This window comes from Micromonospora sp. NPDC050200 (genome assembly GCF_040656135.1).
GTDB lineage: Bacteria > Actinomycetota > Actinomycetes > Mycobacteriales > Micromonosporaceae > Micromonospora.
The window spans coordinates 1-52,705 of sequence record NZ_JBFALG010000047.1 but is presented as its reverse complement, the minus strand read 5'-3'; the positions used below and the strand labels follow the sequence as shown (position 1 = coordinate 52,705).

Sequence of the window (52,705 nt, the reverse complement as noted above, 5' to 3'; positions counted from 1 at the left end):
CCGCCGGCCGTCGGCGCGCCACGTGCCCTGGGCGCGGCACCGGGCTCCCCGGCCTTCCGGTGGCCGCTCGACGGCCCGCCACGCCCGGTGCGGCGCTTCGACCCGCCACCACGACCGTGGCTGCCCGGCCACCGCGGGGTCGACCTGGCCGGCGCCACGGGAGCCACCGTCCGCGCGGCCGGGGCCGGGACGGTGCTCTTCGCGGGCATGGTCGCCGGCCGGCCGGTGGTCACCGTGGGGCACGCGGCGGGCCTGCGGACCACCTACGAGCCGGTCCGACCCGACGTACGCCCCGGCGATCCGGTCCGGCCCGGCACGCCGCTCGGCGTCCTGCTGGCCGGACACCCCGGCTGCCCCGCCCCGGCCTGCCTGCACTGGGGGCTGCGGCGGGGCGCCGACTATCTCGACCCGCTGGCCCTGCTCGGGCTCGGGCCGGTCCGGCTGCTCCCGGTGCGCGACCCGACCGGCTCGACTGCCGGGCGGACGGCACGGGCCGCCTGCCGGTGTGGTCGCCGCGGGCAGTGGCCGGGATCAGCGCCGGGCGAGCATCGGGGGAAGCCGGACGGCCAGCCGTTCGTACTCCTCGGCGGAGTTGTAGACCTGCGCGCAGAGCCGTAGCCAGCCCCGGCCGTCCCAGGCCATCACCGCCACCTCGGTGGCGAGCTGCTCGGCGATCCGGTCCCGCAGGGCCCCGGCGGTGTCGAGGGTGGTGGCGACGCCCGGCGGCAGCGGCACGATCCGCATGGCGACCCCCGGCCCGCCCGGGTCCGGCAGGTCCGCCGGCGCCACCCCGAGCGCGTCCCCGACCACCCGTTGCCCGTACGCGGCCAGCGCCGCGTTGTGCGCGCGCACCCGGTCCAGCCCGAGGCTGCGCAGCGCGTAGAGCCCGGCCGGGGCGCCGAGCCAACCGGTGTAGTCGAGGGTCGCCTGCCACTCCACGTTGCCGGGGAAGCCGGCCCCCTGCTCCCAGGAGACCACCAGCGGCTCGATCCGCTCCCGCCACGGCGGGGCGACCACCAGCACGCCGGTGCCCCGCGGGGCGAACGCCCACTTGTGCAGGTTGCCCACCCAGAAGTCGGCGCCGACGCTGCCGACGTCGACCGGCAGCATGCCGGGCACGTGCGCCGCGTCCACCAGCACCGGTACGCCCCGCTCGCGGGCCACCTGCGCGACGGCCGCGACCGGGAAGAGCCGGGCGGTGGGGGAGGTGAGCTGGTCGACGACGAGCAGTCGGGTCCGCCCGGGCCGCAGACCGGCGCGGACGATCTCGACGATCTCCTCGTCGGTGGCGGCCAGCGGCACCCGCAGCGCCCGGGTGGCCGCGCCGGTGCGGCGGCACTCCCGCTCGATGCTGAAGCCGACCGCGCCGTACCCGTGGTCGGTGGTGAGTACCTCGTCGCCGGCCCCCAGGCCGACGGACTGGAGGACCACCGCGACCCCGGTGGTGGCGTTGCCGACCAGCGCGGTGCCGTCCGGGTCGGCGCCGAGGAAGGTGGCCAGGTGCCGTCGGGTGTGGGTGATCCGGTCGACCAGCCCCTGGGTGAAGAAGCGCAGCGGGTTGGACTCCATCTCGTCGCGCAACCGCTGCTGCGCCCGCTGCACGCTGACCGGCACCGCGCCGAACGCCCCGTGGTTGAGGTAGCTGACCGCCGCGTCGAGCGAGAAGAGCAGTCGGGCCCCGGGGATCGGCTCGGGCGGCCGGGCGACGGTCACTCCGTGATCATATCCGGCGGCGGATCAACCGTCGTCGGTTCGCCGTCCTCCCTCGGCGGTCGGCGGCACCGCGCCGGCCGAGCGGGCGCCGCGGGTCAGGCGCGCGGATGTGCCTGCCGGTACGCGGCCCGCAGCCGCTCGACCGAGACGTGCGTGTAGATCTGCGTGCTGCCGAGCGAGGAGTGCCCCAGCAGTTCCTGCACGGCGCGCAGGTCCGCGCCCCCCTCCAGCAGGTGGGTCGCCGCGGAGTGCCGCAGCCCGTGCGGGCTGACCCGGGGCAGCCCGAGGGACTCGGCGTACCCGGCGACGATCCGACGCGCCGTCGTCGGGTTCAGCCGCCCGCCGCGCGCCCCGAGCAGCAGGGCGTCCCCGGAGCCAGGCACCGCCACCGCCGGCCGCCCCGACCGCAGCCAGTCGTCGATCGCCCGTTGCGCCGGCACCCCGTACGGCACCGACCGCTCCCGCCCGCCCTTGCCGAGGACGCGGACCACCCGGCGGCTGTGGTCGACGTCGGCGACGTCCAGCCCGCACGCCTCGCTGACCCGCACCCCGGTGCCGTAGAGCAGCTCCAGCAGGACCCGGTCGCGCAGCCGTACCGGATCGTCGCGGGAATCGGCGGTGTCGCCCGGATCGTCCCGGGTCGCATCGGTGGGCTCGGTCGGGTCGTCGCGCCGCGTCGGGGCCACGCCATTGCCGGCGGCCTCGACCAGTGCGGCGGCCTGGTCGGCGCGGAGGACGGTGGGCAGGTCGCGGTGCGCCCGTGGACTGGACAGCGGAGCGGCCACGTCGCTGGGGAGCACGCCCGCGCGGTGCGCCCAGGCACTGAAGGTGCGTGCCGCCGCCGCCCGCCGGGCCAGCGACGTCCGGGCCGCGCCCAGGGTCCGCTGCTTGGCCAGCCAGCTGCGCAGCACCGTCAGGTCCAGCTCCGACGGCTGGGAGCAGCCCATCCGCATGCCGTGGTCGAGCAGCGAGACCAGATCGGCGACGTACGCCCGCACCGTGTGCGCCGAGCGGTTGCGCACCCGGGCCAGGTGGTCGGCGAAGTCGTCCACGGCCTCCCGCATCGCCGGCGGCAGCGCCTCGTGCGCGGTGCGGGTGGCCCGCCCGCCGCCCGTCATCGCCGGCCCCGCGCCGCCGGGGAGCAGGCCGGGGCACCACGGAACCTCGGCACCGCATGACGTCCACCTGGCACGGGCTCAGCGTAGGCGCGCGCCGCCCGGTCGGCACACCGTCGCCGTCGGCCGCGTGCGTGGACGGGGAGGGTCGGTCGGTGGTGGCGTGGACGGGGAGACTGGAGGCAGGGGCGGTGCGTGTGCCGTCGCCGGTTGCCTCGGCGGGGACGCCGACGGGAGGAGGGGACCGCTCATGGGCCTGGACGTCGTCCTCTACCGACTGGTCCGTGGCGGCCCCGGCCGTCGGCCGTCCTCGGTCGCCGCGCAGGTGGTGCCCGATCCCGACGACCTGCTGCTCGACCTGCTGCGGCGGGGTCGAGGCGGCGGGCGCACCCCGACGCTGGACCGGATCGACCCGCTCGGTGAGCTCGTGGTCGGGGCGGAGCGGGCACCCCAGCTCCTGGCCGAACTGGACTGCCTGGTCGAGGCCGCCCGCACCCCGGCCGAGACCGCGCAGGTACGCCGGGTGGCGGTGCTGGTCCGCCGCTGCGTACGCGAGCGCGATCTGGAGATCCGCTTCGAGGCGGACTGAACCCGGTCACCCCGCGGCGTCCGGTGCCGGCTCGGCGGAGGCGCGCGCCGACTTCGGGGGCCGTGCCAGGGCGTACCCGCCGTCCCGGCGGAGCACCATCGACAGCTCCTCCAGCAGGGAGAGCTTGCGCATCGCCGTACGCACGTCGACCCCGGCCCGCGCGGCGAGCGCGTCGAGCCCGACCACCCCGCGCCGGGGCAGCGACTCCAGCACCATGGTCGCCTCGTCGTCGAGCAGGTCGCCCGGGCGCTCCGGCCCCCGCGCAAGCGGGGCCAGGTCGGCCCCGATCCGGCCGACCTCCTCCAGCACGTGCGGCACCCCGGTCACCAGCCGGGCGGTCGGCTGCTCCCGCAGCACCTCGTGTGCCCCCACCGACATCGCCGAGGTGACCGGGCCCGGCACCACCATCGCCCGCCGGTCCATGGCGATCGCCCGGTTCACCGTCTGCGTCGCACCGCTGCGGGCCGCCGCCTCCACCAGCACCGTGCCGCGGGTCGCGGCGGCGATCACCCGGTTTCGGATCAGGAACCTGGGCCGCAGCGGTTCGGCGCCGGGCAGCCACTCGCTCACCAGCAGCCCGGTCTCGGCGATCCGGTCGAACAGGGCGGCGTTGCCCATCGGGTAGGGCCGGTCGACGCCGCAGGCCAGCACCGCCACCGTCAGCCCGCCGGCGGTCAACGCGCCCCGGTGCGCCGCCGCGTCGATGCCGAACGCCCCGCCGGAGACCACCGTCCAGTCCCGCTCGGCCAGCCCGTACCCGATCTCGGTGGCGACGTGCAGGCCGTACCCGGTGGCGGCCCGCGCGCCGACCACCGCGACCGAGCGGTCCAGCGCCTCGCCGAGCGGCCAGCCGCCGCGTACCCAGAAGCAGAGCGGCGGGGCGGTCTCCAGGTCGACCCGCCGGCTCACCCCGGACAGCACCAGCCGGTGCAGGTCGTCCAGGCGGGCGGGCCAGTCCTCGTCCTCCGGGGTGAGCAGGCGGGCGCCGACCCGCTCGGTGCGGGTGAGCGCGTCGGCGGCGACGGCGCGGGCGTCCCCGGCGGCCGTGCGTGCCGCCACCGCCGAGCGCAGGCTGGTCTCGGGCGCGCCTCCGTCGAGGAGCAGGTCCAGCGCCGCCACCGGGCCGAGCTGCTGGACCAGCCGGTGCACCGACCGGGTGCCCGGTTCGGCGAGCCAGGTCAGTGCCACCCGGGCCAGCAGCCGCTCCTCGCTGGTGCTCATGCTCCCTCTCCCGTTCTCAGTTGGATGGCCTCCAGCACGTCCTCGCGCTGCGGCCGGGTCCGGCCGTCCAGGTCGGCGATGGTCCAGGCCAGGCGGATGATGCGGTCGAAGCCACGGGCGGAGACGGCTCCGGAGTCCAGTCGGCCGCGCAGTTCGGCGGTGTCCCGGGCGGGCAGCCGCCACGGCGGCTGGCGCAGGTACGGGCCGGGGATCTCGGCGTTGAGCTTGCGGTCCACCGGCGCCCAGCGGGCGGCCGCCGCCTGCCGGGCCGTGGCGACCCGGGCCGCCACCCTCGCCGACGGCTCGCTGGCCGCGGCCGCCTCCATCAGTTCCGCCGCCCGCACCGGCAGCAGCTTCACCTGCACGTCGATCCGGTCCAGCAGCGGCCCGGAGAGCCGGCCCAGGTACCGCCGCCGGGCCAGCGGGCTGCATTCGCAGTACGCGTCCCCGGCCGGCTTCGCGCACGGGCACGGGTTGGCGGCCATGACAAGCTGACTGCTGGCCGGGTACTCGGTGCCGCCCCCGCTGCGGGCCAGCTGGATCCGGCCGTGCTCCAGCGGTTGCCGCAGCGCCTCCAGCGCCCCCTTGCTGAACTCGGGCGCCTCGTCGAGGAAGAGCACGCCGCGGTGGGCCAGCGAGACCGCCCCCGGCCGGGCGAGCCCGGACCCGCCGCCGACCAGGGAGGGGATCGTCGCCGTGTGGTGCGGCGCCTGGAACGGCGGCCGGCGCAGCAGCCGGCCGCCCGGCGGGAGCAGCCCGGCGATCGAGTGCAGCGCGGTGACCTCCAGCGCCGCGTCGTCGTCCAGCTCCGGCAGGATCGAGGGGAGCCGTTCGGCGAGCATGGTCTTGCCCGCGCCGGGCGGCCCCAGCAGGGCGAGGTGGTGCCCGCCCGCGGCGGCCACCTCCAGCGCCCGCCGGCCCAGCGCCTGCCCGGCCACCTCCGCCAGATCCGGGCCGTCGGCGGGGGGCGGCGACGGCGTGGCGGGTGGCTCGATCAGCGGGGTGCCGTCGCGGACGAAGCTGACCAGCCGGTGCAGCGTGTCGACCGCCCGGACCCGGATCCCGGGGATGACCGCCGCCTCGGCGGCGTTCTCCACCGGGACGACCACCCGGTCCCGTCCGGCGCGCGCCGCGGCCGCCACCATCGGCAGCACCCCGCGTACCGGCCGGACCGTCCCGTCCAGGCCCAGCTCGCCGAGGATCACCACGCCGTCCAGCGGCACCAGCGGCAGCTCTCCCGACCCGCCCAGCACCGCCGCCGCGATGGCCAGATCGAACGCGGAGCCGTACTTGGGCATCGTCGCGGGCAGCAGGTTGAGGGTGATCCGCCGGTTGGGCCAGCGTTGACCCGAGTTGACGATGGCGGCCCGCACCCGGTCGCGCGCCTCGTGCAGGGCGGTGTCGGGCAGCCCGGAGATGACCACCGCCGGCAGCCCCGGGGCCAGGTCGGCCTCCACCTCGACCAGGTGGCCGGTGACCCCGACCAGCCCCACACTGAACACCTTGGCGTAGCTCACGCCGTCACCCCGCGCGGCAGGACCGGCGTACGCATCAGAACGCCCCCTTCAGGTGCTCGACGCGGGCCGCGCCGGCGGGGGGCAGCCGTACCGCCAGCACGTCGAAGCGCACCTCGTCGGCGTTGACCCCGGACTCGGCCAGCCAGCGGGCGGCGAGCCCGCGCAACCGGCGGGCCTTGGCCGGCACGACCGCCTCGGCCGGGGTGCCGTAGTCGTCGCTGCGCCTGGTCTTCACCTCGCAGAAGGCGAGCACCGGGCCGTCCCAGGCGATGATGTCGATCTCCCCGTCCGGGCAGCGCCAGTTGCGGGCGACCGGGCGTAGCCCGGCCCCGATCAGGTGCCGGACGGCGCACCGTTCGCCGTACGCGCCGACCGCCTGGTTCCGCTTCGTCATGCCGGTCAGGGTGGGCCGCCCGGTGCCCGCGCCGTGGCCTCCGGCACGGTGCCTGTGGACGACGAGGCGACCTGTGGACGAGCGGACGATCATGGGTGCCGCGTGCTATGGACACGGCTGGCCGCCCATGGCCGCCCATGGCCGCCCATGGCCGGCCAGGGCAACGCATCGCCGGGCGCTCCGCCCCCCAACAGGGACGAATGGCGTCGGTGGGGTGGGTCGCATACGGTGCCGGACGTGGACGCACGACGGAGCTATCCCGAAGATCAGGAGTCACGCTGGTATCCCGCCGGGAGTGAGCGCGGCTACGGCGAGCCGGACTGGCGGAGCGCGGGCGAGTCCCGCCCGCGTGACGACGAGTTCCCGATCCCGGAGCAGCGCGGCGCGGTGGAGGACCGGTTCGCCGAGCCGGGCGGCGCGGGGCGGTACGGCCAGACCGGGCGTTACGGCGCGGCCGACCCGCTCGGTGACTCCCGGGGCGAGTCCGAGGGATACCGCCCGACCCGCTCGCGGCGGGCGGACGACCCGGACGTCCCCGGTGAGCTGCCCGGCGATCGCCCCGGCCGGCGGGCCGCCCGGGAGAACCCCGACCCGCTCTCCACCACCGGCGCCGGCCCGCTGACCGACCGGCTCTCCACCACCGGCGCCGGCCCGCTGATCACCAGCGGTGTCGGCCGGCTCGCCACCACCGGCGCCGGCCCGCTGACCGGCGTGGAGGCGGGAGACCGGCCGGATCCGGTGCGGTCCGCCCCGCTGGGCGGGTACCCGGTCGTCGAGCCGGGCCGCCCCGCCGAGCCGACCCATCCGCTGGAGATGCCGACCGGTCCGATGCCCCCGGTCACGCCCCGCCTGGACGGCCCGGTGGGCCCCGAGGCGGCGTACCGTCCGGGGGGTGTGCCCTCCGACGGCGTCTACCGGACCCGCCGACCGGCGCTGGCGGTGCTCCTCGGCGCGCTGGTGGCGGTCTTCGAGCTGCCCGCGCTGCGGGTGCTGCTGCACGGCCTGACCGGCGACCCGGTCTCCGCGTCCCACGTCGTCGTCGGCATCTTCCTGGTCACCGGGCTGCCGATCTTCGCTGCCGGCCTGTACGGGCTGCGCACCGGCGGCCTGGCGATGGCGGACGGCGCGCGGGGCTGGCTGCGCCCGCCGACGGCCTACCTGACCGTCGGGCTGGTGCTCTTCCTCGCCGCCGCGCTCGCCGCCCGCTGACCCGGACCGGCCGCCACGCCCGCGCCGACCGGCCGGGCGCCGCTGAGGGTCGAGCCGGTCGGGGCGGGCGGCGCGTACCTGATTTGGTTGCGGTTCCCGGCGCGGCGACCGGCGTGTCGTGTCCGAATTCTCGGCCGGATCATCAGGCGTGGTGGCGGGACCCGGCGAGCGGCCGGTCGGGTGGGGTTCGCGCACCCGGCAGCCCGGCGGCGGGACAGGGGCGTACACTGGTCGACTGGCGACCGCCTCGTGCGGTCGACCTCGCGCGCCCTCTCCACGGTTCCGTGGGGCGACGGCCTCCCTGGTCCCGATCCTGATCGGGCCCATCATGGCCGGCGACCGGGCGCCAGGACGCCCGGCCGCCTGGCCGGGCGGGACAACCAGGGACCAAGGAGTACCCCATGGCCGTCGTGACCATGCGCCAGCTGCTGGAGAGCGGTGTCCACTTCGGACACCAGACCCGGCGCTGGAACCCGAAGATGAAGCGCTTCATCTTCACCGAGCGCAACGGTATCTACATCATCGACCTGCGCCAGACCCTCGACTACATCGAGAAGGCGTACGGCTTCGTGCGGGGGACCGTCGCCGAGGGTGGCAGCATCCTCTTCGTCGGCACCAAGAAGCAGGCCCAGGAGGCCATCGCCGAGCAGGCGACCCGGGTCGGCCAGCCGTACGTCAACCACCGCTGGCTCGGTGGCATGCTGACCAACTTCCAGACGGTGTACAAGCGCCTTCAGCGGATGAAGGAGCTGGAGGCCCTGGGTGACCTGAGCGGCACCGCCGCCGGTTACACCAAGAAGGAGACCCTGCAGCTCTCCCGCGAGAAGATCAAGCTGACCCGCACCCTGGGTGGTCTGCGGGACATGCAGAAGCTCCCGGCCGCGATCTGGGTGGTCGACACCAAGAAGGAGCACATCGCCGTCGACGAGGCCCGCAAGCTGGGCATCCCGGTCATCGCGGTGCTGGACACCAACTGCGACCCGGACGAGGTCGACTTCCCGATCCCGGGCAACGACGACGCGATCCGCTCGGCCGAGCTGCTGACCAAGGTCGTCGCCGCCGCCGTCGCCGACGGCCTGATCGCCCGCTCCGGCCGTCGCCGTGGCACCGACGAGAAGCCCGAGCCGGGCCAGGTCGGCGCCGACGAGCCGCTGGCCGAGTGGGAGCGCGAGCTGCTCGAGGAGCCGAAGAAGGCCGACGAGCAGCAGCCGGCCGAGCAGCCGGTCGAGCAGCCGGCGGCCGCCGCGGCGGAGTGACCGCACCGTCGCTTCCCCGCCGTCCGTTTTCGCAGACGGTGGGGAAGCGGCGGGTACGCCGGGCACATCCGGCCCGGATCCGGGTAACCGGCACCCAGACCATCCCACCGCAGTTCCGACATCGAAGAGAGAGCCATGTCCAACTTCACCGCCGCGGACGTCAAGAAGCTCCGCGACCTCACCGGCGCCGGCATGATGGACTGCAAGAAGGCGCTGACCGAGGCCGAGGGCGACTTTGACAAGGCCGTCGAGATCCTGCGTGTCAAGGGCGCCAAGGACGTCGGCAAGCGGGCCGGCCGCACCGCCGCCAACGGCCTCGTCGCCCACTCCGGCCAGGCGCTGCTGGAGCTCAACTGCGAGACCGACTTCGTCGCCAAGAACGACGCCTTCATCGAGCTGGCCCAGCGCCTGGTCGAGCACGGCGAGCGCAGCGGCGTCGGCACCGCCGAGGAGCTGCTCGCCTCCGAGCTGGACGGCAAGACCGTCGCCGACCTGATCCAGGAGCAGTCCGCCAAGATCGGCGAGAAGCTGGTGCTCAACCGCTTCGCCAAGCTCGAGGGCACCACCGCCGTCTACCTGCACCGCAAGAGCCAGGACCTGCCCCCGGCGGTCGGTGTGCTCGTGCAGTACACCGGCAGGACCGACGAGGCCGGCGACGCCGACGCCCGCGCGGTCGCCATGCAGATCGCCGCGATGCGGCCGAAGTACCTCACCCGGGACGAGGTGCCGGCCGAGGTCGTCGAGTCCGAGCGGCGCATCGCCGAGCAGACCGCCCGCGAGGAGAACAAGCCCGAGGCGGCGCTGCCGAAGATCGTCGAGGGCCGGGTCAACGGCTTCTTCAAGGACTACGTCCTGGTCGAGCAGTCGTCGGTCGCCGACAACAAGAAGACCGTCAAGCAGGTGCTGGCCGACGCCGGCATCGAGGTGACCCGCTTCCTGCGGTTCGAGGTCGGCCAGGCCTGAGCCGCCGGATCGGGCGCGTGAGGCGCCCGTGGGCAGGAACGTCGACGAGGAGGCCGCTGGTGTACGTGACAGGCACCGCGGCCTCCTCGTCACATAGGGTCGGCAACGGCAGTTGTGCGGGACGCGGCGCGCAGGACGTGCGCGCGGGGAGGGGCGGGGCGGATGACGCAGGTTGTGAGTGACCGGAGCCTGGGAGCGGACGACCCGACGGCGCCACCGCCCGGGCGGGCCCGCCGGGTGGTGCTGAAGCTCTCCGGTGAGGTCTTCGGCGGCGGGGCGATCGGCGTCGACCCGGACGTCGTACAGGGCATCGCCCGGCAGATCGCCACCGTGGTCCGCCGCGGCGTGCAGGTCTCCGTGGTGGTCGGCGGCGGCAACTTCTTCCGTGGCGCCGAGCTGCAGAAGCGCGGCATGGACCGGGCCCGGGCCGACTACATGGGCATGCTCGGCACCGTGATGAACTGCCTCGCCCTCCAGGACTTCCTGGAGAAGGAGGGTATCGAGACCCGGGTGCAGAGCGCGATCACGATGGCTCAGGTCGCCGAGCCGTACATCCCGCTGCGTGCCATCCGGCACCTGGAGAAGGGTCGCGTGGTGATCTTCGGCGCGGGCGCCGGGATGCCGTACTTCTCCACCGACACGGTTGCCGCGCAGCGCGCCCTGGAGATCCGCGCCGACGTGGTGCTGATGAGCAAGAACGGCGTGGACGGCGTCTACACCGCCGACCCCCGGATCGACCCCTCCGCCAGCAAGTTCGACTCGATCACCTTCTCCGAGGTGCTGCGCCGCAACCTGCGGGTGGCCGACGCCGCCGCGTTCAGCCTCTGCATGGAGAACGGCCTGCCGATGCTGGTCTTCGGCGCCCAGGGCGACGACACGATCATTCGCGCCGTCGGCGGCGACAAGATCGGTACCCTGATCACCGCCTGAACTCCCCCGGCCGACCGCCGCGGCGGTCCTCCGACAGACAGCAGCAGAGCCCACCACGAGTAACAGAAGGAGGCGAGGAGACCGGTGATCGACGACACCCTCCTCGAGGCCGAGGAGAAGATGGAGCGTGCCATCGAGCACGCCAAGGAAGAGTTCGGCGCCATCCGCACCGGCCGCGCCAACGCCGCCATGTTCTCCAAGGTCGTCATCGACTACTACGGCACCCCCACCCCGCTGCCCCAGATGGCGTCCATCGCGGTTCCCGAGCCGCGGATGGTCATCATCAAGCCGTACGACAACTCGCAGATCAACGCCATGGAGAAGGCGATCCGCGACTCGGACCTCGGCGTCAACCCGAACAACGAGGGCAACCAGCTGCGCATGCTGCTCCCGCAGATGACCGAGGAGCGCCGCCGCGAGATGATCAAGGTGGCCCGGCACAAGGGTGAGGAGGCCAAGGTGGCCATCCGTAACATCCGCCGCAAGGGCAAGGAAGAGCTGGACCGGATCGTCAAGGACGGCGAGGCCGGCGAGGACGAGGGCCGTCGCGCCGAGAAGGAGCTGGACGACCTGACGCAGCGGTACGTCGCCAGCGTCGACGACCTGGTCAAGCACAAGGAGACCGAGCTGCTCGAGGTCTGAGCGGCGACCGGCCCCCAGCCGGACCCGATCTGCCACGGCACCGGGGTGCCGCCGCCGACACCGGCGGTGGCACCCCGGTGCCGCGTCGTTGCGGACGAACCTCGGCCGGCCCGCGCCAACGACCGGCGACCGGCGACCGGTCCATCGTCCGCCGTGCCGGGGCGGCCCGTGCAGTAGGCTCGGCACGATTCCCGGCCACCGCGCGGTGAACGGCGGGGATCGGCCGGTCGTCAGGGCGGTCAACCGGACGGAACAGTCACGCGTGTAGGGGATGGTCTTGATCTTGCGTCATGTGGTGGAACTCGTACCGTCTCCGCTCGGTGCGTGATGTCCCACCTCGACCCCTACGGCGGCACCGAGCCTCGCGGCTGGGACCGGCCGGAGATTCCCCCGGCGCTGCCCTGGCCCGAGCGCGACGTCGAGCCGTGGACCCGGCAGGCCCGGCCCGACCTGTACGCCGGCGCGCAGGCCCGCCCCCGTCGCTACGACGAACCGGGCGTCGACCCGGGTGACGACCGGTACGACCCCGGCTATGACCGGCGCCCGGTCCGTCCGGCCGGCGCCCCCGGCCCCGCTCGCCGGCTGTCGGACGACGACGTCCCCACCTCGCAGCTTCCCCCGGTCCGGGACGACGACGCGCCCACCGCCCAGTTCGCTCTGGTGGGCGCGGACGAGGCGGCGGCGGAGCCGCGGCGACCGTCGGGGCGGCGGCCGCGCGGCCGGCGCCGGGCCAGCGCGGACCGGCCGGCGACCCAGCAGTCCGGGACGGGCCGGGCCGGCCGGAACCTCCCGGCCGCCATCGCGGTCGGCCTCGGGCTCGGCGCCCTCATCCTGGTGCCGCTCTTCTTCTACCTGCCGGCGTTCCCCGCCGTGGTGGCCGCCGCGATCGGCGTGGGCATCTGGGAGATGGCCCGGGCGGTACGCCGCAGCGGCGCGCACCCGCCGCTGGTGCCGCTGATCGCCGGTGGGGTGCTGATGATCGGGCTGGCCTGGTACGCCGGGCCGGACGCGCTCAGCCTGGGCCTGCTGGTCACCGTGCTCGGCACGATGATCTGGCGGCTCGGCGACGGCCCGGCCGGTTTCCAGCGGGACCTCACGGCGGCCACCCTGATCGCGGTCTACGTGCCGTTCCTCGGCGGGTTCGCGGCGCTGCTCGCGGCGGTCCCCGACGACGGGCACCTGCGGGTGCTGGTGACCGTGGTCGCCGTGGTGCTCTCCGACACCGGCGGGTACGCCGCCGGAGTGTCCTTCGGCAAGCACCCGATGGCGCCCTCGATCAGCCCGAAGAAGTCCTGGGAGGGCTTCGCCGGGTCGGTCTGCGCGGCGGCGGTCGGCAGTGCCGTGCTGCTCTGGCTGCTCTTCGACGTGCCGCCGTGGTGGGGCGCGCTGTTCGGGGTCGCGGTCTCCGGCGCGGCGGTCCTCGGCGACCTCGCCGAGTCCATGATCAAGCGTGACCTGGGCGTGAAGGACATGAGCAGCCTGCTGCCCGGGCACGGCGGCCTGATGGACCGGCTCGACTCGATCCTCTTCGCCGTCCCCGCCGCCTACCTGCTGTTGGCGGTGTTCGTGCCGGTGGTGAGCTGAGGCATGAATCACGCCCGGCAGAGCGCGTCGCCCGGCTGGTGGGGGTCGATTCGGCACCTCCGGACGGGTGTGTTCCGCAGCCGGCGTGACAGACTGGACCGGCCATGACGAGCCTGCCTGTGATCCCCGTAGACCCCGACGCTCCCGGGCGCCGGCCCGCGATGCCTCCCCGCCACCTCGCCGACCTGGACCTGCCGGGCCGGCAGGCGCTGGTGACCGAGTTGGGCGAGCCGGCCTTCCGCGCCAAGCAGGTCTCCAACCACTACTTCGGTCGGCTGGTGCGCGACCCGGAGCTGATGACCGACCTGCCGGCGGCCACCCGGGAGCGGCTGGCCGGTGCGCTGCTGCCCACCCTGCTCAACCCGATCCGCGAGCTGGCCTGCGACGACGGCGCCACCCGCAAGGCGCTCTGGCGGCTGCACGACGGCTCGCTGGTGGAGAGCGTGCTGATGGGCTACCCGGACCGGGTGACCGTCTGCATCTCCAGCCAGGCCGGCTGCGGCATGGCGTGCCCGTTCTGCGCCACCGGCCAGGCCGGGCTGACCCGCAACCTCTCCACGGCCGAGATCGTCGACCAGGCGGTCTACCTCGCCGGCGTCGCGGCCTCCGGCGCGGTGGCGGGGTCGCCGCCGCGGCTGTCGCACGTCGTCTTCATGGGCATGGGCGAGCCGCTGGCGAACTACTCCCGGGTGGTCGCGGCGATCCGTCGGCTGGTCGCACCGGCCCCCGAGGGGCTCGGCCTGTCGCAGCGGCACATCACCGTGTCCACCGTCGGCCTGGTTCCGGCCATCCGCCGACTGGCCAGCGAAGACCTCTCGGTGACTCTTGCGCTGTCGCTGCACGCGCCCGATGATGATCTGCGCGACGAACTCGTGCCGGTCAACCAGCGCTGGAAGGTAGCCGAGGTGCTGGACGCAGCGTGGGACTACGCGGCCCGGACGGGGCGCCGCGTGTCGATCGAGTACGCGATGATCAAGGACGTGAACGACCAGCCGTGGCGGGCGGACCTGCTCGGGCGGCTGCTGGCCGGCAAGCTGGCCCACGTGAATCTCATCCCACTCAACCCGACACCCGGCAGCCGCTGGGACGCGAGCTCGAAGCCGGTCGAGCGGGAGTTCGTCCGGCGACTCCGCGAGGCCGGGGTGTCCACGACGGTGCGGGACACCCGGGGGCGCGAGATCGACGGCGCGTGCGGGCAGTTGGCTGCCGCCGAGGACAGGGACACCGACGCGCCGCGCGGGCGTGACCGGGCGTAGCGAACGAGACCAGGAGACATAGTGGCGAGTCAGGGTCAGCGTTTCCGGCGTAAGGCGCTCCGCCGGGGATACAAGGTCGACGAGGTGGATGCCTTCCTGGACCGGGTCGAGGCGACCCTCGCCGGCCAGCCGGTCGGCGCACCCGTGGCCTCCCAGGAGGTCCACGACGTCGTCTTCCGGGTCCGCTTCAACGGCTACGACGAGTGGCAGGTCGACCTGCACCTCGACCGGGTCGAGCGGCAGCTGGCCGAGCTGGAGGAGCGCAGTGGCCTCGGTGGCCGCGGCGCCGACCCGCGGGGTGCCGACCGCCTCGGCCCGCCGATGCGCGACGACCACCGGGGCCTGTCGCCGGTGCCGCAGCCGCTCCCGCCGCGCTCCATGCCGGCCCAGGGCGGCCCGCCCGATCGCTACGGCAACCGGTACGACGAGCCCACCGGCGCCTTCGCCGGTGGGTACGACGCCCCCCGGGGCGGGTACGACGCCCCGCGCGGCCCGGCCGGGCCCGGCCCCGGCGGCCCGATGGGTCCGGGCGGTCCGATGGGGCCGGGCGGGGGTCCGATGGGGCCGGGCGGTCCGATGGGGCACGGCGGCCCGCCGCAGCGTGGGCTGCCCGCCGGTCCGGGCGGCTACGGTGCGCCGGAGGAGCCGCGGTTCGACGGTTTCGAGGCGGGCCGGCACGGCCGCGCCGACATGACCGCCGAGGTCCGGATGCCCGAGCGGGAGCTGCGGGACATGCGCGGGCGTGGCCCGGCTGGCCCGCCGATGCAGCCGCCGGCGCTGGGTGGCCCGCCGATGGCTGGCCCGCCGCCGATGGCCGGTCCGCCGGTTGGCGGCCCCCCGATGGTGGGCCCGCCGATGGCCGGCCCGCCCGGCAGCGACCTCTACCGGGTCGACCAGATCCGGCGCAGCTTCCAGGTGCGGAGGTTCGGCAGCGGGTACGACCCGGACCAGGTGGACCGGTTCTTCGAGGCCCTGCTCGGCGGCATGCAGGGCCGCAGCCCGATGCCGGTGAACCCGAAGGACCTGGACACCCTGCGCTTCGGGCTGGTCCCGGGCGGCTACTTCGAGGCCGAGGTCGACGCCGCGCTCAAGGACGTGCAGGACATCCTCTTCGGCCGCTGACGGCCGCGACGAGGGCCGACCGCGACGTGAGGGCCCGCCCCCGGCCGGGGGCGGGCCCTCACGCGTGTCTGGTCCGGCGCGTCGGTCAGGTCAGGACCGCAGGCCGTTGCGGCGCAGCACGACGTCGCCGACGACGATCGCCAGCAGCAACAGGGCCAGGCTGACCAGCCAGATGTCCTCGACCCTGCCCTCGTGGTTGCCGCACAGCATCGCCAGCAGCGCCAACGCGGTGACCACCGCGCCGATCCGCCCGGACTTGCGGTGCCCGGGCTTGTGCTGATCTGGCGCGGTTACCGGCTCGCTTCCTGCCACTGTCGGTCCTTCCCTCGCGATCGGATCTCCGGTTAGTCTGGCACGCCCCGCGCCGGGCCCGGCGCAGGGTCCGGCCTGATGGGGGACGCGGGCGGGGGACACCGCCGGGCGGCCCGGGCCGATGTACCCACCGCGGGTGGGCGCACCGGCTCTACCGGCGTCGCGGGTCGGCGACCACACTGCCTCCGGTAGCGTTCTGACGTACACCTTGATTGTCGTTTTGAGGGGGACTGCGGTGCGAGTGACCGGTACGGGACATGCCAGCATGCGGATCGACACGGCCGCGGGCAGCATCCTGTGCGACCCGTGGGTCAATCCCGCCTACTTCGCCTCGTGGTTCCCCTTCCCGGACAATTCCCAGCTCGACTGGGAGACCCTCGGTGACGTCGACTACCTGTACGTCTCGCACCTGCACCGCGACCACTTCGACGCGAAGCACCTGCGCGAGTTCGTCTCCAAGGACGCCACCGTGCTGCTCCCCGAGTTCCCCACCTCGGAGATGGAGGACGAGCTGCGGGAGTTGGGCTTCACGAAGTTCCTCAAGGCCCCGAACGAGCAGGTCGTGGAGCTCGACGGCGGCCTGAGGATCATGATCCAGGCACTGACCAGCCCGACCGACGGCCCGATCGGCGACTCCTCGCTGTGGGTGGAGTACGACGGGGTCCGGCTGCTCAACCAGAACGACGCCCGCCCGACCGACCTGAGCGTCTTCGCCGAGCTGGGCCACGTGCACGCGCACCTGCTCCAGTTCTCCGGGGCGATCTGGTATCCGATGGTCTACGAGCTGCCGCAGGCGGCCAAGACCGCGTTCGGCAAGCAGAAGCGGGACCGGCAGTTCGACCGCACCTGGCGCTACATCGAGGACCTGAAGGCCGACCACGTCTTCCCGATCGCCGGCCCGCCGTGCTTCCTCGACGACGACCTGTGGCAGTTCAACGACATCCACGGCGACGAGGGCAACATCTTCCCCGACCAGTCGGTCTTCGTCGCCGAGTACGCCAAGGTCGGCGGCACCAACGGCATCGTGCTGCTGCCGGGCAGCGTCGCCGAGGTGACCACGAAGGGGGCGACCACCACCCACCCGGTGCCGGTGGAGGAGTTCTTCGCGGACAAGACCGCGCACCTGGCGGAGATGCGGGAGCGCAAGCGCCCGATCATCGAGGCCGAGAAGGCGTCCTGGCGGCACCCCGAGGTGGACGTGCTCGGCGAGATGAAGCGCCGGATCGAGCCGCTGCTGGACGAGTCGATCTACCTGGGCAAGGGGGTCGGCGGCCCGGTCCGCTTCGACCTGGTCGGCTACGACGGAGAATCCGTCGAGTCGATCGTGGTGGACTTCCCCGGCAAGGAGGTCCGCCCGTACGCCGACGAGAAGGTGCGCTACCGCTTCCGTACCGACCGGGCGCTGATCGAGCACCTGCTGCACACCGGTGAGGTGGACTGGGTCAACTCCCTCTTCCTCTCCTGCCGTTTCTCGGCGGCGCGGATCGGCCAGTACAACGAGTTCGTCTACGCGTTCTTCAAGTGCCTCTCGGAGGAGCGGCTCCAGTACGCCGAGGGCTGGTACGACGAGCACGAGCGCACCACCGACGCCGAGGACATCACCCTCGGCGACTGGGTGGTGCAGCGCCGCTGCCCGCACCTGAAGGCGGACCTGACCCGGTTCGGCATCGTCGAGGGCGACCAGCTCACCTGCCAGCTGCACGGCTGGAAGTTCGACCTGGCCAGCGGCCGCTGCCTGACCAGCGTCGGCCACAAGGTCCGCGCCCACCGAGTCGACGCCGAGCCCCCCACCCCCACCCCGCTCAGCTAACCCCCGCCCCCGCCTCCCCCCCCGCTCCCACTCTCTGCACTTTCAGAGAAAGAGTGGCTATTCCTCGGCCGATAGCCACTCTTTCTCTGAAAGAGGCGGGCGCGAAGTGGGGGGGGTGGGTGGGGGTCAGCGGTTGAGGTCGGCGAGGATGCGGCGGGCGGCGTTGTGGCCGGCGGCGCCGATGACGCTGCCGGCCGGGTGGCAGCCGGCGCTGCCCGCGTAGACGCCGTCGACACCGGTGGCGTACGGCATGCGGTCGGTGAACGAGACGGTGTTGTCGACGTGGTGGATGTGACCGCCGGTGATGCCGAAGTGGGCCTCGATGCCGGGTGGGGGCAGCGGCACCGCGTCGGCGATCAGGTCGGCGGTGCCGGGGGCGTACCGCTCGCAGATGTCGACCAGCCGGGAGACGTAGCCGGGCAGCGCCTCGTCCCAGGTGGTGCCGGCCAGCTCGTACGGCACGGACTGGACGAAGAGCGCCGACGAGTGGTGGCCGGCGTCGTCGGAGAGCGACGGGTCGACGGTGGTGTGCAGGTACCACTCGATGGTCGGCTCCTCGGGCAGCCGCCCGGCCTGCACGTCCGCCCACATCGCGCGCAGCGCGGCCATCGGCGCCTCGCCGCCCCCGCCGACCAGCGAGGCCGAGCCGGGCAGCAGGTGGATGGTGGAGCCGAACGGGCTCGGCGCCCCTTCGGGCAGACAGGCGAAGCGGGGCAGCCCGGTCAGCGCCAGGTTCAGCTTCAGGGTGGTGCCGGGGCGGCGGACCGCCGCCATTCGCGCGCCGAGCGGCGCCGGCAGCGCGCCGTCGGGCAGCAGGTCCATCAGGCGGTACGGGTCGCAGGCGCCGAGCACCACGGGGGCGGCGACGTGCCGGCCGTCGGCGAGGGTGACCCCGCTGGCCGCGCCGCCGTCCAGGGTCACCCCGGCCACCGGCGTACCCGTGCGGATCGTGGCCCCGGCGGCGCGGGCGGCCTCGGCGAAGGTCCGCGAGACGGTGCCCATGCCGCCCCGGGCGATCATCCAGGTGCCGCCCGCGCCGGGCAGTCGGCACATGTTGTGCACGAGGAAGTTGTGGCCGGTGCCGGGGTCGTCCGGGCCGGCGTTGAGGCCGGAGAGGCCGTCGGTGACCGCGTACATGCTGACCAGCAGCTCCGAGCGGAACTCGAACCGGGCCAGGTAATCGGCGACCGAGCCGCGCACCAGGTCGACGAAGGCCTGCCGCAGGGCCGGGCGGACGTACCGCTCGGCGGTCTCCTCCACCGGCAGCGGCTCGGCCAGCCAGGCCGGCGCCAGGTCCTCGCGCAGCGCCGCCAGCTCGGCCTGCATGGCGTCGTCGGCGGCCACGTCGGCGGCGGAGAAGAACTCCGCGAGCTGCTTGCGGGTGGCTGCCGTGTCGCTGCCGAAGAGCAGGTACGGCGAGCCGAGCCCGCCCGGCGTGGGCAGGAAGTAGTGCGGGTCGCGGCGCAGCACCGGGATCCGCACGTCGAGCGTGGCGAGCAGCTCCGGCGGCATCAACCCGAGCAGGTACGACCCGGTGGAGTGGCGCAGCCCCGGCACCTTCGGGAACGGGTTCTCGGTGCGGGTGGCCCCGCCGATCACCTCCGCCGCCTCCAGCACCAGCACGTCGAGGCCGGCGCGGGCCAGCAGGACGGCCGACACCAGCCCGTTGTGTCCGGAACCGACGATCACGACGTCGGCGCGGGCCGGCAGCTCACTCGCTTCGCTCATGCCCGGTCAGCCTAGTGCGGCGGGGCCCGCAGCGGGAGGGCCAGCCCCTCCTCCTTCCCCCTCGCGGGCCCGCGCACGCACTACGATCCCGCGGCATGACGGTGCTCACCACGGAACGCCTGGTGCTGCGGGACTGGACCGACGGCCCGGCGGACCTGGATCGGATCTTCGACATCTACTCTCGTGACGAGGTGGTGCGCTGGCTGGCGCTGACTCCCGGGTTGCCGATGACCGACCCGGCCCGGGCCGTGGACCGACTCGGTGTCTGGCGGGACCGGCACGCCCGCCACGGCGGACGGTACGGCACCTGGGCGATCGAGGTCCGGGACACCGGCCGGGTCGCCGGCACCCTGCTCCTCAAGCCGCTGCCCGGCGCGGACGGCGTGACGGAGACCGACGACATCGAGGTGGGCTGGCACCTGCACCCCGACTCCTGGGGGCACGGGTACGCCACCGAGGCGGCCCGCGCGGCGCTGGCCCGCGAGTTCGCCGCCGGCACCCGAGAGGTGTACGCGGTGGTCTCGCCCGGCAACGACCCGTCGATGGCGGTCGCCCGCCGGCTCGGCATGACCCACCTGGGCCGCCGCACCGACTGGTACGGCGGGGAGGTGCTGGAGGTGTTCGTCCGCCGCTCCGACGCCTGACGCCTGCCGGGACAGTGGGGGTGCCGCGCGGACCGGTATCGTCTTCCGCCGTGATGATCAGTTTCGAGACCCGGCCGGACCGGCGGCGGCTCACCGCCGCCCTGCGCCGGGCTCACCGCCGCATGTTGCTGTTGTACCGGCTCTGCCCGCTGGTGCTGCTCCTGCCGGCCCTGGTCGATCTGCTCACCGGCGACCCGCTGGATGCTGTCCCCTGGATCGCCGCCGCGGTGACCGCGGCGCTGCTGTCCCCGCTGGTTGTGCGGGCGCTGGTGCGTGCCAACTGGAAGATGTACGGCATCCCGATCAGGTGGACGATCTCCGACGAGGGAGTGCGCTACGCGAACGCGCTCTCCGACGGCGCCGTGCGCTGGGAGGCGCTGACCGGGGTGGAGTCGATCCCCGGCCAGTTGCTGTTCCGGCTCAGCCGGTACCAGGTGTTCCCGGTGCCGATCGACGGCCTGGCCGCGGAGCAGCGGGCCGAGCTGTACGACTTCCTGCGCGGGCGGGGTCTGCTCACCGTGGAGCCGATCGTGGAGGACTCCTCTGTCGCGCCGGCCGGTGGCCCTGACCGGGCTGACCACGGAGGGTAGCGACCGCAGACCCCGGACATGGTGGTGAGCGTCATGACTGTCAGGCACAAATATGCCTCCCAGGTATATCGCTCACCAGGAATACGCGTCCTCCGTCCGACCCGCCCGGGGCAGCGGAGGCGCCGGGCAGGTGCTCCCAGTGCCGGCCGCCTGCCGGCGATCAGGGCACGGAACGGTTGGGTTGAGGCTCCCGGCGGGCGCACCGTGACGCCGGGGCAGAATGGCCCCGTGACAACTCCCCGCGACCTCGTCCTGCTCGGCTCCACCGGCTCGATCGGCACCCAGGCCATCGACATCGTGCGACGCAACCCGGAGCGCTTCCGGGTGGTGGCGCTCGGCGCGGGCGGCGGCAATGTCGAGCTGCTCGCCGCGCAGGCCCTGGAGCTGGGGGTGGACGCGGTCGGGGTGGCCAGGTCCTCTGCCGCGCAGGACCTCCAGCTCGCCTTCTACGCCGAGGCGAGCCGGCGCGGCTGGGCCACCGGGGACTTCAAGCTGCCGAAGATCGTCGCCGGCCCGGACGCCATGACCGAACTGGCGCAGTGGCCGTGCGACATCGTGCTCAACGGGGTGGTGGGCTCGCTGGGACTTGCGCCGACCCTGGCCGCGCTGCGCGCCGGTCGTACCCTCGCCCTGGCCAACAAGGAGTCGCTCGTCGCCGGCGGCCCCCTCGTGCGGGCCGCGGTGACGCGGCCGGGGCAGATCGTTCCTGTCGACTCGGAGCACTCGGCGCTGGCACAGTGCCTGCGCGGCGGGACCCGCGGCGAGGTGCGGCGGCTGGTCGTCACCGCCAGCGGCGGGCCGTTCCGGGGCAAGCGGCGCGACGAGTTGACGCAGGTCACGCCCGCGCAGGCGCTCGCCCACCCCACCTGGAACATGGGGCCGGTCGTCACGATCAACTCGGCCACCATGGTCAACAAGGCGCTGGAGGTGATCGAGGCGCACGAGCTCTTCGACGTGCCCTACGCCGACATCACCGTGATGGTCCACCCGCAGTCGGTGATCCACTCGATGGTGGAGTTCGTGGACGGCTCCACCCTCGCCCAGGCCAGCCCGCCGGACATGCGGCTGCCGATCGCGCTCGGCCTCGGCTGGCCGGACCGGATCCCCGACGCCGCCGCCGCGGTCGACTGGACCACCGCCCACACCTGGGAGTTCGCCCCGCTCGACGACGAGGCGTTCCCGGCGGTCGCCCTGGCCAAGGCCGCCGGCGAGACCGGCCGCTGCCGCCCGGCGATCTACAACGCGGCGAACGAGGAGTGCGTCGCGGCGTTCGTCGCGGGCCGGCTGCCGTTCCTCGGCATCGTCGACACCCTCCGGCGAGTGCTGGACGAGGCTCCCGATTTCGGTGAACCAGGTACCGTCGAGGACGTGCTCGCCGCCGAGTCGTGGGCACGGGGGTACGCCCAGGAGATCATCTTCGGGCCGGTGGAAGGAGCTTGATGGCAAACCTGCTCGGGGTGACGCTCTTCGCCTTGTTCATCCTCGTCTCGGTGAGCCTGCACGAGGCGGGGCACATGCTCACCGCCAAGGCCTTCGGGATGAAGGTCACCCGCTACTTCGTCGGCTTCGGCCCGACACTGTGGTCGTTCAAGCGGGGCGAGACCGAGTACGGCATCAAGGGCATCCCCCTCGGCGGCTTCTGCAAGATCGTCGGGATGACCCCGCAGGACGATGACGTCGAACCGGCCGACCAGCCGCGTGCCATGTGGCGGTACCCGGTCTGGAAGCGGACGATCGTGATGTCCGCGGGTTCCATCACCCACTTCGCCCTGGCGCTGGGCGCGCTCTGGATCATGGCGGTCTCCGTCGGCCTGCCGAACCCGGCTTTCCCGGCCACCGACGCCGAGGCCCGCAAGGAGCCGGCGGTGATCTCGCTGGCCCCGTGCGTGGTGCCGGACAACACTGGCCGGGAGTGCCGGGCCGATGACACGGCGAGCCCTGCCGCCCAGGCCAAGCTGCGCGACGGCGACCGGATCACCTCGCTCAACGGCACTCCGGTGAACAACTACGGCGACCTGCTCACCGCTCTGCGGGCCACGACGCCGGGCAGCCGGGCCGAGATCGGGTACGTCCGCGACGGCCAGCCGGGCACCACCAGCACCGTGCTCGCCCAGACCCAGCGCCCGCCGCTGGACAACCCGAAGGGCGAGGCGGGTCCGGTCTCTGCGCTCGGCGTCGGCCTCCAGTTCACCACCCCGACTCGGGTCGGCTACGGCCCGGTCGGTGCGATCGGCGCCACCGCCGACTTCACCGGCAACATGGCGGTGCAGACCGCGCACGCCATGCAGCGCATCCCGCAGAAGGTCCCCGCCCTGTGGACCGCGATCACCGGCGGCGAGCGGGACATGGACACGCCGATCAGCGTGGTCGGCGCCAGCCGGCTCGGTGGCGAGTTCGTGGCGAATGACGCCTGGTACGGGTTCTTCCTGCTCTTCGTCTCGCTGAACTTCTTCATCGGCGTGTTCAATCTGCTGCCGCTGCTGCCGCTGGACGGCGGGCATATCGCCATCGCCTGGTTCGAACGGGTCCGCTCCTGGCTCTACGCGCGTCTGCGTCGCCCGGACCCCGGCCGCGTCGACTACCTCAAGCTCATGCCCATCACGTACGCGGTGATCCTGGTCGGTGGCGCGTTCACGCTGCTCACCGTCACCGCGGACGTCGTCAATCCGATCACGCTCTTCTCAAGGTGAGTGCCTGAAGTGACCGCTGTCAGTCTCGGTATGCCCGCCGTACCGCCCCCGCCGCTCGCTCCCCGTCGGGCCAGCCGCCAGATCATGGTCGGCTCGGTACCGGTCGGTGGGGGTGCGCCGGTCTCGGTGCAGTCGATGACCACCACCCTCACCTCCGACATCAACGCCACCCTCCAGCAGATCGCCGAGCTGACCGCGTCCGGCTGCCAGATCGTCCGGGTCGCCGTGCCCAGCCAGGACGACGTCGAGGCGCTGCCGGCGATCGCGCGCAAGTCGCAGATCCCGGTGATCGCCGACATCCACTTCCAGCCGAAGTACGTCTTCGCCGCGATCGACGCCGGCTGCGCCGCGGTGCGGGTGAACCCGGGCAACATCCGGCAGTTCGACGACAAGGTGAAGGAGATCGCCAAGGCGGCCGGTGACGCCGGCGTGCCGATCCGGATCGGCGTGAACGCCGGCTCGCTGGACAAGCGGCTGCTCGCCAAGTACGGCAAGGCCACCGCCGAGGCGCTGGTCGAGTCGGCGCTCTGGGAGTGCTCGCTCTTCGAGGAGCACGGGTTCCGGGACATCAAGATCTCGGTCAAGCACAACGACCCGGTGGTCATGATCCGGGCGTACCGGCAGCTCGCCGAGCAGTGCGACTACCCGCTGCACCTGGGTGTCACCGAGGCCGGCCCGGCGTTCCAGGGCACCATCAAGTCGGCGGTCGCCTTCGGCGCGCTGCTGGCCGAGGGGATCGGCGACACCATCCGGGTCTCCCTCTCCGCGCCGCCGGTCGAGGAGATCAAGGTCGGCAACCAGATCCTGGAGTCGCTGGGCCTGCGCGAGCGCGGCCTGGAGATCGTCTCCTGCCCGTCCTGCGGCCGGGCCCAGGTGGACGTCTACAAGCTGGCCGAGGAGGTCACCGCCGGCCTGGAGGGGCTGCCGGTGCCGCTGCGCGTCGCCGTCATGGGCTGCGTGGTGAACGGCCCGGGCGAGGCCCGCGAGGCCGACCTCGGCGTCGCCTCCGGCAACGGCAAGGGCCAGATCTTCGTCAAGGGCCAGGTCATCAAGACCGTGCCCGAGGGGCAGATCGTCGAGACGCTGATCGAGGAGGCGCTCCGCCTCGCCGACGAGATGGGCGCCGAAATCCCCGAGGAACTCCGCGACCTCGTCCCCGGCGCCACGGTCACCGTCCACTGACAGACGCCATCCCCGACGCACGACGCGAACGTACTTTCAGAGAAAGAGTGGCCATTCCTCTCGGAATGGCCACTCTTTCTCTGTACGAGGGCGTCCCGTGCCCTGGAGGGCGGCGGCGGTCACTCGGATTCGGCGAGGATGGCGTAGAGCTTGCGGCAGGCCTCGTCGAGGACCTGGGCCGCCCGTTCCCGCTGGTCGTCGGTGCCGGTCATCATCACCTGGCGCAGCGCGTTCATCGCCTGCGCCCCGTACCGGATGGGCATGCTGCTCGGCGGGCTGTTCCTGCTGCTCGGCGCGCTGGTGCCGCCGGTCGTGGGGTGGGCGGCGCGGACCCGGCCGGCCGAGCCGGTCGCCGAGCCGGTCGCCGTCTGACCCGGTCGGCCGGCGCGCTCCCGCCCCCATCTGGCAGGCTGGTAACCGTGCTGACGGTGCCGGTACGCCAACTCGGGGAATCGGAGCGCCGCGCGGTCGAGCGGCTGCTCGACCTCGACCCGTTCGCGGGCGCGCAGGTCGCCGAGCGGGTCGCCGCCCGTGGCCTGGCCTGGTGGCGGGCCGAGGGACGGATCCTGGGGTACGGGGCCCGGCGCAACCTGGAGTCGATCTGCTGGCTGGGCGGCAACCTCACCCCGGTGCTCGCCTCGGAGCCGGCCGTCGCGGCCTTCGCCGAGCAACTCGCCGCCGAGGAGCGCCTCTGCTCCTCGATCGTGGGGCGGGCCGACGCGGTGCTCGGCCTCTGGGACCGGCTCTCCACGCACTGGGGCCCCGCCCGGGACGTACGCCCCAACCAGCCGCTGCTGGCCACCGACGCGCTGCCCCCGGTGGCCGCCGACCCGCAGGTGCGCCGGGTACGCGGCGGTGAGATCGACCGGCTCTTCCCGGCGGCGGTGGCCATGTACACCGAGGAGGTCGGCGTCTCGCCGCTGGCCGAGGACGGCGGACGGGCCTACCGGCGGCGGGTGACCGACCTGGTGCGGGCCGGCCGGGCGTACGCCCGCCTCGTCGACGGCCGGGTGGTCTTCAAGGCCGAGCTGGCGGTGGTGACCCGGCGTACGGCCCAGGTGCAGGGGGTCTGGGTGGCGCCCGAGTGGCGGGGTCGGGGGATCGCCACGGCGGCGATGGCGGCGGTGGTACGCGACGCGCTGCTCCGGGTCGCTCCGACCGTGAGCCTCTACGTCAACGACTTCAACCTGCCCGCCCGCCGGGTGTACGAGCGCTGCGGCTTCCGGCCGGTCGGCACCCTGGCCACCGTGCTGTTCTGACCCACCCCTCCCGCCGGGCATGGCGGGGATCACGCACCTCCCGACCGGAGAACCCGGGGTAAATGCGTTGAACGGTTGCGGCCGGAGGACGAGGCTGGGGGTACCGCCACCGTCACCCCCGAGTCCGGAGGGACCCTCCCATGCGCCTGCTCCGTGATCTCTGGGCCAGCGCGCCCCGCCGGATGGCGGTCGTGGTCGTCCTGATCGTGCTCGGCGCCGCCGGCCAGGCCGCCGCGTCGGCCCTGGCCGGCCCGGTCCTGGTGCACCGCTCGGCCACCTTCTTCGCCGCGCTGGTGCTGGCGCTGGTCGCCGCGGTCGTCAGCGATCTCGTCATCGGCCTGCTGATGGCCGGGCTCACCGCCGACTGGTCCGCCGACGTCCGCCGCCGGCTGTGCCGGGTCGCGCTCGGACAGGACCTGACCGCCCTGGAGACCACCCCGGTCGGCGAGCTGCTGGACCGCATCGACAACGACGTCTACCAGGTCGCCTCGGAGCTGCGGAACACCGGCGTACGGCTCGCCCAGGGGCTGGCCGTCTGCCTGCTCGCCACGGTGAGCGCCCTGTTCGTCTGGTGGCCGGCCGGGGTCGGCATGCTCGTGCTCACCGCGCTGCTCGCCGTCGTGCTGCGCCGCCCCACCGCGCGCATCGCCCCCGCCCGGATGGCCGAGGAGGAGGCCTGGTCGGACCTCGCCGCGGTGATGGAGGAGGCGGTGCACGGCCAGGACGACGTGCGGACCAGCCTGGCCCGGCCGTACGTGCTGCGCCTCTACGCCGGGCGCGCCGCCGAGGTGCTCGCCCGGTGCCGGCGGGTGTTCCTGATGTCCGCCCGGGTCACCACGATCGCCGCCGGCGGGATCCGCGCCGGCATCGCCGCCGTGGTCCTCGGCGGGGCCTGGGCGCTGGCCACCGGCCGCATCGACGGCGCCCGGCTGACCGCGATCTGGCTGCTGGCCATCGCCTTCGGGGCCACCGTCGAGCACATCGCCCGCTGGGTGCCCCACCTGCAGTACGCGCTCGGCGCGTGGGCCCGGGTGCAACTGCTCTCCGACGCCCGCCAGGAACCCGCCGGCGGCGCGGCCCCGGCCGACGGCGACCTGACCGTCCGCGGGCTCACCTTCCACTACCCGAACAGCGGGGACGGCGAGCGGGGGCCGGCGCTGCGCGACATCCGGCTCGGCTTCGCCCGGGGCCGGTCGTACGCGCTGGTGGGGCGGACGGGGTCGGGCAAGTCGACGCTGGCCAAGGTGCTCACCCGCGCGGTCGACGTGCCGCGCGGCACGGTCTTCCTGGGCGACACCGACCTGGTCGACCTGGACGTCGAGCAACTGCGCCGGTGGGTCGCCGTGGTGCCGCAGCGCACCGAGATCCTGGCCGGGACGCTCGCCGAGAACGTCGCGCTCTTCGACCCCGACCTGCTCGACGACGCCACCCGGGCGCTGGAGGAACTGGGGCTGGCCGGCTGGATCGCCGAGCTGCCCGACGGGATCCGGACCCGGCTGGGCGAGGGCGGTCACGTCCTCTCCGCCGGGCAGGAACAGCTGGTGGCGTTCGCCCGGATCCTGGTCCGCGACCCGCACGTGGTGATCCTCGACGAGGCCACCGCGCGGCTGGACCCGGTCACCGAGACCCGGGTACGCCAGGCCACCGAGCGGCTGCTCACCGACCGGATCGGCATCGTCATCGCCCACCGCCTCTCCTCGGTGCGCCGCTGCGACGAGGTGGTGGTGATGGCCGACGGGGCGGTGCTGGAGGCCGGCCCGCTGCGCGAGTCGGAACGCTTCGCCGAGCTGCTGGCCAGCAGCCACGCCGCCGCGTACGCCCCGGCGGGCGCGGGCCGGGGCGGGGTGGACCTGCTGCCCGGGCCGCGCGACCCGTGGGAGGTCGAGACGCCGGGCCGGGCGTCCGCGCCGGCGGAGGTCGAGCGGCCCGTCACGGTGGCCGTGCCGAAGAGCGACCCGCCGCCGCTGCCCCCGCCGCCGCCCGCCCGGACCATGCGGGAGATCCTCCGGCTGGGCACCAACGACCCGAGGTACGGCCTCGTCTCGGTCGCCATGTTCGTCGCGATCACGCTGCTCGGCCTGGACGGCGCGGTGCTGCCCTGGCTCTGGGCCGACGTGGTCGACGGCGGCAGCCCGTGGCTGCCCGCCCTCGGCATCGCCGCCGCGCTGCTGGTCGTCCTGCCGCTGCCCTTCTACACCAACCTGTGGTTCCCGCAGTGGTGGGTACGCCAGATGCTGCGGATCAGCCTGCGCCTGGTGCACGGGCAGACCGGTCCGCGCCGGGTCAGCACGCACACCCCGGCGGAGGTGGTGGCCCAGAGCGGCGACACCGAGCGGGTGGTGCAGCTCGCCGACAACCTGATGGACCAGTTCATCGGTCTGGCGATCGTGGCCACCATGACGGCGGTGACCGGCAGCGTCGTACCGGCGCTCTTCTTCGCCGGGACGATGCTGGTGTCCGGGCTGGCGGCGACGCTGTTCGGGCCCCGGCTGGAGCGGTCCGCCCGGGGCACGGTGGCGGCGCGGGCGGCGTTCGCCACCGCGCTGGTCTCCGCGCTCTCCTCGGCCCGTACGGTGAAGCTCGCCGGGGCGACCCGGCCGGTGCTGACCCACCTGGCCGCGCTCGACACCGTACGCAGCGACCGGCAGCGCCGGGAGATCTCCGCGCAGGTGTGGGCGCGTTCCACGCCGTCGCTGGTCAGCGGTCTGCTGCCGATCGGCGCGTGGGCGCTCTACCTGGCCGGTGGGCTCTCCGCCGGGGCGACGCTGGTGGCGGTCTCCACCCTCGGCGCGGCCCGCTGGTTCGCCTGGACCACCGCGTCGCTGGTCTCGCACTACCCGTCGGCCCGGGTCTGGACCCGGCGGACGGCGGCGATGTGCGGGGTCGGGGCGTACTCGGCGTCGGTGCCCGGGGTGGACCTGGCCGCCGGCACCGCGCCCGCGCCCGTGCCGCCGGCCCGGCGTCCGCTGCGCCGGCTGGAGCTGGCCGGCTTCGGGGCGTTGCACTCCGACGGCACCCTCGCCGTGCGCGAGGTCGACCTGGCCGTCGAGCGCGGGCAGCTGGTGCTCGTCGTCGGGCCGGTCGGCTCCGGCAAGTCCTCGCTGCTGCGCGCCCTGGCCGGGATCGTGCACCACACCGGCACGCTGCGCTGGAACGGCGAACCGGTGACCGAGCCGGAGCTGTTCCTCCGCCCGCAGCAGGTGGGGTACGTCGGGCAGTTGCCCCGGGTGCTCTCCGGCACGGTCGCCGACAACATCGCGCTCGGCCACGAGGTCGACGCCGCCGGGGCGGTGGCCACCGCGCAGCTCGACCACGACCTGGCCGCGGCCGGGGGCGGGCTCGGGCTGCTCATCGGCCACAAGGGGACCCGGCTCTCCGGCGGCCAGTTGCAGCGGTTGGCGCTGGCCCGGGCGTTGGCGCCGCGTACCGAGCTGCTGGTCGCCGACGACGTCTCGTCGGCGCTGGACGTCACCACCGAGCTGGCGCTCTGGGCGGCGTTGCGCGAGCACGGGGTGACCGTGGTCGGCTCGACGTCGAAACGAGCGGCGCTGGTACGAGCCGACCACGTGGTGGTGCTGTGCGACGGTGCGGTGGCCGCGCAGGGCCCCTGGCGGGACCTGGAGGACGACTGGGGCCACCTGGCCGGCTGACCCCGGGGTCCGTCGGGTTGGTGCGGGTCAGAAGGCGCGGGCGTACTGGTCGGGCCAGGCGGGGTGGGCGCCGAGCTTGGCGGCGGCGCGGCGGGGCCAGTACGGGTCCCGGAGCAGTTCCCGGCCGAGCAGCACCAGGTCGGCCTCGCCGCCGGCGACGATCTGCTCGGCCTGCTCCGGCTCGACGATCAGGCCGACCGCGCCGGTGAGCACCCCGGCGTCGCGCCGGATCCGGGCGGCCAGGGGCACCTGGTAGCCGGGCCCGACCGGGATGCTCGCCCGGGCGGACGCGCCGCCGGAGGAGGCGTCGACCAGGTCGACCCCGGCGGCGGCCAGCTCACCGGCCAGCACGACGCTGTCCTCGACGGTCCAGCCGCCCTCGACCCAGTCGGTGGCCGAGATCCGGGTCAGCACCGGCACCTGTTCGCCGACGGCGGCGCGGACCGCGCGGGCCACCTCCAGGGTGAGCCGCATCCGGGCGGCCCGGTCGCCACCGTAGCCGTCGGTGCGGTGGTTGGTCAGCGGGGACAGGAACTCGTGCAGCAGGTAGCCGTGCGCGGCGTGGATCTCCACCGCGTCGAAGCCGGCGTCGACCGCCCGGCCGGCGGCGGTGGCGAAGGCGGACACCACGCGGGCGATCCCGGCCTCGTCGAGCGCGGTCGGCTCGCGGTGGTCGGGCAGGAACGGCTCGGCGCCGGGACCGACCGGGGCCCAACCGCCCTCGGTGTCCGGCACGCCGCCGCGCCGCGCGGCCCACGGCCGGTACGTCGACGCCTTGAACCCGGCGTGCGCGAGCTGCACCGCCGGCACCGCGCCCTGCGCGGCGACGAACCCGGTGACCGGCCGCCAGGCGTCGACGTGCGCGTCGGACCAGAGCCCGGTGTCCTGCGGGCTGATCCGCCCCTCGGGGACGACCGCGGTGGCCTCGGTGAGGACCAGGCCGGCGCCGCCGACGGCCCGGGAGCCGAGGTGGATCCGGTGCCAGTCGGTGGGCAGGCCGTCCGGCCCGGCGCTGTACTGGCACATCGGGGCGAGGGCGACCCGGTTGGGCAGGGTGACCGCGCGCAGGGTCAGCGGGGTGAACAGGGAACTCATGTGGTGATCCTCCGGGACGGGAGACGGGCAGGGCCCTCCGGGGAGGGCCCTGCGCGATCAGCGGTGCGTGCGGGAGCGGGCGGCGGGCCGCGGACCCGGTGGGCGCCGCGGGCCCGGAGCTGAGCCTGCGGGGCGGCGTCCGCCGGGGCCCGAGGTCAGGCCGGGACGGGAGCGAGCCGCTCCGCCGGCCGCTCGGTCTCCTCGGCGTCGGTCAGCTCACGCTTGCCGGCGGAGTCGTACGCGGTCCGGTCCAGGGTGCCCTCGTGGGCGGCGACGATGGTCGGCACCAGCGCCTGCCCGGCCACGTTGGTGGCGGTGCGGATCATGTCCAGGATCGGGTCGATCGCCAGCAGCAGGCCGGCGCCGGCCAGCGGCAGGCCCAGCGTGCTCAGGGTCAGGGTGAGCATCACGATCGCGCCGGTCAGGCCGGCGGTGGCCGCCGAGCCGACCACCGAGACGAAGGCGATCAGCAGGTAGTCGGTGACGCCCAGGTCCACCCCGAAGACCTGCGCGACGAAGATCGCCGCCAGGGCCGGGTAGATCGCCGCGCAGCCGTCCATCTTCGTGGTGGCGCCGAACGGCACCGCGAAGGAGGCGTACTCGCGGGGGACGCCCAGGCGCTCGACGGAACGCTGGGTCACCGGCATGGTGCCCACCGAGGAGCGGGACACGAAGGCCAGTTCGATGGCCGGCCACGCGCCGGCGAAGAACCGCAGCGGGTTGAGCCGGCCGGCCGCCACCAGCAGCAGCGGGTAGACCACGAACAGCACGATCGCGCAGCCGACGTAGACGGCGGTGGTGAACTTGGCCAGCGGGGCCAGCAGGTCCCAGCCGTACGAGGCGACGGCGTTGCCGATCAGGCCGAGGGTGCCGAGCGGGGCGAGCCGGATCACCCACCACAGCGCCTTCTGCACGATCTCCAGCAGCGAGCGGTTGAGCGCCACGAACGGTTCGGCGGCCTCGCCGACCAGCAGCGCGGCGGCACCCACCACCAGGGCGAGGAAGACGATCTGGAGTACGTTGCCCTCGACGAACGCGCCGACCGGGTTGGTCGGCACGATGCCGGTGAGGAAGTCCGTCCAGGAGCCCGACCTCTTCGGCGCGGCCGCGCCGGCCACGTCGAGGGTGACCCCCTTGCCGGGGTCGGTGAGCAGGCCGAGGCCGATGCCGACGCTGACCGCGATCAGCGCGGTGGCGCCGAACCAGAGCAGCGTCTTGAGCGCCAGCCGGGCGGCGTTGGCCACGCCGCGCAGGCTGACCACGCTGACCACGATGGCGGTGAAGACCAGCGGCGGGACGGCCAGCTTGAGCAGCTGGACGAAGAGCCCGCCGACGGTGTGGAGGGTGCTGGCCAGCCAGCTCAGGTCGTTGGCGCGGGCGAGGAAGCCCAGCGCCACGCCGAGGACGAGGCCGAGCAGGATCTGCACGGAAAAGGGGATCTTGCGCAGGGCGGAAGCCATGAGGATGCGTCCAAGGTCTGGAAGGGTCGGTGCGGGGCAGCGTCAGGAAGCGGGCTGCGCCGGACAGACGCCGCTGGCCTGCAGTCGGAGGTCGACGTACAGGCGCACGGTGAGGTGCCAGACATTGATCATCGCCCGCTGACGGTACTCCCAGCCAGTACTCAGCTGGAAGGGGCAGCAGGCGTGAGGCTCCTTACACCGGGGGTGTTTCCCGGCCGGCAACCCGTCCGTCACCGGCGGGCCAGTCCGAGCACCGTGGCGGTGGCCAGCCCCCACCCGGCGGCCACCGCGAGCAGCACCCGCTCCAGGCCACCCACCAGGCTGCCCCGGCCCACCGCCAGCATCGCCAGCGCGATCGACCCGGCCAGCGGCAGCGCCACCGCCACGCCGAGGCGGGCCACCCGGCGCAGGCCCGGCGGCCCGTGCCCGGAGACGGCGATCACCAGCATCGCGAGGACGGTGGACACCATCGCCGCGATGCTCGCCCCGCCGTGCACCAGGTCCGCCACGGTGGGCCGCTCGAACGGCGGCAGCGGGCAGCCGGCGCTGCACGTCACCGCGCCGGAGAGCAGGGTGAACAGTGCGCCCGTGGCCAGCAGCGCCGCGGCGATCCGCAGCCCCGCCGGCAGCGCGGTGGCGAGCAGCAGCAGCGCCGCGGCCAGGGCGAAGACCCCGATCCGGTACGTCGGGGCGTACCCGCTGTCGGCGATGCCGGCCTCGCTGACGTACCCGGTCAGGCCCGGACCGGGACCGGCGACCACGGCGACGGTCACCGCTGCCGTGCCGGCGAGCACGCAGCCGGCGGCGGCGGACGCGGCGGCGACCCGGGCGGGGCTGACGGCCCGGTCCGGCTCAGCCACGCCCGTGCGGCGTGGTCCAGCCGCGCAGGTCCGGGCCGAGCGGCACGATCCGGGTCGGATTGATCATCTCGTGGGTGGCGTAGTAGTGCCGCTTGATGTGGTCGAAGTCGACCGTCTCCCCGAAGCCGGGCGTCTGGAACAGGTCCCGGGCGTACGCCCAGAGCACCGGCATCTCGGTCAGCTTCTGCCGGTTGCACTTGAAGTGCCCGTGGTACGCCACGTCGAAGCGGACCAGGGTGGTGAACAGCCGCACGTCCGCCTCGGTGATCTCCTCGCCCATCAGGTAGCGGCGCCCGGCCAGCCGCTCCGACAGCGCGTCCAGCCGGGCGAAGAGCGCGAGGTACGCCTCGTCGTACGCCTCCTGGGAGGTGGCGAAGCCGCACCGGTAGACGCCGTTGTTGACGTCCCGGTGGATCTCGGCCATCAGCGCGTCCATCTCCGGGCGCAGCTCGACCGGATAGAGGTCGGGCGCGTCGGGCTTGTGGAACCGCCGCCACTCGGTCGAGAAGTCCAGGGTGAGCTGCGGATAGTCGTTGGTGACCACCCGCCCGGTGAGCGTGTCGACCAGCGCCGGCACGGTCACCCGCCCGGTGTAGTCCGGGTCGGTGGCGAGGTACGCCTCGGAGAGGAAGCCGATGCCCAGCACCGGGTCGAAGCCGTCCTGGTCGAGGCTGAACCGCCAGCCCCGCTCGTCCCGGATCGGGTCGACCGTGCCCAGCGAGATGACGTCAGCCAGGCCGAGCAGGTTGCGGACGATCCGCGCCCGGTGCGCCCACGGGCAGGCCCGGCACCAGATGAGCCGGTACCGGCCGGCCTCCAGCGGCCAGCGGTCCTGGTCGTCCGGGCCGCCACCCTCGGGCGAGGTGGAGTGCGGGGTGACCCGACCGGTGAACCGGTTGGGCTGGCGGACGAACTGCCCTCCGCCGGCGGTCTCTGCGCTGAACTGGGCCCGGGCCATGCCGTCAACCTATCCGGTCGGCGCGCGGATATCCTGGCGCTCGGGCGTCCCCGTGACCCGGGCGGCGCCACCACCGAGCCCCTTCCCACCCCCGAAGGACAGCGCCGATGACCGTGGCATACCTCGTGGCCGGAGTCCGCACCCCGATCGGCCGGTACGCCGGCGCCCTCGCCGGGGTACGCCCCGACGACCTCGCCGCCCACGTGATCCGCGAGCTGGTCGCCCGCCACCCGTCGGTGGACTGGGCCCGCACCGACGACGTGATGCTGGGCTGCGCCAACCAGGCCGGCGAGGACAACCGCAACGTGGCCCGGATGGCGGCGCTGCTGGCGGGGCTGCCCGAGGAGGTTCCGGGCAGCACCGTCAACCGGCTCTGCGGCTCCGGCCTGGACGCGCTGGCCACCGCCGCCCGGTCCATCGTGGCCGGCGAGGCCGACCTGGTGGTCGCCGGCGGCGTGGAGAGCATGAGCCGCGCGCCCTTCGTCATGCCGAAGGCGGCGACGCCGTTCTCCCGCACCGCCGAGGTGTACGACACCACCCTCGGCTGGCGGCTGGTCAACCCGCTGATGAAGGCCGGCTGGGGCATCGACTCGATGCCGGAGACGGCGGAGAACGTGGCCGCCGAGTTCGGTGTCGACCGGGCCGCGCAGGACGAGTTCGCGCTGCGCTCCCAGCAGCGGGCCGCCAAGGCGCAGGCCGACGGCCGGTTCGCCGAGGAGATCGTGCCGGTGACCGTGCCGGCCGGGCGGCGCGAGACGAAGCTGGTCGAGGTCGACGAGCATCCCCGGGAGACCACGCTGGAGAAGCTCGCCGCGCTGCCCACCCCGTTCCGCGAGGGCGGCACGGTGACCGCCGGCAACTCCTCCGGCGTCAACGACGGCGCGGTGGCGCTGCTGGTGGCCTCCGAGGCCGCGGTCGCCCGGTACGGGCTGACCCCCCTCGCCCGGATCGGCGGGGCCGCCGCGGCCGGCGTACCGCCGCGGATCATGGGGATCGGGCCGGTGCCGGCCACCCGCCGGCTGCTCGACCGCCTCGGGGTGGGCCTCGGCGAGGTCGACGTGGTGGAGCTGAACGAGGCGTTCGCCGCGCAGGGCGTCGCGGTGCTGCGCGAGCTGGGCCTGCCTGAGGACGCCGAGCACGTCAACCCCAACGGCGGCGCGATCGCGCTCGGCCACCCGCTCGGCGCCAGCGGCGCCCGGCTGGCGCTGACCGCCGCGCTGGAGCTGCGCCGCCGGGGCGGCCGGCGGGCCCTGGCCACCATGTGCGTCGGCGTCGGCCAGGGCATCTCGCTGATGCTGGAGTCCGCCGCCTGACGGGCCGCGCCGCCGCCGGACGGTCCGCCGGTCCACCCACGATTGTGGATCTCCCGTGGCGTTGCGTACGCGCATAGAGTGGTCAGGACCACACGATTCGCGGGTCGGCCGGTGTCGCGTCCGCGCCCCGCGCGCGCCGGACGCCGGTGCCGTCCCGCGCCGCAGCGACGAACTGGGGCGAAGCGATGCAGATGCCGGACGGACTTCCCGCCGAGATAGACCTGAGCCGGCCGAGCGCGGCCCGGGTCTACGACTACTTCCTCGGCGGCGCGCACAACTTCGAGATCGACCGGCAGTTGGCCGAGCAGATCGCCAGCATGACCCCCAACCTCGCGGCCACCATGCGTTCCGGGCGGGCGTTCCTGCGCCGGGCCGTCCGGGTGCTGCTCGACGCCGGCATCGACCAGTTCCTCGACATCGGCTCGGGCATCCCCACCGTCGGCAACGTGCACGAGGTGGCGCAGGCGGCCAACCCGCAGGCGCGGATCGTGTACGTCGACATCGACCCGGTGGCGGTGGCGCACAGCCGGGAGCTGCTGGCCGGCAACGACCGGGCCACCGCGATCCGCGCCGACCTGCGGGAGCCGAAGCTGATCCTGGACGAGGCCCGGGCCAGCGGCCTGATCGACTTCAGCCGCCCGATGGGCATCCTGCTCGCCGGGGTGGTGCACTTCGTCCCCGATGTGGACCGTCCGACCGACATCCTCGCCGTCCTGCGGGCCGCCGCGGTGCCCGGCAGTTTCCTGGTCATCTCCCACTCCACCTTCGAGGACCAGCCGCAGGAGATGCTCGACGCGCAGCGGCTGTCGGCGCGTACCGCCACCGAGATCACGCTGCGCTCCCGGGCCGAGGTCACCGGCTTCTTCGGCGACTGGACGATCCTGGAGCCGGGCGTGGTGCACATGCCGCTGTGGCGGCCCGACTCGCCCTCCGACGTGGACGAGCACCCCGAGCGGTTCGGCGCGTTCGGCGGCCTCGCCCGGTACGACCGGCCCACCGGCTGAGCCCGACATGGCCGCCGTCCCGGATCCCGGCGGGGACGACCTGGACCGCCCTGGCGCCCACCGGTACGCCGCCGAGTGGGCCCGGGCGGTGCGCCGGCTCGGTTTCGTGCCGCTGAGCGCGGACGAGACCGAGCGGCTGCTGCTCGTGCACACCGTACGGCTGGGCCAGGCCGTGCTGGCCGGGGAGTTCGCCGCCACCCCGGCGGAGGACGTGGGCCGGGGGCTGGTGGAGGCGCACCTCACCGAGCCCCGGATCCTGGACTGGTCGGTGCACGCCCTCGGTGACCGGTTCCTGGCGCAGGTGCTGCCGGTCCGGGCCCACCGCGCCGACGCCGCCGACCGGGTGGCGGCGTTGCAGGGGGCGCTCGCGGCCGGGTTCGCCCGCGCCCTGCGCAACCGGACCCTCAGCCAGCAGGAACGCATCGCGCGTTCGGCCTGGCAGGCCCGGGACGCGGTGGAGCGGGCGCTGCGCGACAGCGAGGCCCGCTTCCGCGCGGTCTTCACCGGCGCGGCGATCGGCATCGGCATCGCCGGTGTCGACGGGCAGATCATCGAGGTCAACCAGTCCTTCGCCGACATGCTCGGCTACCGCACCGACGAGCTGCGGCAGCTCAACGTGGCGTCGCTGTTCCACGCCGACGACGCCGTTGGCCTGTGGGAGCTGTACCAGGAGCTGATCGAAGGCAGGCAGGACCACGCCCGGGTGGAGAAGCGCTACCACCGCAAGGACGGCACGGTCGTCTGGACCGAGCTGGCGGTCTCGCTGATCCGGCACGACGACGGCCGCCCCCGGTTCACCGTGGCCATGATCGAGGACATCACCGAGCGGTACGAACTCCAGCAGCGGCTGCGCTTCCAGGCCCTGCACGACCCGCTGACCGGCCTGCCCAACCGGACGCTGTTCTTCGAGACCCTGGGCCGGTGCTTCGACGTCGCCGGCCCGGAGCAGCGGATCGGCGTCTGCTTCCTGGACCTGGACGGCTTCAAGGCGGTCAACGACAGCCTCGGCCACGACCTCGGCGATCGGCTGCTGATCACCATCGCCCGCCGGCTGGCCGACTGCGTGTCCGGGCAGGGCCACCTGGTCGCCCGGATGGGCGGCGACGAGTTCGTCATCCTGGTCGACGGCGGCGAGGGGCTCGACGACGCCGTCGGCGTCGCCGAGCTGGCCCTGGCGGCGGTGGCCGCCCCGGTGCTGGTCGGCGACCAGCAGCTCGCGGTCTCCGCCAGCGTCGGCGTGGTGGAGTGCCCGGCCGCGGAGACCAGCGCCGCCGAGCTGATGAAGGCCGCCGACACCACCCTCTACTGGGCGAAGGCGGAGGGCCGGGGCCGCTGGGCGGTGTACGACCCGGAGCGCAGTGCCGCCGACATCGCCCGGTCGGCGCTCGCCGCCGGCCTGCCGGCCGCCCTGGACCGGGGCGAGTTCGTGGTCCACTACCAGCCGATCGTCTCGCTGCTGGACGGACAGATGCTGGCGGTGGAGGCGCTGGTCCGCTGGCGGCACCCGGAGCTGGGCCTGATCGGGCCGGACCGGTTCATCGGGCTGGCCGAGGAGACCGGCCTGATCGTCCGCCTCGGCGAGTGGGTGCTGGGGCAGGCCTGCCGGGACGCCCGGGCCTGGCACCGCGAGTTCCCGGCGCAGCGGCTGGTGGTGAGCGTCAACCTGGCCGCCCGGCAGGCCGACGAGCCGACGATCGTCGACACCGTGGCGACCGCGTTGAGCCGGACGGGCCTGCCGGCGGAGCTGCTGCAGCTGGAGCTGACCGAGAGCGCGGTGATGGGCACCGCCGGGGAGCCGCTGCGGTCGCTGCGTCGGCTCGCCGCGCTGGGCGTCCGGCTGGCCATCGACGACTTCGGCACCGGGTACTCCAACCTGGCGTACCTGCGGCGGCTGCCGATCCACTGCCTGAAGCTGGCCGGCCCGTTCGTCGAGGGCATCCGGGCCGACGCCCCGGACGCCCCGGTCGACCACCGGGACGAGCGCATCGTGGACGCGCTCGTGCGGCTGGCGCACGCGCTGGAGCTGTCGGTGACCGCCGAGGCGGTGGAGACCGGCGTCCAGGCCGAACGGCTGCGGGCGCTGCGGTGCGACACCGGGCAGGGGTGCTGGTTCGGCCCGCCGATGCCCGCGGACGAGATAACCGCCCGACTGCGGGGAGAGGCGGCGGCGTGAGCGTTCCGGTGGCGGTCCGGCGCGAGCCGGGTGGGCCGTACCCCGGTGATGGGTCGGCCCGGGGGCGACGGGCGGAGGTGGCGGCGTGGGCCTGACGGACTCGCAGGCGGCGGTGTCGGTGGTGGCGGCGCTGGCCATCCTGGCCGGGCTGGCCGGTGTGGTGGTGCCCGGGCTGCCGGCGCTGCCGCTCTGCTGGGGCGGAGTGCTGGTCTGGGCGCTCTTCGGCGGGGCGGGGCCCGGCCGGTGGGCGGTGCTCGCCGCGGCCACCGTGGTCGTCGCCGGTGGCACGGTGGTCAAGTACCTCTGGCCAGGACGGAACCTGAAGCGGACCGGCGTGCCCACCTCGTCCCTGCTCGCCGGCGGCCTGCTCGGGCTGGTGGGGTTCTTCGTGATCCCGGTGGTGGGGCTGGTGCTCGGCTTCGTCGGCGGGGTGTTCGGCGCCGAGCGGCTGCGGCTCGGGGACAACCGCCTGGCCTGGCCCGCGACGGTGCAGGCGCTGAAGGCGGCCGGGCTGTCCATGCTGGTGGAGTTCCTGGCCGGCTTGGCCGTCGCCGCCCTCTGGGTTGCCGGCCTGCTGTTCGCCTGAGTCAGCGGCCGGTCCGGGCGGAGGCAGTGCCCTCGGCGTGAGCCGGCGACAGCAGGGCATCCTTGCGGACGGTGACGGAGGGCCGTCTGCCCCGGTGCGCTCGCCCGGCGGCAGACAAGTACACGCGGGAGCCGTCGGGCCGGTCAGCCAGATGGCCGGAGCGAGCTGAACCGTACGCCGGTGGCCTGTTCGGACAGCTCCCACAGGCGGCGGCAGTGGTCCGGGTCGGTCGCGGCCGCGGACAGTTTCCCCGGCGCGGGGTGGCCGCGCAGCTCGGCCGGCCCGCCGGGGGCGACGAGCTGGCCCGACCGCGCCGTGGGGTCGGTGGCGGCGAACAGCTGCGGCCAGGCGCCGCGGTCGACCGGCTGGGCGAGCAGGGGGTTGCCGATCCGGCCCAGCAGTATCCGCCAGATCGGGGTGGTGGCGCTGGTCTGCAGGTTCGTGGCGGTGTAGCCGGGGTGGGCGAGGATGCTACGTAGTGGGCTGGCCGTGGCGCTGAGCCGGCGGTGCAGCTCGCAGCCGAAGATCGCGTTGGCCAGCTTGGACGTGTTGTAGAAGCCCATCGGGGAGTAGCCCTGCTCGCCGGTCGGGTCGGCGAAGGGCAGCTTCGCCTGCCGGTGGTTGACCGAGGTGACCGTGACCACCCGCGGGTCGCGGCCGGCCAGCAACAGCTCGAGCAGGAGGCCGGTGAGGGCGAAGTGCCCGAGGTGGTTGGTGGCGAACTGCACCTCGTGTCCCTGCGGACTGAGGGTGCGCGGCGGGGCCATCACCCCAGCGTTGTTGATCAGTACGTCCACCCGGCGATGCTCGGCGTGCATCCGGCCGGCGAACTCCCGCACCGAGTCGAGGTCGGCCAGGTCGACCCGCCGTACCTCTAAATCGGCGCGGGCCGGGCGGCGGCGATGCCGGCAGCCGCACGGCGGCCCTTCTCCTCGTCGCGGACGGCCAGCACCACGCGCGCGCCGCGGGCGGCGAGCGCCCGGGTGGTGACCAGGCCGAGTCCGCTCGTGGCTCCGGTGACGACGAAGGTACGGCCGTTCAGGTCGGGAATCCGTTCCGCGGTCCAGCCATCAGCAGGTGACCGTCGACGACATCGTCGCGGCCGCCGGCATGTCACGACGCACCTTCAACCGCTACTTCGCGTCGAAGGAGGACGTGGTCGTCCGGTTCCTGGCCGACATGGGCGCGGACATCGTCACCGAACTCGCCGCTCGGCCACGCGCCGAGCCACCGTCGGTCGCGTTGCGCCACGCCGTCTGGGTGCCGCTCGCCGCCTGCACCGACCACGCCGACCACGCCGAGCGAGCCCGAATCGTGGCCCGTTTGATCCTGGACACCCCCGCCCTGCAGGCCCGCTGGCTGGAACGCCAGATCCAGTGGCGCGCCGGGCTGACCGTCGAACTAGCCGCGCGCCGTAGCCTCGACCCGGACACCGACCCCTACCCGCGAATGGCCGCCGGGATGGCCCTGCTGGCGTTCGACACCGTGCTTCAGCAGTGGCGGCCGGGAGACGACGAGCAGCGCCTCGCCGAGCTGACCGACCGGGCGTTCGCCGTCGTGGCCCCAGCCCTCGACGCGCCTACCGGGTCGCACGGCGCCGGCTGAGCAGCACCTGACCGACAGCCCGCCACGGAGGCACGCTCGCCGGAAACCGTGCCGCCGGAATCGAGATCCCCGGGTCCGGCGCCGACCGTTCCCACATCCGGCTCTGCTGTCGCCTGCACGAACCAGCGATCGACGATCTCGCGATGCACGGTGACAAGCGTGGCCTGCTCGCCGGGCGTTGCGCTCGGATCGCGGCATGATGTCAGGTGCGCGAAGGTGGGCCGACAATGGGCACGAGCGCGCACGGGGTCGGGTGGGGCGCATGGGCCGTGGGGGCGGTGTTCGTCGTCCGTGCGGTCAGGCAGCGCTTGCGGGCGCCGGTGGCGACAGGGAGGGGTGTGTGGACACGAGGGAGGATCCGGACGCGTCGGTCGTCGTGGCGGGCCTAGGGCCGGTTGGTGGTGTGCTGGCGGCGCTGCTGGGCGCGCGGGGAGTTCCGACGGTGGTGGTCGAGCCCAACGAGCGGCCGTATCCGAAGCCGCGGGCCGCCGTGCTCGATGTCGAGGGGATCCGGGTCTTGGCCACCCTGCCTGGCATGCCGCCGCTGGAGCGATGGGCGACGCCGCTGGCCCGCAACGGTGCAGTCGGTCCGGATCATCAGCCGCTGTTCATGATCGAACACACGGCGCGGGCGTTCGGCCATCCGCAGATCGTCCGCATTGACCAGCCCGCGCTGGAGGCAGGGCTGCGTACGGTCATTGCCGGCACCGGCTGCGTTGATGTATTGGCCGGGCGCAGCGTGCGTACCGTGGAACCGGACGGCGAACGCGTCACCGCGGTGCTCGATGATGGACGGCGGCTGACCGCGCGGTGGCTGGTGGGCTGCGACGGTTCCGCCAGCGCTGTCCGCGCCGCTGCCGGCATCGGTTTTCCTGGTGACACGTTCGCACAGCCCTGGCTGGTCGTCGATGCCGCGACGCGGCCCGGGGCCAGCGGCATTCGCGGCGTGGGCGGCGCCACGGACGGCGTCGCGACCGTCGCCTTCGTGCTCGACCCCGCGCGTCCCGCCGTGGCCATGTCCGAGCGTGACCGGTGGCGGTGGGAGTGGATGGTGCTGCCCGGCGAGGACCCGGCGACCATGACCACGCCTGAGGTGGTGCGGTCGCTGGTCGCTGCCTGGGTGGATCCCGCAGCACTGGAGATCCAGCGGGCGGCCGTGTTCACTTTCCATGCCAGGATGGCCGACCGGTGGCGCGCCGGGCGGATTCTGCTCGCCGGTGACGCCGCCCACACCATCCCGCCGTTCGCCGGCCTCGGTCTCGGCATGGGAATCCGCGACGCTGTCGCCCTGGCCTGGCGCCTCGCCGATGTCATCGGCGGTGTCAGCGGTCCCGACCTGCTCGACGGCTACGAGCGCGAACGCCGGCCCGATGTCGGACGTACCACTGCGCTGGCATTGCGCATCGGCCGGCTGGTGCAGACCCGCAACCGCGCGGCATCACGGCTGATCCGCGGGCTGGTCCGCACGGCGGCCGCAGTGCCCGGGCTGCGCCCGCGCCTGGGTGGTCGACCCTTGCCACCGCGACGGCTTCCGCGCAGCCTCGCCGGACCGCTGCCCGAGGCTGGTCATGTCCTGCCCAACCCGCGCGTCAGCGTCGCGGGCGGCGCACCCGTCCGGCTCGACGAGGTCATCGGCTACCGGTGGGCGTACATCGGACACCGATGCGACCCCCGCGCCGTCACCGACACGATCCCCCAAGACGCGGTCGTCCTGGCCCTGCAACACCCGGACCTGGCACCCGGCTGCCTGCCAATCAGCGACCTCGACGGGCTCCTCAACGGCATTCCCGGCACCGTCACCGCAGTACGCCCGGACCGTTTCCTTCGCGGAATCCTGCGATGAGTGACTGCCGCAACGGGTTGACTGCCCCGGCAAGACGTGCGCCGGGTTCCCCCTGCCGGCCCCTCGCCGTGGCAGCATCGTCGGCTCGCCACATCAGTCGGTCAGACGTGGGTCCCCTCGAACGCCTTGAGCAGCGACTCGGCGCCCTCCTTGTCCAACGCCGGGGTCCTTGACCAGCAGCCCTTGCCCTCGCCGCCGATCGACAGCGTCACCGAGGTCATGGCGGCACGCTTGACGTCCACGACCGACAGCAGCGGCCGGGGGATGTTACCGAGGACCTTTGCGGTGGGGCGGCTGGTCAGCCAGTGCGGCTCGAGCAGCAGCAGCTGGCTCGTCAGCAGCATTTAGTAGGCCTGGCGGGGTTCCCGGGGGACGGCGTTCGCGCTGGCTCTGGAGTTGGCCCACGAGTTCGACGGGACAGCGCGGGTCTTCGAACTGCTCGGTGACCACGTCAGCGAGTGGCCCTGGAACTACGTTGGCGATCCCGTCACGGCATTCACGAGGTCCCGGGAGTGGGTGTACGAGAACTTGTCCTGACCTCGTCTGTCGGTCTCGGACAGGGCAAGTCCGGCTGTTGATCGTCGGGACCACTCGACCGAATCAAGATCACTTTCAGGCAGGAAGCATGCCTGAAGTGACAGCCGCGCAGAGGAGTCCGCGCGTTGTCCGCGGCATGAGCGGTCGGTTCGTTCTGAAAAGGCCGCCGTGAGCCCGACCGGCGACCGCCTCGGAGGTCCAGGCGTTGGCGCTTGCGTTCAAGTGCGCTTTAACACCGATCCTTGCTTGGGGCGCCTATCGGGCGGGAGAACCGCAAGCCCCGCAAATGCATGAAGGAGGATTTGACGTGGTACCCGAACCGCCGCGCACCCTGCAGCAACGTAAGCAGGACACCCTGGCCCGCCTTGACCACGACCTGGACGCATGGGTGGCCTCAGCGGACCGGGACGGCAACGCCTACCTGGTGCCGCTGTCCTTCCTCTGGGACGGCGCAGCGTTCATCTTGGCGACAGCCGAGTCCAGCCCGACCGGGCGAAACTTGCGTTCCTCAGGACGGGTACGGCTGTCGGTCGGCCCGACCCGCGACGTGGTGCTCGTCGACGGCACCGTCGAGACGTTCTCGCGCGAAACTGTGCCAGCCGATCTGGCCGACGCATTCGCCGCGAAACTCTGGGATGCGCGGGGAAGTAAGACCCGCTACGCGTACTTCCGCGTGACACCTCGACGGATACAGGCATGGCGGGAGGAGAACGAGCTCGCCGGCCGCGACCTGATGCGTGATGGCCGCTGGCTGGACTGACTGCTACTACCGGGTACGAACTCGTTCGCAGACAGCGGGCAGACAGCTTGAAGATTCACTACACGGTTCGCGCGCATGGCGGCAGAAGAGTGAGCCGCAGTACATGGCGGCGGCTGATCCTGCTCTTCGAACTGAGGGTGCGGCTGGCATCGAGGAAGTCCGCCGCCGGGTCAGGCGCGGGCGGCTGGTTCGGTGGGCTTCGTGGTGGGGCTGTCGCTCGGTCCGCCGTCGGCTGACTCGGTCTGGGCTGCGTCGGCGGCGCGGGCGGGGGCTACCGCCTTCAGCCGGCGGACGTCCCGGCTGGCCAGCATGCCGAGGACCGAGAGCACCACCAAGGTCGCCAGGATCAGCAGCGTGTCGCGGGTGCCGATCGCCGCGGCGACCGGTCCGACCGCGATCTGGCCGAGTGGGATGGCGACCCATGACCCCAACATGTCGTAGGAGTAGACGCGGGCCAGTCGGTCGGCCGGGATGTGCTGCGCGATCGACGTGTCCCAGGCCACCGCGAACTGTTCGACGGCGATGCCGACCGCCACTCCGGCCGACAACAGCACGACGATGGTGGGTGCCAGGGCCAGCCCCAACAGCAGGAACGACTCGGCGAACATGCAGGCCACCCCGAGCAGCAGTAGCCGGCGCACCCGGATCCGCAGGGCGATCAAGCCGCCCACGACCATTCCGGCGGTTTCCGCCGCCAACACCACGCCCCAGGCGCTACGGCCGATCGTCTCGTCCGCGACGGCCGGGCCGAGCACGTTCACACCGCCAGCGAGGGCCGCGTTGAGGATCATGAAGCCGAGCACCACCACCCAGACCCAGGTCCGCGCGGTGAATTCCGTCCAGCCCTCCCGGAGGTCGGCGACGATGCTCGTGCGGGTGCTCTTCGCCGGCGAGGCAGCGACCCGGACTCCGGTAAACGCGACAGCCGCGACAGCGAAGGTGAGCGCGTCGATGGCGAGGCCCCACCCGGGCCCGACGGCGGCCACCAGGAGGCCGCCGAGCGCAGCGCCACCGATCATGGCCGCGTTGATGCCGAGCCGGATGATTGCGTTGGCCGGCTGGATCAGCTCCGGCGGCACGGTCTGCGGCGTCGCGGCGGCCGAGGCTGGCTGGGACAGGGCGCTCACGATGCCGTTGGCCGCACCGAGCGCCAGCAGCAGCGGGATCGTCGCCGTGCCGGTGAGCACCAGGGCGGCCACCGCCGCCTGGGTCAGCGCACCCAGCACATTGGAGCCGACCAGCACCAGCCGGCGCGGAATCCGGTCTGCCACCACCCCGCCGAAGAGCACGAACAGCACGGCCATCAGCGATCTCGCGCCGACCACCAGGCCCAGGTCGCGCACCGAGCCGGTCAGATCGAGCACGGCGAAGGCCAGCGCGATGGGAGCGACACCGTTGCCCAGCATGTTGACCAGCCGGCCAGCAGCCAGGTATCGGAACGCGCCATACCGCAGCGGAGCCAGCATCAGTCCTCCATCCGGAACAGGACAACGATCAACGTGGAGCAGCTCGAGGACGCCAAGCCGATCGGCCCCCACGACGCCCTCGTGGCTGAGGTGCCCGAGCCCGCAGGGTGGAACGGCGGCGGTGGCTCACGCGCGGGTGGTGCAAGGGACACCCGTGATGATCGGCTTTCAGTGCGCTTCGGTCGAGCCATTCTCTCAAGAGCAGAAAAGGCGGTGCGGCAGACGACCACGGATGGGCTGCGGAACCGAGCTCGTGGATACCCGATGACGTCAAGCGCACCACATTCGACCGAGATGCCAAGGTCGCTCACCGCGGTTCAGGCGCTATCCCTGCGGCTGCTCGTGATTTGTGCCATCTGCTGGGCGTCGGCAGCCGACTTCGGCGCACTCATCTCGGCATGAAGCGGGCGATCCAACTGGATCTGGCAGACCTGGATCCGGTAGTTGCTGCGCTGGAGGGTGTGTCCTGGCGAGTAGCAACCGTGTCACCGGCTTCTACCCGGTCGGGCAGGTTGTCGTACCGGACGCGCCGGTTCGGCCGGACGGGTTCTACGGGGTGAGCAAGGTTGCCGTCGAAGCACTCGGGCGTCTGTACGCTGACAGGTTCGGGCTGTCGGTGGTGTGCCTACGGATCGGCAGTTTTGAGGACGAGCCGACCGAGGCCCGACATCTGGCAACGTGGTTGAGTCTGCGCGACGGCGTCGGCTTCATCCGTGCGGCTATCACGGCGTCTGACGTTCACTTCGTGGCCGCCTATGCCGTTTCGGCCAACACCCGCAGGTTCTGGGATACCGGCGCCGGGGCACAGCTCGGCTATCTGCCAGTAGACGACGCGGAAAGTTGTGCCGCGAAGGCGCCCGGTTCGGACGTCCCAATCGACGCCGCCGCCTCGCAGGGCGGGGCCTACGCCAGTATTGAATACTCCCTGCGGCACGTCGTAGCGCCCCCTCCGCCCTGCTGAAGGACGGGCATCTGTCCAACCGGCAACATCCGCTCTTCGGCAGATCCGGCCGGTCGGCGAGACCGCGAGACTCGCGGCAGATGTGCGCGTTGGTATGGGCTGCGGACGGTCGGCCTACCGAAGTCGGTCCGGGTGGTCACCGCGTGAGTGACGTCAGCATTTCCCGCAGCCAGGCGATCTCGGTGCGGCTGGTGGCGGTGGCGATGCGGAACAGTCCTCGGCGGAAGGGGTCGTCGGGAAAGTCGTCGGCGCGCAGTGGTCGGTCGCCGTCCCAGAAGAAGCTCGCCGGCTGGGTGAGGAAACTGAGCCGGCGGTGCAGCACGGCTCCTTGGGCTGCTGGGTCGTCGAGATGGTGCAGGAAGGCCAGCAGCGTGAACCAGCGGTTCTCGTCGGTGATGAACAGCTCGTCGGGTGTGCGGAGCTGACGCAGCAACTCCGCGTGTCCGGCCGGGCTCAGGATCAGCACGTGCCGTGGTGCCGCCACCTGGCCAGCCTGCACGTCGCGACGCAGCAAGTCCGCACGTTCCATGCGTTTGATCGTCGGGTACAGCGTCCCGTCTGCGATCGGCCGGACGTGGCCGGTGAGTGCAGCCACGCGTTTGCGCAGCTCGTACCCGTGCAGCGGGGTGTCGGCCAGGAAGCCCATTATCGCGAACTCCAACACCGTGCTAGCTTACCTCGACAACGTGATACCTCGAACACGAGGTATCGGTCAGGAGGTAAGTGATGCGCGGCGCCCAGGTGCGGCCAGATGGCACGGCGATCCGCTGGGTGGAACTCCCCGGCGCCGAACCCACTCGGGTCTACCTGCACGGGCTCGGTCGGGTGAGCTGACAGCCGCCCCGTCGACGTTCCATGTCCTGACCGTGAATACCCGGTCCGGGAAGCTGCTCAGTTCTCGCCGGCGGTGATCAGGCCGGTCTCATAGGCGCAGATCACCGCCTGGGCGCGGTCTCGGAGGCCGAGTTTGGTCAACACGTTACTGACGTGGGTCTTCACGGTGTGCTCGCTCACTACCAGGGTCTCGGCGATCTCCGCGTTGGACAGGCCTCGACCCAGCAGGTGCAGGGTCTCCCGCTCGCGGGCGGTGAGCACGTCGAGGCGGGCGTCGGGCGCGTCGGCCAGTCGGGGCGCACCGGTCCGGTGGCGCGCACCTGGTTGATGATCATGCTCATGCCGTAATTGTCGGTGGCCAGAAAGCCGGCTCCGAGGTCGATCGAGAACTGGGCGATCAGCGCCAGCGCGCCGAGGGTGCCGGCCGTGGCGCTCACCGTCGCCAGGACCCGGCCGCCGACCATGCGCCGCATCTGCCAGAACGCAGAGATGAACGCGATGAGCGCACCGAGGAACGCGAGGTGCCCGATGGTCCAGGCCGGGCCGGGGCCACGAGTGCCGTCCAGGCCGTCGATGAGACGGATTATCCCATAGCCCATGACCAGGACGGGAGCGGCGATAAAGGCAGGACGGAACTGCATGGCGGTGTCTCCTTGGGGTGCTTCCGTCGTGTGTTCGACGTGATTGAGCCTGCCGTTTCGCCGCCTCGAAGAGATCGCCCCGCCGGGCGATCTTGCCAGCACCCGGCGCCTCCCCCGCACGGATTAGCGCCTCCCTCGCGCGGGCGAGACACCCGTTCCTGGGACCGGGGACCGCAGGAGCGCCGCACGCGAGCAGCGTGCGTCACGGCATCGGTAGCAAGCCGACCCGCACCGGAGCCGCGCAGCGGCGAGGAACGGAAGTGGCGCGGTGTGCGCCACGAGGCGCTGGCGGCCTGTCGTAGCAGGCCGCTGTCGCGGCCGCTCGGCAGGCGTACGGCGGGCCGGTCGACGTGGCCGAGCCGGGCGTCGTGGTCACGGTGCCGTAGCCGGGCCGGCTACCGCGGGAACTGGGTTGCCTGGTCCCCATACCTGCGGCAGCCTTCGCAAGGTGATCGAAACCCGGGTGCTCAACGAGGGCGATTGGAAGATCTGGAGGGAACTGCGGCTCGCCGCGCTGGTAGAAGCGGCGTACGCCTTCGGCTCCCAACTGGCGGACTGGCAGGGTGACGGCGACCGTGAGGAACGCTGGCGCGGGCGGCTGGCCATCCCCGGCTCGTACAACGTGGTGGCGATGCTCGACGGGCAGCCCGTCGGGATGGCCAGCGGGGTGCCGACCGATCTGGACGGCGTCATCGAGCTGATCTCGATGTACGTAACGCCGGTAGGACGGGGCCGGGGCGTGGGCGACCACCTCGTGCGGGCGGTCGAGAAGTGGGCCCGGCAGGTGGGCGCGGGGACGCTGCGGCTGGCCGTGGTGGAGGGCAACAAGAACGCCTGGGCGCTCTACCAGCGCAACGGCTTCCGCGACACGGGTGAGCCCGGCGACCTCATGCCCGACGGCCTGCGTCGGGAGCACATCATGGCCAAGAGCCTCATTCCTTAGCGGTCCGACCCTCGATCGGGGGTGCGCCGCCACCGGATACCACGACTTCCGGCGGGCAACCGTATCGCGGCAGATGCGGACGCGCGACCGGGCGGTCTCGTCGGACTCACGTGTCTGGACGTGACGTGAGTCCGTGACCGTCGAGGATGAGGAGCGCAGTTCGTAGCGATGAGGCCGCCCTGTCTTCCCGATCACCGACAAGCTGCTCGAGGTCACGTCGGGATACAGCTTCGAGCAGCTCCCGAAGCCGGTCCGTTACGTCGGCATCGCGATACACCGACCACCAATGAGCCGCATCGACCAAGTCGACGACAGCTGATGCATCGTTGGCCAGCCACTCCCGCGCAGCAGCAAGCGTGTGCTCGCCGGCCACGATCAACGCCTCACTCACGACCGCCAGATCGCTGCTGCTTCTCCCCGAAACCACCAAAGCATGCACGAACATTTCCCACCGTCGGCGGCCGATCGCCTCAGCAAACGACCACCCGCCGAGGAACGCCAAGGCGGCGGCCGCCGCCCGCCCGACACGCCCGCCGGGCGGTTCCGCCAATCGCTTCAAAACAGCCGGGTCGGCTCGTAGCAGGGCACGCTCAAGATCGGCTCCCGGGTCGAGGCCGACCTCGAGCCACACCCACTCAGCCACCGCGATCAGGTCGAACACCGCCCCGTCACGCGTCGGGGCCTCCTCAGCGAGTAGATGTAGTCCGCTGAACGAGCCAGCCTGCATCGACAAGCCGACCAGAGCCCAGCGAGCTGTCTCGTCCGACGGATTCCGGCTGACACATCTGCCGGCGAAATCTTCCACCTTGTACCGCGTAGCGTGATGGTTAGTGCCAGACCAGAACTCGTCGCTCCTGGACAGCGACTCCAGACGCGACCACATGCTCCGTAGCGCCCGATTGACCTGGTCGATGAGCGCGTCGTCCTCGAACACACCACCTGCGCGCTCCAAGCTACCGATAGGTGAACGGTGCTCACCGCTGCTCACCCCAGTGATTGTCGCAGTATCCGGATCTCGGCACGTCCGTGCACGACCCGCGCCGGCCCGCCATGACTCTGTGTAGCGCGCTGATCGCGGCAGAAGAGGATGCCGTCGGTGTGCGGTCCAGGCCGACGGCCTGTGCAATCCCGACGACACACAGAGGCCGATTGTGCTTGCTGATGTGGAGGGACGAGTTACCGATCCTTGCTGTGACGCTGTGCTTGCCGTCGCCCGTCCTCGAATGCCGTAACCGTCGCCGCGTTGATTGCATCGACCTGCGACACGCCTTCGGTGTCAAGGCACTCGGGTCGACGGGGATCCGCAACGCGTGGGCGGGCTCTGCGCAACTTCTTCACGACGTCGAAGAGCTGATTCGTGTCACGCGGCACGTAGCGGGACCTCCGCCCGCACCAACAAGATCCACCTCATGCTCGTCTATGCAACGTAGCCGACGCCCGACCAGCGGCATGATCGGACGTTCGCGGTGATGCCCGTCGCGCGAGCGGTACTCATCCCAGGCCGAGCGACCTTTCGAGCCCGTCGAGAATGAGGTCGAGCCCGAACCGGAACTCGTCGCCGAAGTCGTAGCCGGGCTGCATGTAGTACGAGGTCGCCATCTCGACGAGATGCGGGTACTCTCCCGCGGCCATCACCTCCATGATCGGTTCCGCCACTTCGCCGACGCTCTCTGGGCCCTCGAACGGGAGGGCGGCCTCTTGAAGTGCGAAGCCGTAGACGTAGCTGTCGATCAGCGCGTAGGCGTGCGCCGTCATCTCGGCCGAGAACCCGGCTTCGCGCAGGGTGGCGATGACGGTGTCGTGGTGGCGCAGATTGGCAGGCCCCGGGCTGCTCCTCGACTCCAGCAGACCGATGGCCCAGCGGTGTCGCGCTAGGACCTGGCGGGCCGAGTGAGCTCGCCTCCGCAGCTCGGACCGCCAGTCACGGCCAGAAACCGGAAGCTCGATCTCGCCGAAGACGATGTCGACGAGCGCGTCGAGGATTTCGTCCTTGTTGGCGACGTGGTGGTAGACCGACATCGGCTTGACGCCGAGCTCTTTGGCGAGGGAGCGGATCGTGAGCGACCCCAAACCGCCGGAGTCGGCTACCGACAGCGCGCCCTGTAGGACGCGCTCGCGGGTCAGCCGCGCTCGCCGCCGGCCGCCCTCGCTGACTGGCTCAGACATTCATATTCCTTGTCCGTTCGTGCTAGGGGCACCTTCGTACAAAGTACGTTAGCGTATTCGTACTAAGTACGGATCTCCAAGCTGGCTTCTGGAGGGGACCACTATGACGACCCCGACCCCGACCACGGCGACGCCGACGACGATGAGGGCGGTCATCCAGGACCGCTACGGCAGCTCGGAGGTCCTGCGGCTGGCCCGAGTCGCCCGTCCTGTGATCGCAGACCACGAGGTGCTCGTGCGGGTGCGCGCGGCCGGTCTCGACCGCGGCACGGAGCACCTGATGACGGGCAAGCCCTATGTGATGCGGCTCGGCTTCGGGCTGCGGAGACCGAAGAACCCGGTGTCCGGCCGTGACGTGGCCGGCACGGTAGCGAGGGTCGGCTCGCAGGTGACACGGTTCGCGGTCGGAGACGAGGTGTACGGGATCGCTCCCGGGTCCTTCGCCGAGTACGCCGTCGCGCGGGAGGACAAGCTCGCCCGGAAGCCGGTGAACCTGTCCTTCGCCCAGGCTGCGGTCGTTCCCGTGTCGGCCGGCACGGCGCTGCAGGCGCTCCTCGACGTCGGGAGGGTGCAGGCAGGTCAGTCCGTGCTGATTCTCGGCGCATCCGGCGGCGTCGGGACCTACGCGGTACAGCTGGCGAGGGCATTCGGGGCGGAAGTCACCGGAGTGTGCAGCACTTCGAAGCTCGACCTGGTGACTTCCCTCGGTGCCGACCGCGTCATCGACTACACCCGCGAAAACTTTGCCGACGGCAGTCGTCGCTACGACCTGATCCTCGACATCGGAGGAAGCCCGTCGGTGAGGCGGCTGCGGCGAGCACTCGAACCACGAGGGACGGCCGTCTTCGTCGGTGGTGAGAACGGCGGAAGCCTGACCGGCATGGGCAGGCAGCTGCGCGGAGCGCTGGCCTCACCATTCCTGCGGCAGCGTCTGGCGCTGTTCATGGCCAAGGAGCGCGCCACCGACCTTGAGCGGCTCACCGAGCTGATCGAGGCTGGCAAGGTCATCCCGAGCATGGACCGCAGCTACCCGCTCGACGAGGCGCCCAACGCCATGCGGCTGCTCGAGAGGGGCCAGGTCCGCGGCAAGGTCGCGATCACCGTCTAACCCCCCGGGCACCTCACCGACAAGACGATCTCCCACCACCCGTCCACACCGCCTGAGAGAAGCAACCCATGACCGCGACAACCAGTGGCCCGCCGTTGCCCGACCAGCACGCCGCTGTTGCACCGCCCGCCGCTGCAGGCTCGGCAAGCGACACCGGCACGACTTACGGACGCCTGATCGGGTCACTCTTCCTGGCAGGGTTCGTCACGTATGGAGTTGGCTTCGCCCTGGTCAGCTCCGTGGTGGACACGCCCGACTTAGTCATCAGCGTCTCCGCTCACCAGGCCACCCTGGTCCTCGGCGCCTGCCTCATGCTGTTGAACACCGCCGTCGACATCGGCAAGGCCGTCTTGTTCTTCCCAATCCTGGAGAAGCACAGCAAGCGGACCGCCCTGACCTATCTGTCCGCGATGGTCTTCGAGGTCGCCCTGCTGGCAGTCGGCGCCCTCTGTCTCCTCTCGCTCATCCCGTTGTCAGAGCAGCTCGATGCAGGGCAGGTCAGCACAGAGCTAGCCCGGACCCTGGGCTCGCTCGCGGTGGACTCCAACACGATGGCGTACCAGATTGGCCAGGCGGGGCTCGCGTTCGGAGCGTTCTTCCTGTGCGTCCTGCTCTACCGAACCCGCCTGGTTCCCCGGTTTCTGGCGGCGTGGGGCGCGGTCGGGTACGTGATCCACTTCACGGGCGCCGTCGCCGAGATCTTCGGCAGCCACGTCAGCCTGGTCCTCCTCATCCCCGACGCGCTGTTTGAGCTGACGTTCGGCGTCTGGCTTCTGGTCAAGGGCGTCCGCACCCAGCCGCATGCCCAGGGTTCGTGACGGCATGGGGCTGACCGACAGGGGTCCGATGGCCGGCAGGACGGTGCTGATCACCGGCGCAACCCGAGGCATCGGCAAAGCGACCGCCCTGGGCCTGGCCCGTCTAAGGCGTGTTTCAAAAGGTGTGGTTGCCGGTGAAGGTCACGGCGTGGCGGTGATCGATAACTGAAGAGGTCTCCGGTAGATGGTTCAGCGACC

General features: G+C 72.8%; 47 protein-coding genes and 4 pseudogenes. 30 read left to right on the top strand and 21 right to left on the bottom strand.

Annotated elements, in window-relative coordinates; genetic code table 11:
* A pseudogene (locus AB0I41_RS25980) lies at window positions 1-453 on the top strand (M23 family metallopeptidase); the annotation flags it as partial.
* A gap of 78 nt (window positions 454-531) precedes the next feature.
* Here the strand turns inward: AB0I41_RS25980 and AB0I41_RS25975 are convergent.
* Entirely contained in the window at window positions 532-1,713 is a 1,182-nt protein-coding gene (locus AB0I41_RS25975; RefSeq protein ID WP_357112585.1) for an aminotransferase class V-fold PLP-dependent enzyme, read from the bottom strand.
* 95 nt (window positions 1,714-1,808) lie between these two features.
* Entirely contained in the window at window positions 1,809-2,831 is a 1,023-nt protein-coding gene (locus AB0I41_RS25970) for a tyrosine recombinase XerC (protein WP_357112582.1), read from the bottom strand.
* 247 nt (window positions 2,832-3,078) lie between these two features.
* Between AB0I41_RS25970 and AB0I41_RS25965 the strand changes: the two genes are divergently transcribed.
* Window positions 3,079-3,417 carry a hypothetical protein gene (locus tag AB0I41_RS25965; protein ID WP_357112580.1) on the top strand — a complete coding sequence of 113 codons (339 nt, stop codon included), beginning with the start codon at window positions 3,079-3,081 and terminating at the stop codon, window positions 3,415-3,417.
* 6 nt (window positions 3,418-3,423) lie between these two features.
* Here AB0I41_RS25965 and AB0I41_RS25960 read toward each other — a convergent pair whose 3' ends face one another.
* Genes AB0I41_RS25960 through AB0I41_RS25950 form a run of 3 tightly spaced genes read right to left on the bottom strand, consistent with a single transcriptional unit; the run spans window position 3,424 to window position 6,549 of the window.
* Window positions 3,424-4,638 (bottom strand): DNA-processing protein DprA, encoded by a 1,215-nt coding sequence (locus AB0I41_RS25960; RefSeq protein ID WP_357112577.1) that lies wholly within the window; start codon window positions 4,636-4,638, stop codon window positions 3,424-3,426.
* The gene (locus tag AB0I41_RS25955) at window positions 4,635-6,155 is read right to left on the bottom strand and encodes a YifB family Mg chelatase-like AAA ATPase (protein ID WP_357112575.1); all 1,521 of its coding nucleotides are present in this window, start codon (window positions 6,153-6,155) and stop codon (window positions 4,635-4,637) included. Before AB0I41_RS25955 ends, AB0I41_RS25960 begins: the two co-directional genes overlap by 4 nt.
* Before the next feature lie 34 nt (window positions 6,156-6,189).
* Window positions 6,190-6,549 carry a YraN family protein gene (locus tag AB0I41_RS25950; protein WP_357112572.1) on the bottom strand — a complete coding sequence of 120 codons (360 nt, stop codon included), beginning with the start codon at window positions 6,547-6,549 and terminating at the stop codon, window positions 6,190-6,192.
* A gap of 200 nt (window positions 6,550-6,749) precedes the next feature.
* Between AB0I41_RS25950 and AB0I41_RS25945 the strand changes: the two are divergent.
* From AB0I41_RS25945 to AB0I41_RS25910, 8 genes and pseudogenes are all read left to right on the top strand, one after another.
* Window positions 6,750-7,758 (top strand): annotated as a pseudogene (locus tag AB0I41_RS25945) (hypothetical protein).
* A 401-nt stretch (window positions 7,759-8,159) separates the two neighbouring features.
* On the top strand, window positions 8,160-9,014 hold the full coding sequence (gene rpsB / locus AB0I41_RS25940) for a 30S ribosomal protein S2 (RefSeq protein ID WP_357112569.1): 855 nt from the start codon (window positions 8,160-8,162) through the stop codon (window positions 9,012-9,014).
* A gap of 135 nt (window positions 9,015-9,149) precedes the next feature.
* Window positions 9,150-9,977, top strand: coding sequence for a translation elongation factor Ts (tsf, locus tag AB0I41_RS25935; protein WP_357112567.1), 828 nt, complete (start codon window positions 9,150-9,152; stop codon window positions 9,975-9,977).
* Between the two features lie 162 nt (window positions 9,978-10,139).
* The gene (pyrH, locus tag AB0I41_RS25930) at window positions 10,140-10,907 is read left to right on the top strand and encodes a UMP kinase (protein ID WP_357112564.1); all 768 of its coding nucleotides are present in this window, start codon (window positions 10,140-10,142) and stop codon (window positions 10,905-10,907) included.
* Between the two features lie 84 nt (window positions 10,908-10,991).
* Window positions 10,992-11,549 carry a ribosome recycling factor gene (gene frr, locus AB0I41_RS25925; RefSeq protein WP_357112562.1) on the top strand — a complete coding sequence of 186 codons (558 nt, stop codon included), beginning with the start codon at window positions 10,992-10,994 and terminating at the stop codon, window positions 11,547-11,549.
* A 327-nt stretch (window positions 11,550-11,876) separates the two neighbouring features.
* Window positions 11,877-13,133, top strand: coding sequence for a phosphatidate cytidylyltransferase (locus tag AB0I41_RS25920; RefSeq protein ID WP_357112593.1), 1,257 nt, complete (start codon window positions 11,877-11,879; stop codon window positions 13,131-13,133).
* Between the two features lie 104 nt (window positions 13,134-13,237).
* Window positions 13,238-14,389: a 23S rRNA (adenine(2503)-C(2))-methyltransferase RlmN gene (rlmN, locus tag AB0I41_RS25915; protein WP_357112560.1), complete on the top strand. Its 1,152-nt coding sequence runs from the start codon at window positions 13,238-13,240 to the stop codon at window positions 14,387-14,389.
* A 21-nt stretch (window positions 14,390-14,410) separates the two neighbouring features.
* Complete coding sequence (locus AB0I41_RS25910; protein ID WP_357112557.1) at window positions 14,411-15,511, top strand: DivIVA domain-containing protein; 1,101 nt, start codon at window positions 14,411-14,413, stop codon at window positions 15,509-15,511.
* A 90-nt stretch (window positions 15,512-15,601) separates the two neighbouring features.
* Here the strand turns inward: AB0I41_RS25910 and AB0I41_RS25905 are convergent, their stop codons facing one another.
* The gene (locus tag AB0I41_RS25905) at window positions 15,602-15,823 is read right to left on the bottom strand and encodes a DUF2631 domain-containing protein (RefSeq protein ID WP_357112554.1); all 222 of its coding nucleotides are present in this window, start codon (window positions 15,821-15,823) and stop codon (window positions 15,602-15,604) included.
* Window positions 15,824-16,058: 235 nt separating this feature from the next.
* Between AB0I41_RS25905 and AB0I41_RS25900 the strand changes: the two genes are divergently transcribed.
* Window positions 16,059-17,633 carry a Rieske 2Fe-2S domain-containing protein gene (locus AB0I41_RS25900; RefSeq protein WP_357112552.1) on the top strand — a complete coding sequence of 525 codons (1,575 nt, stop codon included), beginning with the start codon at window positions 16,059-16,061 and terminating at the stop codon, window positions 17,631-17,633.
* A 126-nt stretch (window positions 17,634-17,759) separates the two neighbouring features.
* Here AB0I41_RS25900 and AB0I41_RS25895 read toward each other — a convergent pair whose 3' ends face one another.
* Window positions 17,760-19,361, bottom strand: a complete 1,602-nt coding sequence (locus AB0I41_RS25895; RefSeq protein ID WP_357112550.1) for an NAD(P)/FAD-dependent oxidoreductase — start codon at window positions 19,359-19,361, stop codon at window positions 17,760-17,762.
* Between the two features lie 95 nt (window positions 19,362-19,456).
* Here AB0I41_RS25895 and AB0I41_RS25890 point away from each other — a divergent pair, with 95 nt between their 5' ends.
* The 5 genes from AB0I41_RS25890 (at window position 19,457) to ispG (ending at window position 24,467) form a co-directional block, all read left to right on the top strand.
* Complete coding sequence (locus AB0I41_RS25890) at window positions 19,457-20,005, top strand: GNAT family N-acetyltransferase (RefSeq protein ID WP_357112547.1); 549 nt, start codon at window positions 19,457-19,459, stop codon at window positions 20,003-20,005.
* A gap of 53 nt (window positions 20,006-20,058) precedes the next feature.
* Window positions 20,059-20,595, top strand: a complete 537-nt coding sequence (locus AB0I41_RS25885; RefSeq protein WP_357112591.1) for a YcxB family protein — start codon at window positions 20,059-20,061, stop codon at window positions 20,593-20,595.
* A 228-nt stretch (window positions 20,596-20,823) separates the two neighbouring features.
* Window positions 20,824-22,035: a 1-deoxy-D-xylulose-5-phosphate reductoisomerase gene (gene dxr / locus AB0I41_RS25880; protein WP_357112545.1), complete on the top strand. Its 1,212-nt coding sequence runs from the start codon at window positions 20,824-20,826 to the stop codon at window positions 22,033-22,035.
* The gene (locus AB0I41_RS25875) at window positions 22,035-23,285 is read left to right on the top strand and encodes a site-2 protease family protein (protein ID WP_357112542.1); all 1,251 of its coding nucleotides are present in this window, start codon (window positions 22,035-22,037) and stop codon (window positions 23,283-23,285) included. Before dxr ends, AB0I41_RS25875 begins: the two co-directional genes overlap by 1 nt.
* 9 nt (window positions 23,286-23,294) lie before the next feature.
* Complete coding sequence (gene ispG, locus AB0I41_RS25870; RefSeq protein WP_357112539.1) at window positions 23,295-24,467, top strand: flavodoxin-dependent (E)-4-hydroxy-3-methylbut-2-enyl-diphosphate synthase; 1,173 nt, start codon at window positions 23,295-23,297, stop codon at window positions 24,465-24,467.
* Between the two features lie 119 nt (window positions 24,468-24,586).
* On the opposite strand, the pseudogene AB0I41_RS25865 reads toward ispG, so the two are convergent.
* Window positions 24,587-24,715, bottom strand: a pseudogene (locus tag AB0I41_RS25865) (PadR family transcriptional regulator); the annotation flags it as partial.
* Window positions 24,716-24,886: 171 nt separating this feature from the next.
* Between AB0I41_RS25865 and AB0I41_RS25860 the strand changes: the two are divergent.
* Together AB0I41_RS25860 and AB0I41_RS25855 are read left to right on the top strand one after the other, a co-directional pair.
* Window positions 24,887-25,726, top strand: coding sequence for a GNAT family N-acetyltransferase (locus tag AB0I41_RS25860; RefSeq protein WP_357112537.1), 840 nt, complete (start codon window positions 24,887-24,889; stop codon window positions 25,724-25,726).
* Window positions 25,727-25,866: 140 nt separating this feature from the next.
* Entirely contained in the window at window positions 25,867-29,376 is a 3,510-nt protein-coding gene (locus AB0I41_RS25855; protein ID WP_357112534.1) for an ABC transporter ATP-binding protein, read from the top strand.
* Between the two features lie 27 nt (window positions 29,377-29,403).
* Here the strand turns inward: AB0I41_RS25855 and AB0I41_RS25850 are convergent, their stop codons facing one another.
* The 4 genes from AB0I41_RS25850 to AB0I41_RS25835 all read right to left on the bottom strand — a co-directional run bounded on the left by AB0I41_RS25850 (window position 29,404) and on the right by AB0I41_RS25835 (window position 33,749).
* The gene (locus AB0I41_RS25850; protein ID WP_357112532.1) at window positions 29,404-30,471 is read right to left on the bottom strand and encodes an NADH:flavin oxidoreductase/NADH oxidase; all 1,068 of its coding nucleotides are present in this window, start codon (window positions 30,469-30,471) and stop codon (window positions 29,404-29,406) included.
* Between the two features lie 155 nt (window positions 30,472-30,626).
* Window positions 30,627-31,919, bottom strand: a complete 1,293-nt coding sequence (locus tag AB0I41_RS25845) for a dicarboxylate/amino acid:cation symporter (RefSeq protein WP_357112588.1) — start codon at window positions 31,917-31,919, stop codon at window positions 30,627-30,629.
* Window positions 31,920-32,161: 242 nt separating this feature from the next.
* The gene (locus tag AB0I41_RS25840; protein ID WP_357112529.1) at window positions 32,162-32,791 is read right to left on the bottom strand and encodes a DUF998 domain-containing protein; all 630 of its coding nucleotides are present in this window, start codon (window positions 32,789-32,791) and stop codon (window positions 32,162-32,164) included.
* Window positions 32,784-33,749 carry a glutathione S-transferase C-terminal domain-containing protein gene (locus tag AB0I41_RS25835; RefSeq protein ID WP_357112526.1) on the bottom strand — a complete coding sequence of 322 codons (966 nt, stop codon included), beginning with the start codon at window positions 33,747-33,749 and terminating at the stop codon, window positions 32,784-32,786. Before AB0I41_RS25835 ends, AB0I41_RS25840 begins: the two co-directional genes overlap by 8 nt.
* Before the next feature lie 107 nt (window positions 33,750-33,856).
* Between AB0I41_RS25835 and pcaF the strand changes: the two genes are divergently transcribed.
* From pcaF to AB0I41_RS25815, 4 genes are all read left to right on the top strand, one after another.
* Window positions 33,857-35,062 (top strand): 3-oxoadipyl-CoA thiolase, encoded by a 1,206-nt coding sequence (gene pcaF, locus AB0I41_RS25830; protein ID WP_357112524.1) that lies wholly within the window; start codon window positions 33,857-33,859, stop codon window positions 35,060-35,062.
* Between the two features lie 185 nt (window positions 35,063-35,247).
* The gene (locus AB0I41_RS25825; protein WP_357112521.1) at window positions 35,248-36,066 is read left to right on the top strand and encodes an SAM-dependent methyltransferase; all 819 of its coding nucleotides are present in this window, start codon (window positions 35,248-35,250) and stop codon (window positions 36,064-36,066) included.
* A gap of 7 nt (window positions 36,067-36,073) precedes the next feature.
* The gene (locus AB0I41_RS25820) at window positions 36,074-38,239 is read left to right on the top strand and encodes an EAL domain-containing protein (protein WP_357112519.1); all 2,166 of its coding nucleotides are present in this window, start codon (window positions 36,074-36,076) and stop codon (window positions 38,237-38,239) included.
* Window positions 38,240-38,324: 85 nt separating this feature from the next.
* Complete coding sequence (locus AB0I41_RS25815) at window positions 38,325-38,825, top strand: DUF456 domain-containing protein (RefSeq protein ID WP_357112516.1); 501 nt, start codon at window positions 38,325-38,327, stop codon at window positions 38,823-38,825.
* 143 nt (window positions 38,826-38,968) lie between these two features.
* On the opposite strand, the gene AB0I41_RS25810 is transcribed toward AB0I41_RS25815, so the two are convergent.
* Both AB0I41_RS25810 and AB0I41_RS25805 read right to left on the bottom strand, forming a co-directional pair.
* A complete protein-coding gene (locus AB0I41_RS25810; RefSeq protein ID WP_357112513.1) occupies window positions 38,969-39,664 on the bottom strand; it encodes an SDR family NAD(P)-dependent oxidoreductase in 696 nt (231 codons plus the stop codon).
* A 35-nt stretch (window positions 39,665-39,699) separates the two neighbouring features.
* A complete protein-coding gene (locus AB0I41_RS25805; protein WP_357112510.1) occupies window positions 39,700-39,942 on the bottom strand; it encodes an SDR family NAD(P)-dependent oxidoreductase in 243 nt (80 codons plus the stop codon).
* On the opposite strand from AB0I41_RS25805, the gene AB0I41_RS25800 reads away from it, so the two are divergent.
* Window positions 39,903-40,430 (top strand): TetR family transcriptional regulator, encoded by a 528-nt coding sequence (locus tag AB0I41_RS25800; protein WP_357112508.1) that lies wholly within the window; start codon window positions 39,903-39,905, stop codon window positions 40,428-40,430. The genes AB0I41_RS25805 and AB0I41_RS25800 overlap by 40 nt on opposite strands.
* Window positions 40,431-40,770: 340 nt before the next feature.
* Complete coding sequence (locus AB0I41_RS25795) at window positions 40,771-42,273, top strand: FAD-dependent monooxygenase (protein WP_357112506.1); 1,503 nt, start codon at window positions 40,771-40,773, stop codon at window positions 42,271-42,273.
* Between the two features lie 101 nt (window positions 42,274-42,374).
* Here the strand turns inward: AB0I41_RS25795 and AB0I41_RS25790 are convergent, their stop codons facing one another.
* Window positions 42,375-42,617, bottom strand: a complete 243-nt coding sequence (locus AB0I41_RS25790) for a hypothetical protein (protein WP_357112504.1) — start codon at window positions 42,615-42,617, stop codon at window positions 42,375-42,377.
* 500 nt (window positions 42,618-43,117) lie between these two features.
* On the opposite strand from AB0I41_RS25790, the gene AB0I41_RS25785 reads away from it, so the two are divergent.
* Window positions 43,118-43,570: a pyridoxamine 5'-phosphate oxidase family protein gene (locus tag AB0I41_RS25785; protein WP_357112501.1), complete on the top strand. Its 453-nt coding sequence runs from the start codon at window positions 43,118-43,120 to the stop codon at window positions 43,568-43,570.
* Between the two features lie 170 nt (window positions 43,571-43,740).
* Here the strand turns inward: AB0I41_RS25785 and AB0I41_RS25780 are convergent, their stop codons facing one another.
* Window positions 43,741-45,036 carry an MFS transporter gene (locus tag AB0I41_RS25780; RefSeq protein ID WP_357112499.1) on the bottom strand — a complete coding sequence of 432 codons (1,296 nt, stop codon included), beginning with the start codon at window positions 45,034-45,036 and terminating at the stop codon, window positions 43,741-43,743.
* A gap of 556 nt (window positions 45,037-45,592) precedes the next feature.
* Here AB0I41_RS25780 and AB0I41_RS25775 point away from each other — a divergent pair.
* Window positions 45,593-45,997 (top strand): hypothetical protein, encoded by a 405-nt coding sequence (locus AB0I41_RS25775; RefSeq protein WP_357112496.1) that lies wholly within the window; start codon window positions 45,593-45,595, stop codon window positions 45,995-45,997.
* A gap of 136 nt (window positions 45,998-46,133) precedes the next feature.
* Here the strand turns inward: AB0I41_RS25775 and AB0I41_RS25770 are convergent, their stop codons facing one another.
* The 3 genes and pseudogenes from AB0I41_RS25770 to AB0I41_RS25760 form a co-directional block, all read right to left on the bottom strand.
* Window positions 46,134-46,643, bottom strand: a complete 510-nt coding sequence (locus AB0I41_RS25770; RefSeq protein ID WP_357112493.1) for a PadR family transcriptional regulator — start codon at window positions 46,641-46,643, stop codon at window positions 46,134-46,136.
* 245 nt (window positions 46,644-46,888) lie between these two features.
* A pseudogene (locus tag AB0I41_RS25765) lies at window positions 46,889-47,104 on the bottom strand (LuxR C-terminal-related transcriptional regulator); the annotation flags it as partial.
* A complete protein-coding gene (locus AB0I41_RS25760; protein WP_357112490.1) occupies window positions 47,011-47,472 on the bottom strand; it encodes a hypothetical protein in 462 nt (153 codons plus the stop codon). The pseudogene AB0I41_RS25765 and the gene AB0I41_RS25760, both read right to left, overlap by 94 nt.
* Window positions 47,473-47,920: 448 nt before the next feature.
* Between AB0I41_RS25760 and AB0I41_RS25755 the strand changes: the two genes are divergently transcribed.
* Entirely contained in the window at window positions 47,921-48,415 is a 495-nt protein-coding gene (locus AB0I41_RS25755; protein ID WP_357112487.1) for a GNAT family N-acetyltransferase, read from the top strand.
* A 106-nt stretch (window positions 48,416-48,521) separates the two neighbouring features.
* Here AB0I41_RS25755 and AB0I41_RS25750 read toward each other — a convergent pair whose 3' ends face one another.
* Window positions 48,522-49,403 (bottom strand): hypothetical protein, encoded by an 882-nt coding sequence (locus AB0I41_RS25750; protein WP_357112484.1) that lies wholly within the window; start codon window positions 49,401-49,403, stop codon window positions 48,522-48,524.
* Between the two features lie 503 nt (window positions 49,404-49,906).
* Window positions 49,907-50,581, bottom strand: coding sequence for a TetR/AcrR family transcriptional regulator (locus AB0I41_RS25745; RefSeq protein WP_357112481.1), 675 nt, complete (start codon window positions 50,579-50,581; stop codon window positions 49,907-49,909).
* A 142-nt stretch (window positions 50,582-50,723) separates the two neighbouring features.
* Between AB0I41_RS25745 and AB0I41_RS25740 the strand changes: the two genes are divergently transcribed.
* From AB0I41_RS25740 to AB0I41_RS25730, 3 genes are all read left to right on the top strand, one after another.
* Window positions 50,724-51,689 (top strand): NAD(P)-dependent alcohol dehydrogenase, encoded by a 966-nt coding sequence (locus AB0I41_RS25740; protein WP_357112586.1) that lies wholly within the window; start codon window positions 50,724-50,726, stop codon window positions 51,687-51,689.
* 68 nt (window positions 51,690-51,757) lie between these two features.
* Window positions 51,758-52,507 carry a DUF4386 domain-containing protein gene (locus AB0I41_RS25735; protein ID WP_357112478.1) on the top strand — a complete coding sequence of 250 codons (750 nt, stop codon included), beginning with the start codon at window positions 51,758-51,760 and terminating at the stop codon, window positions 52,505-52,507.
* A gap of 4 nt (window positions 52,508-52,511) precedes the next feature.
* Window positions 52,512-52,676 (top strand): hypothetical protein, encoded by a 165-nt coding sequence (locus tag AB0I41_RS25730; RefSeq protein WP_357112475.1) that lies wholly within the window; start codon window positions 52,512-52,514, stop codon window positions 52,674-52,676.
* Window positions 52,677-52,705 lie beyond the last annotated feature (29 nt).

Bases quoted from the DNA above. Each gene is read 5' to 3' on its own strand.
- AB0I41_RS25970 (WP_357112582.1), bottom strand. From the start codon at position 2,831: ATGACGGGCGGCGGGCGGGCCACCCGCACCGCGCACGAGGCGCTGCCG.
- AB0I41_RS25965 (WP_357112580.1), top strand. From the start codon at position 3,079: ATGGGCCTGGACGTCGTCCTCTACCGACTGGTCCGTGGCGGCCCCGGC.
- AB0I41_RS25960 (WP_357112577.1), bottom strand. From the start codon at position 4,638: ATGAGCACCAGCGAGGAGCGGCTGCTGGCCCGGGTGGCACTGACCTGG.
- AB0I41_RS25950 (WP_357112572.1), bottom strand. From the start codon at position 6,549: ATGACGAAGCGGAACCAGGCGGTCGGCGCGTACGGCGAACGGTGCGCC.
- rpsB (WP_357112569.1), top strand. From the start codon at position 8,160: ATGGCCGTCGTGACCATGCGCCAGCTGCTGGAGAGCGGTGTCCACTTC.
- tsf (WP_357112567.1), top strand. From the start codon at position 9,150: ATGTCCAACTTCACCGCCGCGGACGTCAAGAAGCTCCGCGACCTCACC.
- pyrH (WP_357112564.1), top strand. From the start codon at position 10,140: ATGACGCAGGTTGTGAGTGACCGGAGCCTGGGAGCGGACGACCCGACG.
- AB0I41_RS25920 (WP_357112593.1), top strand. From the start codon at position 11,877: ATGTCCCACCTCGACCCCTACGGCGGCACCGAGCCTCGCGGCTGGGAC.
- rlmN (WP_357112560.1), top strand. From the start codon at position 13,238: ATGACGAGCCTGCCTGTGATCCCCGTAGACCCCGACGCTCCCGGGCGC.
- AB0I41_RS25895 (WP_357112550.1), bottom strand. From the start codon at position 19,361: ATGAGCGAAGCGAGTGAGCTGCCGGCCCGCGCCGACGTCGTGATCGTC.
- AB0I41_RS25890 (WP_357112547.1), top strand. From the start codon at position 19,457: ATGACGGTGCTCACCACGGAACGCCTGGTGCTGCGGGACTGGACCGAC.
- AB0I41_RS25885 (WP_357112591.1), top strand. From the start codon at position 20,059: ATGATCAGTTTCGAGACCCGGCCGGACCGGCGGCGGCTCACCGCCGCC.
- AB0I41_RS25875 (WP_357112542.1), top strand. From the start codon at position 22,035: ATGGCAAACCTGCTCGGGGTGACGCTCTTCGCCTTGTTCATCCTCGTC.
- AB0I41_RS25855 (WP_357112534.1), top strand. From the start codon at position 25,867: ATGCGCCTGCTCCGTGATCTCTGGGCCAGCGCGCCCCGCCGGATGGCG.
- AB0I41_RS25850 (WP_357112532.1), bottom strand. From the start codon at position 30,471: ATGAGTTCCCTGTTCACCCCGCTGACCCTGCGCGCGGTCACCCTGCCC.
- AB0I41_RS25835 (WP_357112526.1), bottom strand. From the start codon at position 33,749: ATGGCCCGGGCCCAGTTCAGCGCAGAGACCGCCGGCGGAGGGCAGTTC.
- pcaF (WP_357112524.1), top strand. From the start codon at position 33,857: ATGACCGTGGCATACCTCGTGGCCGGAGTCCGCACCCCGATCGGCCGG.
- AB0I41_RS25825 (WP_357112521.1), top strand. From the start codon at position 35,248: ATGCAGATGCCGGACGGACTTCCCGCCGAGATAGACCTGAGCCGGCCG.
- AB0I41_RS25820 (WP_357112519.1), top strand. From the start codon at position 36,074: ATGGCCGCCGTCCCGGATCCCGGCGGGGACGACCTGGACCGCCCTGGC.
- AB0I41_RS25790 (WP_357112504.1), bottom strand. From the start codon at position 42,617: ATGCTGCTGACGAGCCAGCTGCTGCTGCTCGAGCCGCACTGGCTGACC.
- AB0I41_RS25780 (WP_357112499.1), bottom strand. From the start codon at position 45,036: ATGCTGGCTCCGCTGCGGTATGGCGCGTTCCGATACCTGGCTGCTGGC.
- AB0I41_RS25770 (WP_357112493.1), bottom strand. From the start codon at position 46,643: ATGGGCTTCCTGGCCGACACCCCGCTGCACGGGTACGAGCTGCGCAAA.
- AB0I41_RS25760 (WP_357112490.1), bottom strand. From the start codon at position 47,472: ATGCAGTTCCGTCCTGCCTTTATCGCCGCTCCCGTCCTGGTCATGGGC.
- AB0I41_RS25745 (WP_357112481.1), bottom strand. From the start codon at position 50,581: ATGTCTGAGCCAGTCAGCGAGGGCGGCCGGCGGCGAGCGCGGCTGACC.
- AB0I41_RS25740 (WP_357112586.1), top strand. From the start codon at position 50,724: ATGAGGGCGGTCATCCAGGACCGCTACGGCAGCTCGGAGGTCCTGCGG.
- AB0I41_RS25735 (WP_357112478.1), top strand. From the start codon at position 51,758: ATGACCGCGACAACCAGTGGCCCGCCGTTGCCCGACCAGCACGCCGCT.
- AB0I41_RS25730 (WP_357112475.1), top strand. From the start codon at position 52,512: ATGGGGCTGACCGACAGGGGTCCGATGGCCGGCAGGACGGTGCTGATC.